This is a genomic window from Bacillus sp. TH25, from assembly GCF_016650935.1.
Lineage (GTDB): Bacteria > Bacillota > Bacilli > Bacillales > Bacillaceae_G > Bacillus_A > Bacillus_A mycoides.
This window is the reverse complement of record NZ_JAEKEU010000039.1, coordinates 345,035-402,705: the sequence shown is the minus strand read 5'-3', so window position 1 is coordinate 402,705 and position 57,671 is coordinate 345,035. Positions and strand designations below refer to the sequence as shown.

Sequence of the window (57,671 nt, the reverse complement as noted above, 5' to 3'; positions counted from 1 at the left end):
TTTATCATTTTTGAGCAATGCTTTATCTGTAATATCCCAATTTTTTTTCAAAACTGAAACACCATCTTGCTTATAATGATCTATTAATTGATTAACAGCCTGTTCATCGCTCGTAATAGCAACAACTAACGCATACTTATCACCACTCGGTTTCAAAGTAGCTACGCCCCCATTACTTTTCCACTCTTCAATAGCAGCCTGTCCTTTTTCTTCAGAGGAATAAAGCCCTCCTTGAACGAAAAATAGTTTCATTGGGTCTAATGACGTTCCTACCTGTGCTTTTGGTTTTTCCTCTTTCGGTGTTGGTGTTTGTTCTGCCGTTCCACCCACCTTTTGTTCCTCATTACCTGCCTGCTTCGAAGCCGTTACCTTACCTTCTCCTGTCGTCCCTTGTCCAGTTAATAAATGAATCATACCCATCCCAAATGCAGTACCAATAATTATTGCAGTTGCAACGATTGCGATTATTGTATTGCTCCACTTCTTTCGATATTTTTCCATAGATACTGATTTCGCTTTTTGAAACGGAACGACATTTTTCGGTCTCTCACTTTCTGCTACCATCCAGTCAAACTCATCCTTCTTTTTTTCCTCATACTTCGCCTCTGTTCCATTTACTTTCACCGAGATCGTTCGTGATTGCTTGTCCATACACTCACACCTCACCTCTTGTCATTGTCCGCATCATATCATATTCATTTCACAAAAAAACGAGATATTTGTCAGAGGAATTCGTCAAATAACCCTATATTATTATCTTATATGTATGCATTTGACTTCATTTGTAGAACAAAAAACTAGATAGCAAAGACTATCTAGTTTTTCTCGCGAATATATTTTCTAACTTCGGAAATGAAATACAAAGAACCTGTTATGATTAAAACATCATGTTCTCCTATCATGTCAACCTTTGTATCAATTGCCTCTTTCCAATCTTCAAAAACTAATTTTGACTCTTGTTGTGAATACGATGCAAGCTTGTCAGCAGAAATGGCACGATCAAAGGCAAACGTCGTAAATATTATTTCATCAGCAACTTTTTCTAATTGCCCTACCATGTTATGTAACTGTTTGTCACCAAGAGCAGTAAATAAAACTATTACATTCTTCTTTTTATAATGTGCCTCTACTGTTTTTACAAGACTTTCAATACCTTCTGGATTATGAGCACCATCTATTATAATATCTGGATTACTTTGTAACTTTTCAAATCGACCAATCCAGTATGCTTCTTGTAAGCCAACTTTTATTTCCTCTTCATCAATTAAAAATGATAAATATGTTTTTAAATACATTACTGCCATAAGCGCTAGTGCTGCATTGCCTACTTGGTGAATACCTTTCATTGAAATCCGAACATTTTCAAACGAGGCAAATGGACAATCAAAATCAAAGTGTTCCCCATCTTTATTAGAATGTTTATGTAGTGTTGTAAACTGTTTTCCAAGTTCATATAAGCTTGCATGATTTTCCTTAGCAACCTTTTGAATTACTTGCAATGCTTCTTCATTTTTCACACCAGTAATAACTGGAACACCAGACTTAATAATCCCTGCCTTTTCATATGCAATTTCTCCTAGTGTATTGCCTAAAATATGCATATGATCGTGACCGATATTCGTAATAATCGTGAGAACCGGATGAATAACATTTGTAGAATCAAATCTTCCCCCAAGCCCCGTTTCAAATAAAACGACATCACAGAAATTAACTTTACCGAAATAATAAATTGCCATTACTGTAATAATTTCAAACTCAGTCGCTTCTCCTAAATCCGTCTCATCTAATTTTTCAACGACTGGCTTTACCATATTTACAAGTTCTGCAATCTCTTCATCTGCAATCGGTATTCCGTTTACACTAATACGTTCATTGAATGTTTCTATGTAAGGCGATGTAAACGATCCTACTTTATATTTCGCACCTTCTAACATGTAGCGCATGTATGTTAAAGTTGAACCTTTTCCATTTGTGCCGGCTAGATGAACACATTTTATATGACGCTCTGGATTTCCGAGTTCTTCTAACATCCATTGCATTCTTTCTAGCCCTGGTTTTATCCCAAATTTCAATCGGCTATGAATCCAGTTTATCGCTTCTTCGTATGTATGTATCACGTGTGTTATTCCCCTTTCAAAAGACAACCTTCATACTTCTATTATACGCAAAGAAAAGAGACTCACCAATATAGTGAGTCTCTGAAAAACATTTTTATTTCTCAAGATCCGCTAGACGTTGACGAACCGCTTCGCGTTTTTCTAGATAATCTTGCTCTTTCGCACGCTCTCCGTCAATAACTTCTGCAGGAGCTTTCGCTACGAATCCTTGGTTTGAAAGTTTCTTCTGTACACGTTCTACTTCTTTACCGAACTTCTCAAGTTCTTTTTCAAGACGCGCTTTCTCTTCATCAAGATTGATAAGATCAGCTAACGGTAAGAATAACTCTGCACCTGATACGATTGCAGTCATCGCTTTTTCTGGCGCTTGTAAATCAATCTTAATTGTTAGTTCACTTGGGTTACAGAAACGCTCAATGTAAGAGCTGTTTTTCGTAAGCTGGGCTAGTACTGCCTCGTCTTTTGCTTTAATTTGCATTTGAACTTTTTTGCTCATTGGCGTATTTACTTCCGCACGGATGTTACGAACAGAGCGAATGATATCAACTAGAAGGTGCATTTCTGCTGCCGCTTCTTTATCTTGTAAATCTTCGCGAACTGTTGGCCATGCTGCTACTGTAATAGACTCGCCTTCATGCGGTAAATGCTGCCAAATTTTCTCTGTTACAAATGGCATGAATGGATGTAATAGACGCATTGTTTGGTCTAATACGTAAGCTAAAATCGAACGAGTTGTTTTCTTAGCTGCTTCATCTTCACCGTATAGTGGAAGTTTCGCCATCTCAATGTACCAGTCACAGAAATCATCCCAAATGAAGTTGTATAATGAACGACCAGCTTCACCGAACTCATATTTATCCATGTTACGTGTTACACTTTCGATTGTTTCGTTTAAGCGAGTTAAAATCCACTTATCTGCAACTGATTTTTCACCAGTTAAATCGATTTCTTCATACTTCATGTCATCCATGTTCATTAATACGAAACGTGATGCGTTCCAAATTTTATTAATGAAGTTCCAAGTAGATTCTACTTTTTCCATGCTGAAACGTAAATCTTGACCTGGTGCACTTCCTGTTGATAAGAAGTAACGCATCGCATCTGCACCGTACTTCTCGATAACATCCATCGGATCAATACCGTTACCAAGAGATTTACTCATTTTACGTCCTTGCTCATCACGAACTAAACCGTGAATTAATACATCTTTAAATGGACGCTCTCCTGTAAACTCTAAACCTTGGAAAATCATACGAGATACCCAGAAGAAGATGATATCATAACCAGTTACTAAAGCATCTGTTGAATAGAACTTTTTAAAGTCTGCTGCATCTTCATTCGGCCAGCCAAGTGTTGAGAATGGCCATAATGCTGAACTGAACCATGTATCAAGCACGTCATTATCTTGATTCCAGTTTTCAAGATCTGCTGGCGCTTCTGTACCTACGTATACTTCACCAGTTTCTTTATGATACCAAGCTGGAATGCGGTGTCCCCACCATAATTGACGAGAAATACACCAGTCATGAATGTTTTCCATCCAGCGTAAGTATGTGTTTTCAAAACGCTCTGGTACGAACGTTACTTTTTCTTCTTCTTTTTGTTGAAGTTCTACCGCTTTTTCTGCAAGTGGAGCCATTTTTACGAACCATTGTGTTGATAAATAAGGCTCAACAACTGCACCGCTACGCTCACTATGACCTACTGAGTGCATATGAGGCTCGATTTCTACTAATACGCCAGCTTCTTGTAAGTCTTTCACTAACTCTTTACGGCATTCGAAACGATCCATACCGTTATACTTACCAGCTTTTTCGTTCATCGTTCCATCTTCGTTCATTACTAAAATACGTGGTAAGTCATGACGGTTACCTACTTCAAAGTCATTCGGGTCATGAGCTGGTGTAATTTTCACAACGCCTGTTCCGAAGTCTTTTTCTACGTATTCATCAGCAATAATCGGAATCTCTCGGCCTACGATTGGAAGTGTAACTGTTTTTCCGATTAAATGTTTGTAGCGATCATCTTCTGGATGAACTGCTACCGCTGTATCACCAAGCATTGTTTCTGGACGAGTAGTTGCAAGGCGAATGTGACCAGAACCGTCTGTTAGCGGATAGTTCATATGGTAGAATGCACCTTGAACTTCTTTATGAATTACTTCAATATCAGAAAGAGCTGTGCGTGTTGCTGGATCCCAGTTAATGATATACTCACCGCGGTAAATTAAGTCTTTTTCATATAATTGAACGAATACTTTATTAACAGCGTTAGATAAACCTTCGTCTAATGTGAAGCGTTCACGAGAATAGTCTAGTCCTAAACCAACTTTCCCCCATTGTTGACGAATGTGAGAAGCGTATTCTTCTTTCCATTCCCAAGCTTTTTCAAGGAATTTCTCACGACCAAGATCGTAACGTGAAATACCTTCTTCACGAAGTTTCCCTTCTACTTTCGCTTGCGTTGCGATACCAGCATGATCCATTCCTGGAAGCCATAATACATCGTAACCTTGCATACGCTTTGTACGAGTTAAAATATCTTGAAGCGTCGTATCCCAAGCGTGACCTAAGTGTAACTTACCAGTTACGTTCGGAGGTGGAATTACAATTGTATATGGTTGTTTCTTCTCATCTCCTGTTGCTTCGAAATATTTGCCTTCAAGCCACCACTTGTAAAGGCCTTCTTCAACGGACATATGATCATATTTAGTTGGTAAATTATTTTCCGTGTTTGACATTATTTTCCCTCCTTAAAATAAAAAATGCCCCTCATCCAAAAAAGGACGAGGGACATCGCGGTACCACCTTTATTTACAAACAAATTCAGAATTTGCTTATACTCTTAATTTGATAACGGACAAATCCGTCTTTTCCTAATAAGAATCATTCCGTTCAGAAAAGATGCTCCAGGGCTACCTTCTAACATAACTATCTAGAGAACCTCCCAGCCAATGGTTCCCCTCTCTGAAGACGTTTCATGTTATACTCTTCCCCTTCAATGCATTTATGTGATTGTTAATTATTATATACAATAGTGTAAAAAACGAAACCTTATTCGTCAAGATAAATTTGAAACTACGGCTTTTATCTCTTTATGGAACTAATAAAAAAAGATAAGCAGGGTTCTCCCTACTTATCTTCTTTATCCGTTCCCTTGCTGGGCAGCTTGTAATTGCGAAAGGAAATATTCTGTATTACTAATGAGCCAATGCGATTGCTGCAGAATTTTCACCCCGCGAAGCTCATTTTCTTCATTACGACTCTTTCTTCTTTTCGTATACGACTGAATTTGCCGAATAAAATGCGACGGGTACGTCATATACGCAAACATAAGAAGCTGCTCCTCTTTCGTAAATGGAAAATTTTTTTGATACATTTGATACCATTCAAAGCGGTCGCTCCGCGCAATTGGATATGTGTTCAAAGACCTTGAATAAAAGCTGACGATATCCTGTACCGGTGTAGCAAACTGAGACTTTTCTAAGCTAATAAAATAACCGTTTCGTTCATAATCAAATAAAAAGTGATTAAGCGATACATTTCCATGAACGAAAGTAGTACGTGTTTTTTCCTTTTCTTTCATTGCATCATGCCATTCACTTAATTGTTTCGTTGCGAACTCACGTGCTCTCATAACGTGGTGATAATACGTACAATATTGTAATTCAAATGGAGACATATACCACTTCGCTTCAGATTCTATGAGAAACTCTTCTAATATCTCGCCATCATTTTCCCAACGGTCGGATATATTTGTATAATGTTTTTCTAAATCTTCTTCTGTATAAGTCTCCTCTTTCACCGTTTTTTGATGCAACGTCCCGAGCGTTTGAAACATCTTATGGTATTGATCATTATCTTCGCCGTTTCCTTCCGCACGTTCTAACCAAGGCATTAAATAATAGCTATACGCCCCATCACTTAAAACATAATTCCCGTCCGTCGTGTGATAGATAGGTACATAATTCGAAAAACCTTTCTCCTTCAAATATTGAATATGGTGTAAAAAATTATTCCGCTCTAATTTTCTATCTTGTATTTTCTTTAACGCATACGGACCTTGATTCGTATAAATTTTCATTACACTTCCGTGCTCTTCCATATGCTGAGTGTCCAATCTATATTGCCTCACAATGGGTTCATAGCGATTTCGTAATTCAATATCCATACGAATAACCCTTTCTTATTCAAAACATAGCTTCTAGGAAAAGAAAAGAGGTGAGTGAAAAAACTCACTCACTTATTTCACTGTTGCTTTTGAAACAGGAATATATATAATTTGCCCTGTAGTTAAATATATATCTTCTGATTGATTTACACGATATAAGCTTTGTACAGTCGTTTCATAACGTTCTGCAACCGATTCAATTGTATCTCCTTCTTGTACGAAGTACATTCTTAACTTCGTAAATTCTTCTTCTGGTTCTTTCGTAAATAATTTCGTTAAATAAAGTGCATTTTCATCTCGCTGTGAATATGCTTCTTCCTCTGGCTCTTCCTGCTTTTTCGCTTTTTCTTTCTTGAAATTTTTCCGCCCGAACAATTCAAATTGTGGCGTCTTTTCTTGCTCCTCTTCACGCTCCACAAGTTCATGTTCTTCTAATGCCTCTTCTTCTATTTCTTGCTCTTTTCTTTCCTCTAGCTGAAACGGTTCAAATGCATAATCTTCCCATCCATCTGATTCTTTATAGACTGGTACCTCTTCGTGCAGCACAGGTCTACTTTCATCCTCTTCAGCTGAATCAGCTTCCAACTCAGCATACACCGTCTCTTCCTCTTCATCCTCGGTTCTTTCCTCATCACATAAGCCTGTAATAGATATATCCGCTAATAGTTGTAAGCAACCATTTTCCTTTAATTCATAATCAAATTCCTCGATTGATACATATAATTCTTCAATTACTTTCACTCGATTTCTTGGAATTGATATTTCGAGCGGAAAGGAATGGACAAGCTCATTAACCCCGTCTCCCCTTGTTTCTACATAATCAATTGCCTTTGCTGGTGATAGCTCTCTTAATGAATAAGCTGAATCATCTTGCCTTGCAACGTACTCTCCCGTTAAATCTAATTGCCCCCTCACGATAACTTCATGATCGAGCTCCTCTATCTCAACGTCTGGATCTAACGAAATTGACAAAAGTTCTTCGACTTCCTGTCCCTTCTGGAACCAAACAGATTCTTTTAATGAAAATCGTAATGAATGATCTGTTGCCACTTCTTTTCCCCCTCCCAAACTATATGTCATTACAGATTTATGTTCCCTAAGGCTACTTTATGAATAAAAAAAATCGCTCCCCTAATGGAAAGCGATTTTCTCTAAGAAATTATGCTTTTAATTTTGACATTGCAATTTCGGCCGCTGCAATTGTCGCCTCAATATCTGCATCACTATGTGCTGTTGATAAGAATAAACCTTCAAATTGAGAAGGTGGTAAAAATACACCTTGTTCTACCATTTCACGATAGTAAGCTGCAAAGAATTCTAAGTTTGAAGATTTTGCTGCATCATAATTAATAACTTGCTCATCCGTAAAGAAAATACCAATCATAGAACCTGCACGATTAATATGATGCGGGATATTATGCTTTTCAGCTGCCTTACGTAGTCCAGCCTCTAATATTTCTGCTTTACGCTCAAATTCCACATATGATTCTGGCGTTAACTGCACTAACGTTTCATAACCTGCTGTCATTGCAAGTGGATTACCCGATAATGTTCCAGCTTGGTAAATCGGTCCGCTTGGTGCAACTTGACGCATAATCTCTGCCTTCCCACCGTATGCTCCTACCGGCAAGCCACCACCGATTACTTTACCTAAACAAGTTAAGTCAGGAGTTACACCGTAGTAACCTTGTCCACAGTTATAAGCTACACGGAATCCTGTCATTACTTCATCAAAAATAAGCAGTGCACCGTTTTGCTCTGTCACTTCACGAAGTCCTTCTAAAAACCCTGGTTGAGGAGGAACAACACCCATATTCCCTGCCACTGGTTCTACAATTATACAAGCGATGTCATCACCGAATTGTTCGAAAGCATATTTTACACTTTCTAAATCGTTATACGCTACTGTAATTGTATTTTTCGCTACACCTTCTGGTACACCAGGGCTATCTGGTAAACCTAGCGTTGCTACACCCGAACCTGCTTTAATCAATAAAGAATCACCATGACCGTGATAACAACCAATGAATTTCAAAATTTTGTTACGTCCAGTGTAACCACGAGCTAAACGTAGTGCACTCATTGTCGCCTCTGTTCCAGAGTTAACCATACGCACAATCTCAATTGATGGTACACGCTCGATAACAAGCTGCGCTAATTTATTTTCAATTTCTGTTGGTGCACCAAAGCTTGTTCCTTTTTCAGCAACAGCTTTTAAAGCCTCAACAACACGATCATTGGCATGACCATGAATTAAAGGTCCCCACGATAATACGTAATCGATGTATTCATTCCCATCGATATCATATACTTTAGAGCCTTTTCCGCGCTCCATAAACAGCGGATTCATACCAACAGACTTAAAAGCACGAACAGGGCTGTTTACGCCTCCAGGCATTAAATTTTGAGCCTCTTCAAACGCCGCAATCGACTTATCAAATTTTTTCATTATTTAGCGCCTCCTTCTTGTAACCATCTTGCTGCATCTTTTGCATGATACGTAATAATCAAGTCTGCTCCTGCGCGTTTCATGCTAATTAATTTCTCAAGTACAACTTCTTTTTCATTAATCCAACCATTTTGTGCCGCTGCTTTAATCATCGAATATTCACCACTTACGTTATAAGCAACGACTGGTAAGTTAAAGTTATTTTTCACATCACGAACGATATCTAGATAAGAAAGAGCTGGCTTTACAATTAAGAAGTCGGCCCCTTCCATTACATCTGATTCTGCTTCACGGAATGCTTCCATACGGTTCGCTGGATCCATTTGATATGTTTTACGGTCACCAAACTGCGGTGCACCATGTGCTGCATCACGGAACGGTCCGTAAAATGCTGATGAATATTTCACAGCGTACGACATAACTGGTACGTGCGCAAAACCATTTTCATCTAATGCATGGCGAATCGCCGTTACGAATCCGTCCATCATGTTAGATGGTGCAATAATGTCCGCCCCTGCTTCCGCTTGACTTACAGCTGTTTTTGCAAGAGCTGCAAGAGACTCATCATTTAAAATAACGCCATCTTCAATAACACCGCAATGACCATGGCTTGTAAATTGACATAAACATGTATCTGCAACTACTACTAGCTCTGGGAACTCATCTTTAATTTGCTTAATTGCACGCTGTACAATTCCATGCTCACAATATGCCGATGATCCAACTTCGTCCTTTTCAGCAGGTAAACCAAATACAATAACAGAACGAATACCTAAATCAACGACCTCTTGCATTTCAGCTTGCAATAAATCTAAAGACATTTGATATACGCCTGGCATAGAAGGAACTTCATTACGAGTATTTTCTCCTTCTAATACAAAAATAGGGTAAATAAAATCTTCTGTATGTAAAAATGTTTCACGCACAAGTGCACGCATGCCCCCGCTTTGTCTTAGACGACGATGACGATTAAATTGTAAAGAATTCATAGATTTCTATCCCCATTCTTTTATTTTATAGATTCACAAATGCATTGCAGCAATGCTTCTACAGTGTACTCTTTTGGCACAATAACATGTGGAAAATAGAGGTTCGCCTCTTTTTCCGTAATAGGCCCTATACAAGCAATTGTACATTTTTCCGTCCATTCTCTCCAGTTTGTACCCTCAAGTAAACGAACAAAACTATCAACAGTTGAAGGGCTCGTAAATGTAATAATATTTACTTCCCCTAATTTCAATGCTGTTATAAGTTCTTGTTTTTTCTCTACATTCACCTTCGTACCATATACAATTAACTCATCTAGAAAAACACCAAACTCCCTAAGTTTAACCGGGATTACATCTCTTGCTAAATTCCCTTTCGGAAATAAAATACGCTCGTTTCCACTTAATTCTTTTAGAAACTCTTCGGCAAATGTTTCTGCAACAAACGAGGTCGGAACAAAATGAACTTGATAGCCCCTTTTTTCTAACTCTAATTTTGTTTTCACGCCTACCGCAGCAATTTTAATCGGTCCGGGGAGCTTCTTTCTCAAACTATCTAGAAAAAAAGCTACACCATTTTTACTCGTGAAAATAACCCAGTCATACGAATGTAGCTGCCCTGCTATATGTTGAATTTGCCTATGAGACGTACCTTCCATACGCAAAAGCGGAATTTCCAATGGAATTCCGCTCCTTTCTTTCACTGCTACACTCATTTGTTTCGCTTGGTGCTGGGCACGTGTAATCAATACTGTTTTGCCAGCGAGAGCGTTCATATTTATTGTTGCTCCTTATTTGCAGCAAGGATGAGCTCTTTTGCTCCTTGTTTAATTAAACGGTCCGCAGCCTCTAATCCAACTTGCTTCGGATCATTACCTACTACTATCTCTTTCAATAAAACAGAACCGTCCATAGAACCGACAAGCGCTGTTAATTCGATTGCATCATTTTCTTTAAGAGTTGCATATCCAGCGATTGGAACTTGGCATCCACCTTCAAGTTTATGAAGAAATACTCGTTCAGCAGCCACTGTTCTTTCTGTTACTGCATCATTAATATGCGCTAACAACTGAAGTAAATCCGTATCATCCTCACGACATTCAATCGCTAATGCACCTTGTCCTACGGCTGGTACACATAACGTTTCATCTAAATGTTCTGTAATAACTTCTCCGTCCCAGCCCATTCTCTGTAATCCAGCTGTCGCTAAAATAATTGCATCGTAATCTTCATCTTTTAACTTACGTAAGCGTGTATCGATATTCCCGCGAATCCATTTCACTTGTAAATCTGGTCTCGCAGCTAGTAGTTGTGCACTACGTCTCAAACTACTCGTTCCTAAGATCGCACCTTCTGCTAAGTCTTTAAACGATTCTCCGTTTTTAGAAATAAAAGCATCACGAGGGTCAACGCGCTTTGGCGTACAACCAATCGTTAATCCATCTGGAAGTACAGCTGGCATATCTTTCATACTATGTACAGCCATATCAATTTCTTTCGTAAGTAACGCATGTTCAATTTCCTTTACAAATAAACCTTTTCCGCCTACTTTTGAAAGAGTAACATCTAAAATAACATCACCTTTTGTGACGATTTCTTTCACTTCAAATTCATATGGTAAACCAAGCGCTTTTAATTGATCAATAAACCAATTAGTTTGTGTTAATGCTAGTTTACTCTTTCGTGAACCTACAATAATTTTGCGCATAATTCTCTCTCCTCATTATAAATACCAAAAGTGGAAATTAGATAAACTGCTTAATAGAAAAATGTTAACTAGCATTACGAGAAATGCCCCGATATTCCACTGCACAATTTTCTTACCTTGCAACACATCTGCCGCTCGTAAATATAAGCCCACGCAATATACAAATAGAACGACAAAAGACCCAATTACTTTCGTATCATACCAATGGAAATTATCCAATTTTGTATATCCCCATATGCATCCTAATATAATTGCTAATAAGAAAAACGGAACAGAAAATAAATTTAATCCGTAAGACATAGATTCAAGCTTCGGCAAATTTCCTAATCTTCTTAATCTCGCATTCCACTTTTTCTTTTTTAATAGTCGGTATTGCAATAAATACATAATAGAAAAAATAAACGATACAGTAAACGTTGCATAAGAAATAATCGCCATACCGACATGCACGTATACAAGTTCTGAAACTAATTGCTCTGCAAGTACTGGCGACATCTTCCCGAGCGGTGTAAAAATAGAAAAAGCGCTTACGCCAAATGCTACAACATTTGTAAAAAAGACTAAAAAGTCAATACGCATAAATCGATTAATGACTAATGACATCGTAATCAATAACCAAACATAAAAATAAATCCCTGATAATAAAGTTAAAATAGGATTCGTTTCTGAATCTGTAGCCCTAAGCAACATAAAGATAGACTGCAGAACCCATACAATCGAAAGTAACCAAAAAGCAAAGCGGTTCGCCTTTCGGTTACTTTGAAAATAATCTATAAAATATAAACTAATGCTACAAGCATATAAAATAATTGCAATATGATAAATAATACTGTTATTTAAAAAACTCATCCGATCATCCTTCCAAGTTATAAAGATGGAACGGATGGTGTCCACGCTCTTTTATGTTCTACTTCTTCCGTATTTCCCGCTTCTTCCACTTCTAAATCAAAAATCTTCGCAAATAAAGCTAATTTTTCGCCGGCTCCCTCTTCAACAGCTAATTCTTTAGCTACTAAAATTGGGTCCTTTAACAATTGGTTAATAATACTTTTCGTATGTTTACTAATTACTTTTTTCTCACGATCACTAAGGTTTGGTATTTTTCGCTCAAGACTTTCCATCGTATCACTTTGAATTGCTAGCGCTTTATCACGAAGAGCTGATATTAACGGTACAACACCAAGCGTACTTAACCAAGTTTTAAATAAAACCATTTCCTCTTCAATCATAAATTGAATTTTCTCTGCTTCTTTTAAACGTTCAGCACGGTTTGCTTCAACTACACCCTGCAGATCGTCGATATCATATAAGAAAGAGCCTTCTAATTCATCAATCGCAGGATCAATATCACGTGGTACTGCAATATCAACCATAAATAACGGACGACCAGAGCGCATTCTCTCTACTTTTGTCATCATTTCTTTCGTAATGACATATTCTGATGCACCCGTTGAACTAATTAAAATATCCGCTTCTAATAATGCACATTGCAATTCACTTAAAGGCTTTGCATGTCCCATATATTTCTCAGCCATCACTTCCGCTTTCGTAAGCGTCCTATTCATAACCGTTACTTTACGAGCTCCACTTCCGTATAAGTTTTGCAGTGCAAGTTCACCCATCTTACCCGCACCAAGAATAAGTACATGACAATCTGTTAAATCGCCAAATATTTTCTTTCCGAGCTCAACAGCAGCATAACTAACAGACATCGCACTTTCACCAATCGTTGTTTCTGAGTGCGCACGTTTTGCTAACGTAACCACTTGCTTAAACAACTCATTAAAAATTGTACCTGTCGCTTTTACTTGTTGTGCTTCTAAAAAGCTATCTTTTATTTGACCTAAAATTTGCGTCTCTCCAACAACCATAGAATCCAAACCGCACGTTACGCGGAATAAATGATCTATTGCGCCATCTTGTTCAAAAATAGACAAGTATGGTGCGACTTCTTCTATTTCAAGCTGAAACCAATCAGCTAAAAACTTCTTAATGTAATACCGTCCCGTGTGTAATTGATCGACAACAGCGTAAATCTCAGTGCGATTACAAGTTGATACAATGACATTTTCTAGCACGCTCTTTTGGTTTTGTAATATAGTCATTGCTTGCTCTAGCTCTGCTGCCTGAAATGTGAGTTTCTCACGAAATTCTACAGGGGCTGTTCGATAATTTACACTAACAACAAGAATATGCACGCAGCATGTCCCCCTTCACCCGTTTTATCACTTTATCTACTATCATAATACAACTTTCCTCTTATGAATCTGACAATCGTGTGAACAACTGATTATTTTTTATTTATTCTCCATATGTAATAAAGGAGCTTCAGTAAGACTGATAAAGAACTTTCTACTTTATAATAATTATAAAATAATAACTCTATTTGTACGTTACCAAAAAAAGTCCTCATAATCAAGTGATGGAAACTATTCCATATTAATTATAACATCATCTTTTCTATCTTCTTTCATCATGAAGGAAAATATGTATGATTGTTCCAAAATATAGTACTCACTTTCTCGATGCAATGCATTTGACATTGTATTTCTTTTTCGTTATATTGGTTTTACAAAATTAAATTGTGCACAATTTAAAAAATACAAGGAGTTGCCTATGAAAGAAAATCCTTTGCATCTAGATAACCAACTTTGTTTTTCTATTTACGCTTGTTCTAGAGAGGTTACCCGTTTTTACCGCCCCTATTTAGAAGAAATGGGCATTACGTATCCCCAGTACATTACTTTACTCGTACTCTGGGAACAAGACGGACTAACAGTAAAAGAAATTGGAGAACGTCTATTTTTAGATTCTGGTACTTTAACACCTATGTTAAAACGTATGGAATCATTAAAACTTGTACAACGTGTTCGTTCAAAAGAAGACGAGCGAAAAGTTTGTATTGAATTAACAGAACAAGGTAAAGATTTAAAAGAAATAGCTTGTTCATTACCAACAACGATGGCTACAAATTTAGGAATTACAGAGCAAGAATATCATTCTTTATTAATCCAATTAAACACATTAATTGAAACAATGAAAAAAATTAATGACAGAAAAGGGGAATAAACATGGATAAATTATATACTGCTTCAGTAACAGCAACAGGTGGAAGAAACGGTAAGGTAGTTTCAGATGATGGCATATTAAATCTTGATGTAAAAATGCCAAAAGCACTAGGTGGCGCAGGCGGAGAAGCAACAAATCCAGAACAATTATTTGCAGCTGGTTATGCAGCTTGCTTTGATAGTGCATTGCAACTTGTAATTCGTACAAAACGTATGAAGGTGGAAAGTACAGAAGTGACTGCACACGTTTCTATCGGTAAAGATACAGATGGTGGTTTCGGACTATCTGCTGTACTTGACGTACATGTTGCTGGTGTTTCTCATGCCGAAGCACAAGAACTTGTAGAAGCCGCTCACGGTGTATGTCCTTACTCTAAAGCAACAAGAGGAAATATTGAAGTTACATTAAACGTACGCTAAAAGTTTAGTAAATAAAAAAACGCGCGACATTCGTCACGCGTTTTTTGTTTTTGTCATTTTATGAATTGCTTTCCATGCTTCTTCTTTTCCAAGTCCTGTTTCAGAAGAGAATAGAACGATTTCATCGCCAATTTCAACAGCAAGCGTTTCTTTTACAACTTTTAAATGCTTTTGCCATTTCCCTTTCGGAATTTTATCGGCTTTCGTTGCAATAATAATTGTTGGGATTTCATAATGCTTTAAGAAATCATACATCATAATGTCATCTTTTGTTGGTTGGTGACGTAAATCAACTACTAATACAGCTGCGTCTAGTTGCGTACGTGTTGTAAAGTAAGTTTCAATCATTCTGCCCCATGCCGCGCGCTCTGTTTTAGATACTTTCGCATATCCATAACCTGGAACGTCAACAAAATGCATCATTTCATTGATTAAGAAAAAGTTCAGCGTTTGCGTTTTTCCTGGTTTAGAAGAAATACGTACTAACTTTTTACGATTTAAAATTTTATTAATAAAGGAAGACTTCCCGACATTAGAACGACCTGCTAAGGCAATTTCTGGTAAATCACTGTCTGGATATTGTTCCGGTTTAACGGCACTAATTACAATATCTGCTTTTGTTACTTTCATTGTTTCACTCCTACTAATGCGTGCTCCAATACTTCGTCTAAATGAGATGCAAGCACAAACGTAAGGTTTTCTTTTACGCTCTCTGGAATATCATCTAAATCTTTCTCATTTTCCGCCGGTAAAATAATTTTTGTTAATCCCGCGCGGTGAGCACTTAATGTTTTTTCTTTCAAACCACCAATCGGTAATACACGACCACGAAGTGTAATTTCACCTGTCATACCAACTTCTTTACTTACAGGAATACCTGTTAGTGCAGAAATAAGTGCCGTTGCCATCGTAATACCTGCTGATGGTCCATCTTTTGGAACTGCTCCTTCTGGAACATGAATATGAATATCGTTTTTCTCATGGAAATCCGGATCAATATGAAGTTCTTCTGCACGAGAACGAATATAGCTAAACGCGGCTTGTGCGGATTCTTTCATAACATCCCCAAGTTTCCCTGTTAAAATTAATTTCCCTTTTCCTGGCGCTACAGACACTTCAATTGCAAGTGTATCGCCGCCCGCTGCTGTGTAAGCTAAACCTGTTGCCATACCAACTTGGTCTGTTTTTTCAGCTTGACCATAACGGAATATATGCTTACCAAGTAAATCAACAATATTTTTCTCTGTTACAACAATGCGCTTGCGTTCTGCTGTAACGATAATTTTTGCTGCTTTACGGCAAACTTTTGCAATTTGACGCTCTAACGTACGAACACCAGCCTCGCGTGTATAATAACGAATAATTTCAAGAAGCGCTTCATCACGTACTTGCAAATTACCTTTTCGTAGGCCATGCTCTTTTAATTGTTTCGGCAATAAATGCTCACGAGCAATGTGCACCTTTTCAAGTTCTGTATAACCAGCAATTGAAATGATTTCCATACGGTCAAGCAATGGGCCCGGAACACTTGCAAGTGTATTAGCAGTTGCAACGAACATAACTTTCGATAAATCATATGGCTCTTCAATGTAATGATCACTGAAGTTATGGTTTTGCTCTGGATCTAATACTTCAAGTAACGCCGCTGATGGGTCTCCCCTGAAATCGTTAGACATTTTATCAATCTCATCTAATAAGAAGACTGGATTAACTGTTTTCGCCTTTTTCATACCTTGAATAATACGTCCTGGCATCGCTCCTACATATGTACGACGGTGACCACGAATTTCAGATTCATCACGCACACCACCAAGAGAAACACGTACAAAATTACGGTTTAACGATGTTGCAATAGAACGTGCTAACGAAGTTTTCCCAACCCCAGGAGGTCCTACTAGACAAAGAATTGGCCCTTTTAATGAATTCGTTAACTTCTGTACAGCTAAATATTCAAGTACTCGCTCTTTCACTTTTTCAAGACCGTAATGATCTTTATTTAAAATTTCTTCCGAATGAGTGAGGTCAATCATATCCTCTGTTGCTGTTGTCCATGGGAGAGCTAATAACCAATCAATATAATTATGAATGACACCACTCTCAGCAGAACTTACAGGTAATTTTTCATAACGATCTAATTCTTTCAGTGCAGCCTTCATTGTTTCTTCAGGCATTCCCGACTGTTCAATTTTCTCACGAAGTTCTTCAACTTCCCCGCCCTTGCCTTCTTTATCACCAAGTTCAGTTTGAATCGCCTTCATTTGCTCACGTAAGAAATATTCTTTTTGCGTGCGCTCCATTGAACGTTTCACTTTTTGTCCAATTTTCTTTTCTAGGCTAAGTAACTCTTGTTCATCTTGAATAATTGAAATAAGTGTATGTAGTCGCTCTTTCACAGATACAATCTCTAAAATCTCTTGTTTCTGCTTCGTTTTAATCGGTAAGTGAGAAGCAATTAAATCAGCTAGTCTTCCCGGTTCTTCTACATCAGCTACCGTTGCAAATGTTTCATTTGAAACTTTTTTCGAAACTTTAATATATTGTTCGAAATGCTCCAGTAACGTACGCATAAGAGCCTTCTCTTCCAAATCATCTTCTACTTCTTCAGTTACTGTTCTAATAGAAACTTGTACCACATTTTCTTCTTCGATAAACTCTACTACTTCTGCTCTATGTAAACCTTCTACAAGGACACGAAGCGTACCGTTCGGCAATTTTAACATTTGCTTCACTTTCGCCACTGTACCTACACTATATATGTCATCTTCTTTCGGATCGTCGATATTCATTTCTTTTTGCATTGCTAAAAAGATGATATTTTCATCCATTGCCGCCTGCTCTAGTGCTTGTATCGATTTATCACGTCCTACATCAAGATGCAGAACCATCGTTGGATATACGAGAATGCCTCTTAATGGTAGGAGGGGCACAATTCTTTCATTCGTATTCATACTAGACATAGCACCTCCATAATAAATTAAACTCCTGTTCAACTATTTTATATTACAATACATCTAGATGCAATTGCAGAGATTCTTCGCAATTGTTAATCCCCTGTTTTTTTGTGCCTCACGAAAAGAAAAAAGACTCCGCTTAAGCATACAAACTTAAACGAAGTCTGGCAAATTTTTATTATTGTATATTCTCACATTGATTGTGCATCTGTTTCGTCCAAATCATTATGTGCATCAAGCTCACGATGCATATTTTCCTGCATAAATGTTAATTCAAATACTTCTTTTAATTTGCGAACAGGAATAATCTCAATTCCCTTTATTGTATACAAAAATGGTTGCATGTTTTCAGCCGGAATGATGACTTTCTTAGCTCCCGCTTTTTTCGCAGCTTTTATTTTTGCGTACACACCACCAATAGGCTTCACTTCTCCGTGGATACTTATCTCACCTGTCATCGCTACTTCATTATTCACATACGTACGATGCACTGCTGAATAGACACCTGTTGCCATAGCAATACCTGCTGAAGGACCATCAATCGGGATACCACCAGGAAAATTAATATGTATATCATACCCTTCCGGCAACACATCTAGAGAACGAAGTACTGTTAACACATTATCAACAGAACCTTTCGCCATACTTTTACGACGGATTGATTTCGTTTGATTTCCAATACTTTCCTCTTCCACAATTCCAGTGACATTTACTGATCCTTTATCTTTCGCAGGAATAGCTGTTACCTCAATTTCTAATAACGCACCTGTATTCGGCCCATATACAGCAAGCCCGTTCACAAGACCAATTCTCGGAATTGGATAAATACGTTTTTCGTACTTTGGTGTAAGCTGACTAGAATGAACAACCCACTCAATATCTTCATCTTTAATGAAAGGTCGTTCTTCATTTATCGCCATACCAGCAGAAATTTGCACGAGATTAATTGCTTCTCGCCCATTTCTTGCATACATTCCAATCATTTCGATACCGTTCTCACCTACTTGCATCTCCACTTTGTCAGCTGCATTTTTCGCTACTTTTTGAATTTCTTCTGTATCTAACTCACGGAAGAAAACTTCTAAACAACGCGACCTAATTGCAGGAGGAATTTCCTCTGGTGAACGTGTCGTTGCACCAACTAAGCGAAAATCTGCAGGTAAACCTTTTTGAAAAATATCATGTATATACGTTGGAATCATCGAATTTTCTTCACTATAATACGCACTTTCCAAAAATACTTTCCGATCTTCTAACACCTTTAGCATTTTATTCATTTGAATTGGATGTAATTCACCAATCTCATCAATGAACAAAATACCACCATGCGCATCTGTTACAGCTCCTTTTTTCGGTTGCGGGATACCCGCTTGTCCCATTGCACCTGCTCCTTGATAAATAGGATCATGCACTGAACCAATTAATGGATCCGCAATACCACGCTCATCAAACCTAGCTGTCGTCGCATCAAGTTCGATAAATGTTGCATTTGTACGAAATGGAGATTTCGGATTTCGTTTCGCTTCTTCTAATACAAGGCGTGCTGCCGCTGTCTTTCCGACACCTGGCGGACCGTATATGATCACATGTTGCGGATTAGGACCACAAAGAGCCGCTTTTAACGACTTAATCCCGTCTTCTTGCCCTACAATGTCTATAAAGGATGTAGGACGTACCTTTTCCGCAAGCGGCTCTGTTAAAGAAACCTCACGCATTTTACGAAGCTGCTCTAATTCTTTTTTCGATTCTCGATCAATTGAAACTTTTTGTGTTCGCTGATTTCGAAGTAAATGCCAAAAATACAATCCGACAATTACGCCAAAAACAAGTTGAACAAGTAAAAATATATTTGTCCAGCTCATAATTCATTTCCTCCCGCTATGTTTTACCTTTTAGTATTTCCTGGGAGGAATAGTGCTAAACATAAAGAAAAACAGCAATTATAAAAATTGCTGTTTCTTCTTCGCATTATGCAGATGTTTTTGTATCAAGTACAGTACCGTCTTGTAACACCAATTTCGGTGGTTCATTATCAGCTACTGTTTCTTTCGTAAGAATACACTTCTCGATATCTTTGCGAGATGGAAGTTCGAACATTACATCAAGCATCAAGCCTTCAATAATAGAACGAAGTCCACGAGCACCTGTTTTACGTTCAATTGCTTTTTTCGCAATCTCAACTAGTGCACCTTCTTCAAACTCTAACTCAACATCGTCAAGCTCCAATAATTTTTGGAATTGCTTAACAAGTGCATTTTTCGGTTTAGTTAAAATATCTACAAGAGCATCTTCATCAAGCGGCTCTAGGTTCGCAATAACTGGAAGACGACCGATAAACTCCGGAATTAAACCGAATCTTAAAAGATCCTCTGGTAAAACGTGAGATAAAACATGCTTCTCATTTACATCAGCATTTTTCTTCTCAGCACCAAATCCAATTACTTTCTCACCAAGGCGACGTTTAATAATAGGCTCGATGCCATCAAACGCTCCACCACAAATGAATAGGATGTTCGTTGTATCAATTTGAATAAACTCTTGATGCGGGTGCTTACGACCACCTTGAGGTGGAACGCTTGCTACAGTACCTTCTAAAATTTTCAGAAGTGCCTGCTGTACACCTTCACCAGATACATCACGTGTAATTGATGGATTTTCAGACTTACGTGCCACTTTATCAATCTCATCAATATAAATAATTCCTTTTTCCGCTTTTTCTACATCGTAATCAGCCGCTTGAATTAGTTTTAGTAAGATGTTTTCTACATCTTCCCCAACGTATCCAGCTTCTGTTAAAGATGTTGCGTCCGCGATTGCAAATGGAACATTTAAAATACGCGCTAATGTTTGTGCCAATAATGTTTTACCACTACCAGTTGGCCCAATAAGTGAAATATTACTCTTCGCTAATTCTACATCATCAATTTTGCTGTTAGAATTAATGCGTTTGTAATGGTTATATACCGCTACCGCTAGTGCTTTTTTCGCGTTATCTTGTCCGATGACATACTCATCTAAGATTTCACGAATTTCTACCGGTTTCGGTACATCTTTGAATTCTACTTCTTCGTCCTTCGCAAGCTCCTCTTGTACAATTTCAGTACAAAGCTCGATACACTCGTCACAAATGTAAACACCTGGACCTGCAACTAACTTTCGAACTTGCGTTTGTGTTTTACCACAGAAAGAACATTTTAATTGACCTTTTTCATCATTAAATTTAAACATATTTTCACACCCCTTACAAAGTGCTAACCTCTTGCCTTCGTATGTACACGATAAATGTATCGTATGTAAATACATATTATGTCACTACGTAGCGAGAAATACAAATAATATGACTAGTTATGTACAAATAAAAAAATTTTAAAACTTTTGAAATATGTATATTCGACTTACAAAGGCACTTTTCCTTCTTCATCGAAAAGTTTTATAAATATATTTCTATATTTATAAAACAAGGCACGATTAAAATCGCGCCTTGTTATTTTATTATGCAGCGTTGTCTACTAAGAAGTCTACAGCTTTACGCACTTTAAGATCTTCAGATAAAGCGTCTACGCTTCCAAGAGCTTGCTTGATAGCGTCTACTGGCATACCGTACATTTCAGCCATTTTTTCAACTTCTGCAGTTACTTCTTCTTCAGTAACTTCGATGTTTTCAGCTTCAATGATAGCTTCAAGAACAAGATTGATTCTTACACGTTTTTGTGCATCCTCTTTCATTTGCTCTTTTAATTTGTCAGCATCAGTACCTGTGAATTGGTAGTAAAGCTCAAGGTTCATACCTTGTTGGCTTAAACGTTGCTCGAATTCACGAACCATACGATCTAACTCAGTGTCGATCATAGCTTCTGGAATGTCGATTTCAGCGTTAGCAGCAGCTAATTCTACTACTTCGTCACGTACTTTGTGCTCAGCTTCGTGCTTTTTGCCTTCTTCTAAGTTTGTACGAAGTTTTGTTTTTAATTCATCAAGAGTTGCAACTTCTTCGTCAGCATCTTTAGCGAACTCGTCGTTTAACTCAGGAAGTTCTTTTGTTTTGATTTCGTGAATTGTTACTTTGAATGTTGCTGGTTTACCAGCTAATTCAGCAGCATGGTACTCTTCTGGGAATGATACTTCAACTTCTTTAGAATCACCAGATTTAAGACCAATTACTTGCTCTTCGAAACCTGGGATGAAAGTACCAGAACCGATTGCAAGAGAATAGTTTTCGCCTTTTCCGCCTTCAAATGCTTCGCCATCAACGAAACCTTCGAAGTCGATTACAGCTGTATCACCATCTGCAGCAGTTCCTTCTTCTTTAACAACTAGTTCAGCTTGACGCTCTTGTAAAGCTTTTACTTCGTTCTCTACATCCTCGTCAGTTACAGTTGTTTCAACTTTTTCTACTGCTAAACCTTTGTAATCACCTAATTTAACTTCAGGTTTTACAGTAACTTTTGCAGTGAAAATTAAGTTTTGGCCTTTTTCGAATTTCTCGATGTCAATCTCAGGATGAGCAACTGGGAAGATACCAGCTTCATCGATTGCTTCACCGTATGCTTTTGGTAAGATGATATCTAAAGCATCTTGGTATAAAGATTCAATACCAAAGCGTTGTTCGAATAATGGACGAGGCATTTTTCCTTTACGGAAACCTGGTACATTAATTGTTTTTACTACTTTTTTGAATGCAGCGTCGATAGAGTTATTTACTTCTTTAGCATCAACTTCGATTGTTAAAACGCCAACGTTACCTTCTAATTTTTCCCATTTTGTAGACATTTATTCTTTCCCTCCAACTATAATAATGTATGCACATACCTCTATAGATTAAAATTTTTATTATCTCTTTCTTGAAATAACAAATGTACAAATAACCCTCTAGCAAAAAGCTTTCAGATACAATGTTCCAATCTACTAATTGTCTAAAAGACAACTACGGTATATTTTGTTCGAGACTAATATGAAACATATTAAGTAAGAGAATTATACTCCTCTTCTCTTACAAACAGGCAGATTTCTGCCTTTTGCAACCCTTACATTATAACATAGAATGTGCTCGTTTCAATAACTGAACGATTCTTTTTCATAATTATACGGGCAAATACCCTTCTCTTTCAATGCGCAGTAACCATTGATAGGCAATATGAAATTCCTCAAACTCAATATTGTATGCTGTCATAAGTTCTTCTTCATCAATAGCCAATCCGAAACGCTTTCTTCCAATTCTCTCTAAGACAGCAGCCCAAATTTCTACTTTATCCATTAATAGAGGGAACGGAAAAATGCTAATTTGTAATTCTTTCCAGTATGTAACCATCGTACTAAATATATCTGGATAATTTTGCTCTAATCGGTTTGAGAATTTATGTATAATTTTATCGGATTGCTCCTCATTATGACCTATAAATGCTGGAATCACCTTTATCGTATTTCCAAACTTCTCTACTTCTATCTCTTCTTCTATTTGATTTTCTACCATTTTATACAAAATAGAAGTTTTTAAATACGGGTGCTGATCTTCGTCTATTAAAAATTTCTTTAAAGTAGGAAGTGCGAGATCCAGGTCTTTTAACGAAAGTTTCTGGATCACTCTTAGCTTTTGACCAAAGTTTTCTCCAAAAATCCCATCGGTAAATTCTTCTAATTCAAAATTCGAATCCACTAGCGGTGTATCTTCTTCATTCAGCATCCCTTGCGCAAACAAAGCAAGCTGCGCCAATTTTTCCTTTTGCTCAGGAATTATATCTTTCGTTTGCAAAACTTCCTCAACAGTTTCAATGACACCTTCATAATCATTTGTTTGAACTAAAATAGTTACATACGTTTCAAGAATATCACCAAATAATACAGCTCCTGTTTCAAGCAACTGCTCACATTTTTCTTTCGCTTCTTCCATACGTTTTAATTCTAGCAAACAAATAACGGAAGCTAATTCTGTTTGTTCCGTTTCTGCATTATACTGACGTAATATTTCAAAGCAGCGCAATGCATCTTCGAATTCCCGCTCTTTCAACGCTAAAAAACCTTTATCAATATAGCGTTCTGATAGTTGCGGAAACAATACGACCGTATTTTCTTTTTTATCCATACGTCCGCCTCTTTTTCTAGATTTTAATGATCTTCAAAGTAAATATATCAAATGCGTAATGAGAACACAACATTCCAAAATTATTTATTTGAAATATAGGAATATTCTATTTTCATAACGAAAAAGCAACAAATTTTTAAATGAAATTCATTTTTCACAAACAAAAACCCTCAGCAACAGACGGCAGAGGGTTCATCATTAATGGAAAGCTTTTATAATTGTGGGGTATATAACAAGGGTAATAATTTGGAGAACAATAATTGCCATAACAATCATGCTAAAATAGAAGATTGGTTTACTTCGCTTCATTAAAAACATAATAATAAGCATCGTACAAGCAAACAAACTCAAAAAGAACAAACTTGTTGTCGAACTAAGTATACCACTCGGGACAAAGAACAATAAAACTACACTACAAGTACCTATAATTCCAAATAACCATTCCATTCATTCACTCATTCCCTTTCCCTCTCATGGCAGTTTTTTCTACGCTACTAAATGTTTTACAACATCAATTACATATGTTAACTTTTCATACGCCACAAACCCAAAAGCTACTGTTAAACCCGTTACAATTAATCCTTTCATCATCTCTTCCTCCTCATGTATCGTTGTTATCTTCATTATAGAGGATTAGTAATTTGTTACCATCGAACTTCCTTACAGTTACCTTACAGAATTGTAAGATTTCAAAAATTGATTTAAAATCGTGTTAATATATTTTTGTACAATTAAGAATTTAATTTACAAGGGGGATTATACATGTTTAAAAAAATGGCTGCAGATGTATTAGGACTAAGCGATGTAGGATCTGTCATTACACCGAAAGATTACGATAAAGTTGATGCTGATGATTACGTGATGCATGAAGATGGGGAGAAAATTTATTTTCTAATTAAATCAAAATCAGATGAATATTGTTTCACAAACAAAGGATTAATCCACCTAGATGGTACAAGCGCAACAAGTAAAAAACGTACACTACGCCGCTTTAGCTATAGTAAATATCAAATTAAAAACGTAGCACTTGAAACTGCGGGAACAATTGATTTAGATGTAGAAATTAAGTTTCAAATGGGAGATGAACATTACTCAATTGATGTTCATAAAAAACATATTGAAGAATTAAAAGATTTATATAAGGCTTTACTTAAAATAGAAGAAATCTCATACGACAACGATATTACATTGCAGTATGCACACAAAAGTCTAGATATGGCATCTAACGCTTTCAGCCGTATTTCAAACGCCCAAGTAAATTTAGCAGAGCAATTTAAAGAGATGAACGAGATCGCCTTTAACTGGCTCGTTGATACGAAGAAACAATATAATGTGAAAGATTATGGTTTTGTCTTTGAAAAATTTATTAATAACTAATTTAAACAAACAAAAAACCTTGTTATCAAAAGATAACAAGGTTTTGTTAGCGTCCCAGGAGAGATTCGAACTCCCGACCGTACGCTTAGAAGGCGTATGCTCTATCCGGCTGAGCTACTGGGACATGGAGCGGGTGAAGAGAATCGAACTCTCGACCAGAGCTTGGAAGGCTCTTGTTTTACCACTAAACTACACCCGCATATGTTATTTCATTTTTCTTCGTTAGCGCCGTTGCCCTATCGACAATATTTATTATATTCATAACCACTTATAAAGTCAACACTTTTTTAAAAGAGGATAATTTTTATTATCCTCTTTTAAAAGTTGCTTGTTCCACCAGCTGTCCGTCTAATGTTTCAAAACGAACTTCTATATGATTTTCATCCATTTCTAATAAAGCGAATGTCTTTTCTACACGAGAGCGCGGGAGCAAAATACTTCCTGGATTAATAAATAAAATCCCATCAAGTAATTCTGCCCCTAATACATGAGAATGTCCAAAGCATGCTACCTGCGCTCCTACTTCTTCTGCATGATATGCTAATGTTTGTAATGTCATTTTCACATTATGACGATGACCGTGTACAACTAAGAAGCGAATTCCATCTACATCAGTTACAATTTCATCTTGAAAGTTAGCATAATCACAATTCCCTTTTACAACATGGAAACCTTGCAGCTCTTCGTGAGCAGGTGTTAGCTCTGAATCACCACAATGAATCATGACATCTACTTTCCCTTCGTACTTCTCTTTTAACTGCTGTAATTCCTTCACAGAGCTATGACTATCGCTTACGATTAAAGCTTTCATCAATCTCTCTCCCTTATTCTTCTAAAAACCATTCTGGGATTTTTTCTTCTAATTTACGAAGCGCGTGTCCGCGGTGACTAATTGCGTTTTTCTCATCCGAACTTAGCTCAGCCATCGCTTTTTTATATTCTTCTACATAAAAGATCGGATCGTATCCGAAACCATTTTCCCCGCGGCGCTGTTCTAGAATTTTCCCTTCGCACGTTCCGTTTACAATAACCGGCTCTTTATCCACTTCAGGGAAAGCAACTGCTAGCGCACAGTAAAAACGAGCTGTACGTTTTTCTAAATCGACGTCAGTTAACCCTTGTAACACCTTATCTATATTCGCCTGATCATCTTTCGGCTCTCCAGCAAAACGAGCTGAATACACACCTGGTTTCCCGTTTAAGGCATCTACAATAAGACCAGAGTCATCCGCAATTACGATGGAATTCAACTGTCTACTAAGACTGTCCGCCTTTAAAATTGCATTTTCTTCAAATGTTTCACCAGTTTCTTCGACTTCTTCAATATGAGGAAAATCGTGTAAAGATTTCACTTCTAAGTCAAATCTCTCAAATAACTCAGCAAACTCACGTACTTTCCCAAGATTTTTCGTCGCTACAACAACTTGCTTCATATTTTCCACCTCTACTCTATATGAGATACGATGTCACCTAACGCTTCTTTTTGCTTTTCAACAAGTTGGAAAATCCCTTGTTCAGCAGCATCAAGTAATTCATTTAATTCAGCTCTGCTAAACGTCGCTTCTTCTCCAGTTCCTTGCACTTCAACAAACTGACCTTTTCCAGTCATAATAACGTTCATATCAACGTCTGCTTTAGAATCTTCAGCATAATTTAAATCTAAAACAACACCTTGTTCTTCAACAACACCTACTGACGTTGCCGCTAAATAATCTTTCACCGGAATTTTAGATACTTTTTCTGCTTGCAATAATTTTTCAAAAGCTAATACCATCGCTACATAAGCACCTGTAATAGAAGCTGTTCTCGTTCCGCCATCCGCTTGAATTACATCACAGTCAATCCAAACCGTTCTTTCGCCAAGCGCTTCTAAATCAACAACCGCACGTAATGCTCGTCCAATTAAACGCTGGATTTCCATTGTGCGCCCTGTTACTTTCCCTTTACTTGACTCTCTGATTGTACGTTGCTCTGTCGCACGTGGAATCATTGAGTATTCTGCTGTTACCCAGCCTTTTCCTTCTCCGCGCATAAACGGCGGTACACGCTCTTCAATTGTCGCTGAACAAATTACCTTTGTATCCCCAACTTCAATTAGTACTGATCCCTCTGGATGTTTTAAATAATTTGTATGAATATGTATATGGCGTAGCTCTGCCTTTCCTCTACCATCTACTCGCATAAAAATAACCCCCTCATAAATACTCTCATTTAGTATAGCCAAATTTAAATGTACGATATGTATAACAATAAAAGAAGGGGAACTCAAAAAGCAATTCCCCTTTCTTACATAAGTATATCAAATTATTCGCGATTAAAAACTACCTGTATTCACGTTTTGTGGACGATCAACAGGTTTTATTAACTTTTCACCTTTCTCATCCATAAGATTTGCTTTCCCATTCACTTCAATAGAAACATTTTTCACACCTTGTTTTTCCGTTAAAGATAAGACTAACGATTTCAACACATAATTTGAAATCATGTTTTTGTCTGGGTTCACAAATATATTTTCATTAAAGTTTAATGTAATATTTCCGTTCTCCACTTTTGGATTCGTAAGAAGCTTAGCTCCTGGATTAAAATCATTTAGTAGCGATCCTTGAATCGGACCTTTTACAAGCTCATCCACAATTGCCGAGTAATCATTTTCTTTTCCTTCTGCAACGCGCCTTGTTACCGGTACGTAATATTGCTGCTTATTATTATTTTGCGCCATAAAGTAAAGTGTAACCGGTTTTGTATGTGTCACATCTGCTACTTGTTCATCATCAAAGTTAATTCCATTCGCACGACTTACACCTTCACCAAGCGGCGTACCCGCAACAGGCATCTTCGCTAGCTTTTCACCATTTATTTGGAACTGCACTTGTTTTATTTCTGTAAATTGAGTCAAAGTCCACGCTACTGATTCAACAATTTGACGTTCTTCTTCTTTTGAATAATTTTTCATTTCTTTAGAGAAATCAATTACTGCTGTCCCGCCTTTTTTCAAATTCAAGGTCATCGTCGTATTCGCTGGAAGGACTGCTCGAAATCCATTTGGCAATAAATTTGTAACTGGTCCATCTTTCACAAGATACTCTAACGTTTGCTGGACAACTTCATTCGCTTTCGGAGTAGGCATTGCAATAGTTTGCGGTACGACATATCCATTTTTATCAACGAGGTATAACTCTCTATTTACTGTTTGCCCTTGTTTATCTTTTTTAGCAGTTTCTTTCTTTTCACCTTCTGTATACGTAACTTTTTTTGGCGGATCAATTTGTTCTGTCGCTTTCTCTTGATTTAACAAGCCACACCCTGATAATAAAATCGCACTCACAGTAGCACCAACAACCCATTTAAAAGTGGATTTAGGCATGCCATTCCCCCCTAAAATCTAAGTTTGTACTATTATGTATACGAGCTGTTTCATGTTTTAGAACAAGCTATGGCTACTTATACAGAAAAAACCCCTGATTTCTCAGGAGTTCTCTTATATGAATCTACTATTATTCTATTTCTAAATTGATATGCTTCACATTTTCAATCGGCTGACCGAACCACTTTGATGCAATTTCTTTAAACAGGCCTATTTTACCAGTCGTTAAGAAGAGATGATCACTTTGTTCTTCTCCGTCATTTAACATCTTACTATGGTATAAAATCGTGCTTACTTCACGCGCTGTTTCATCACCCGAACTAATTAATTGTACTTGATCCCCCATTACCTTTTTAATAACAGGACCTAAAATCGGATAATGGGTACATCCTAGAATAAGCGTATCAATGTCAGTACTTTTCAACGGTTGCAATGTTTCTCTTACAACTTCATACGCCATTTCACTTTCGAAATTCCCACTCTCTACAAGCTCAACGAAAGGTGGGCACGCTAAACTTTCTACCATAACACGGTTATTAATAGACTTTAGCGCCTCTTCATAGGCGCCACTTTTTACTGTTCCAATCGTTCCAATAATCCCAACATGATACGTATTTGTCACTTTTAAAGCTGTACGTGATCCTGGATGAATAACTCCAACTACTGGAATTGGTAATTCTTTCTGCATTTCTTCTAATACAACCGCAGTTGCTGTATTACACGCAATAACTAACATTTTGATATTTAAATCTAATAAATGCTCCGTCATTTCCCACGTAAATTGACGCACTTCTTCACGAGAACGCGGACCATAAGGGCAACGTGCTGTATCCCCTAAATATATAATACGCTCTTTCGGCAACTGACGAATTAATTCCTTCGCTACTGTTAAACCGCCCACTCCTGAATCAATAACACCGATCGCTCTATTCAACTTAATCACCCGTTTTCTCATTCATCATCTTTTATGTTTATCAGTATATTTTACACACTTTAAGTTCGCTAACTTAAAGTGCCCCTGTATAAAAATTTTCATTTGTACCTATATAGATCAGGACCTTTTTTATTTTGCTCCTTTTTTTCATAATTTGCAAGGCAGAAAAATAACCGACCTTCTATATGAAAGTCGGTTTCTTCTATATAAATTGCGTATTTACCCCGCTATTTGCCGGACAGTAAGACCCCCATCTCAAAATTCAGCGAAAGCAAAGAAGTTATATGGGGGATCGGGCTGCCCGTAAAAGTCCGATTGGTGTGGGCTAATAATTAGTGGGGGATGCCCCCCACTAATTAAAGTTTCACTTTATTGCTCCATCTTTTTTCGGAAAGAAGACATTCCTATTAATAAGAAGAAATGAGCAGAAATTAAAATGATGATTAAAATAAAATTCAAACGATAACTATTTGTAGATTCCATAACTTTACTCGCTACAGCTGGTCCAAATGCCATACCGAAAAAGTTAATTAAATTATATAAACCAAGACCGACTCCAACTTTAGCTGGATGTAATGTTTTCGGTATAAATGTGTTTAATGATACTTGAATAGCTGAATAACTCATAAATGTTAAAATAATCGCCAATACAATAACGACTATGCTTCCATTCGGAATAAATCCTAAAATTAAAAAGCCAACGATCATAATGACAGACGCTACATAAATCATATTCACATTTCCAAACGAAGGGACAATCTTTCCCGTAATAAAACTAGATACAATACCAAAGAGTGATGCAACAAACAATGCAATTCCGATAACGAATGGCGACAATCCGTGCACTCTTCCTAACAGTGATGGCAATAATAATAGACTAGCACATAACGCCACATTAATTATAAACCCGACCGCTATTAAACGAAGAAATGGTTTGTTCGAAAATAACTCAATATCAATAAATGGATGCTCCGCGTTCTTCATACGAACCGTGAATAAAAATAAGAAAGCTACCGATAACACAAATAGCCAACTATTAATATTGACACCTAATAAAACAGTCGTAATGAATGCAAATAATAACGCCGCTCCAATGTAATCAAAATGAAACGCTTCATCCGTATGCTGCGCTTCTTCTGGCATAAATTTTATAAGCAAGAAAATCCCAACTACTGAAATAACCATAAATAAAAATAAATATGGCCACCCTAATGTATTTGTAATAGCCCCGCCAACTAAAGGACCAATGCCTATTGCTAATGCAATAGAAGAACTAATCATCGCTAGTGCACCAGGCTTCTTAGCAGGAGCAACTAATTTTGCCACTGCAATCATACTAAGCGCAATAAACGCCGCGCCCCCACTCGCCTGCACTAATCTTGCAAGAATGGTAATCGCATAAGATTGATTCATAAATCCAATAATAGAACCCGCTACAAATATGATAATTGAAATAATCAATAGTTTTTTCACGCTATAACGATCAGCCAACTTCCCATATATCATCGAACCAATACCGACAACTAAGGAATAACCTACTACAACCCAACTTACTTTCGATTGACTAATAGATAAATCATTAGCAATATCCTCTAACGCTACATTAAATAAAACCGCATTCATCGGTCCTAATAAAACGATAAAACATAATGTGAAAACAAACCATTTTGAATGGTTACTTATATCTTTCCCCATGCGTAACACCTCTTCTGATTGTAGTAACTGTAAATGAAAAATAGAGTTGTTTAGCTCCTCTATCACTACTAAACAACTTCATCAAATGTATAAATTTATCGCGCGACAAATTGAATTCGAAATGTAACATTATGTTGTTCGATATTCATGGAACTATCATAGTTTCAGCATTACAGTTTGTCAACGAGAAATATACAAAGTAAACCAATTTAGTGTTTTTAGTTTACTTTGTCCAAAAATTGTTATACACTAATTTCGAATCCGGTATAAGGGGGACTGACATGGTTATTCAAATTTGCAATTTCTAACTTAATAAAATTAAGTAAATAAAGAACTTTTATATAGAAGAAACATTACAGGAGGATTATGATGAAGAAAAAAATGTTAGTTGTATTAACGAGCGTAGAAAAATACCCAAATTTAAATAGAGCTACCGGGCTTTGGCTTGGTGAAGCTGTCCATTTCGTTAAAAAAGTAGAAGAAGCTGGTTACGAAGTAGATTATGTCAGTCCACAAGGCGGCTATACACCGATTGATCCGCATAGTTTAGCGATGGCGGAGAGCATTGATTGGGAATGGTATCAAAAGAAAGAATTTATGAATCGTCTCGGTTCTACAATGAAACCGAGTGAAGTGAATCAAGAAGACTACGCTGTTATTTATTACGCGGGTGGTCACGGAGTTATTTGGGACTTCCCAGAAAACAAAGAACTTCAAAATATTAGCCGCAACATTTATGAAAATGGCGGAATTGTTTCCTCTGTTTGTCACGGAGCTGCTGGTTTATTCCATATCACATTAAGTAACGGGGATCGTTTAATTAACGATAAAAAAGTAACAGGATTCTCAAATAAAGAAGAGAAACTAGCTGAATTAGATCAATTCGTTCCATTTTTAACAGAAGATGAACTCGTTAAATATGGGGGACTTTACGAAAAAGCTGCGCAACCTTGGGAAGCTTACGCTGTAGAAGATAATCGTGTAATTACTGGTCAAAACCCTGCTTCAGGTGGTCCAGTAGCTGAATTAGTATTAAAACAGTTGCAAAAATAATATGTACTAAAAAAGCAGATTTCCCTCTAGTAAGGGAAATCTGCTTTTTTTACGAAATCATTTGTAAATTGGCTATAATTTCTTTTTCAATTTCAGAATCATCAACTACATCTAAAAATTCCGGTTTAAACAGTTGGTATTTCTTCAAATTGTAGAAATCAAGTATCGCTTGCTTTAACGTAATATCGTACTGAATGCAAAAAGTATGATCTATAATGCGTCTTAACATCACATCATCTTGCACCATAAATAGTTGCGCATTCATTTTATTAAAGTAACCTTGTTCCATACCCGACTCAAAAAACATTTGCAAATTACGATTGCGATTTTGTTGTGCAGCGACTAATTGATCCGACAAATGCGGATACGCTTCTTTCAAATCTTGTAAAAAGACATCCGAAATATACGTCACACATTTTAAAGAATGGATAAACGTCTTTTGGAAACGTTCTGTAAACGACATACTTTCATCTTGATTATCCGCATCTCCTTCAAGAAGATAGTTTATAAAATCCTCTACTACTGCCTCAATAATCTCATCTTTCGAAGAAAAACGTTTATATAAAGTAGCTTTACTAATATCCATATATTTCGCAATCTCATCTATTTTTAATTGGCTAAAACTCGTCTTTCGAATAACGGGCTTTATTTTATTAATATAAGTATTTGCACACGCTACTTTTCTCATTTAAAAGAGCCTCCCCTTTTGTTCATACAAAATAGTATAGCAAATTCATGAATGTTTATAAATGAAGTTATTATACTCATTACGTCTTTTTAGTTTATTACAATTTCAATCTACGCTATACATAAAAAGTACCCGCTACCTTTGTTAGTAGCGGGCACCTTTTCTATAATTTATTTACAGCTCTTTTTATAGCCTTACCTATTCCCACACTAGACTGCGGATTCTGCCCTGTAATCAAACGCCCATCTACTACAACATGCGGCGTGAAATTAGGTGCTACATAAAATAAAGCCCCTTCTTCTTTCAACTTACTTTCTAGCAAAAACGGAACTCGATTTTCTAAATGTACAGCTTTTTCTTCATCGTTTGTATAACCTGTTATACGCTTACCGGCAACAAAAAACGAGCCATCTTTATTTTTCACACCAACTAAAGAACTTACCCCGTGACAAACAGCCGCTACGATCCGGTTATTATTGTACATATTATCAATTAAATTTGCTACATATGGATTACCTGGAAAATCTACAATCGCCCCATGCCCACCACCAAATAATACCGCATCATACTCTGATGAATGAACAGTTGAAATCGCCCTCGTATTTTGCAATAAAGAAGCGACATGCTTAAATTCACGAGGTATGCCATTCGGAATAGACACTCTATCAATTGGTACTCTCCCGCCTTTTATCGACACAATATCAACATCGAACTTAGCTTTTTTAAATAAATGATAAGGAGCTGCGAGCTCTTCCAGCCACAAACCAGTCGGGTGTCCCTTTAGATCATGAGCGCTTGTTGAAACTAATAATACCCTTTTCAACATATCCCCTCCCTTACTACCTATTTATGTATGAAACATTCTTATCATTCATATGGAGCATGAAACAAACAGAAAAATAGCCGACCTTTTGTATAAAAGTCGGCTGCTTTCTTATAGTTCGAGCTCTCCCATACGAAGAAGCTCAACAACTGCTTGTGAACGTCCTTTAACCCCTAGCTTTTGCATTGCGTTTGAGATATGATTACGTACTGTTTTTTCACTTATAAACAGTTCACCTGCAATTTCCTTCGTTGTTTTATCTTGAACCAGTAATTCAAATACTTCTCTTTCTCTCTTTGTGAGTAACGGTTTAGATTGATACGCTTTTTCCTTCAACTGGTATAACCCTCCTTGCTTAAGCCAGAGCTGTATATGTGTAAGTTGGGTGTTTATTTAGTCAAGATATTGTATGAGCGAAATGTGCAGGTGGTGAATGAAAATGGGCTTTATTTCTTATGTTATTTTAGACTTTTATACAGTGCGTACACTCTTTTTATCCACTTACTTTTCAGTACGCCATATTTGTTCTAGTAATATGCTGACAACTGTACCTACGAACAAACCATTTCCGAATATATATTGCATCACAGACGGCAAGGATTGGAGTGCTCCAGACGGTAAAAACATAACACCACTTCCAAATAATATAGCAACTCCTAAAATCGTTACATTCCTTTCGCTGAGCTCCACTTGTTTTATATTATTAAATCCAATTCCAATTAACTGTACGAACGAAGCCATTAAAACCGCAGATGCGACCGCGGATGGCAGAGAGGCTAAGTAGCGGATAATACTTGGAAACAGCGACATACCGACTAATAGTACACATGCAAATAAGAATGAACGCATGTACTTTTGATTTGTTAAACGTATGAAACCTGCCGTTGCTGGTAATGGAACGACACCTACAGTTGAAAACAAAGAGGAAATCATATGCGAAATCCCTCCGACCCACGTACCATCTCTCAACTGTTTTTGTTCAATAGTCGCTTTATGAATGGTAGCTTGATTAATTGCTATAATAGCTGCCACTGTATTTGAAACTAAAATACATACCATAACGAAACTTGATACAGCCATACCTGTATTCCATTTTGGAATTCCCCACGCGAATATATGTGGAAGTTGCACAAAATGAGTTACTTGAGATGGGATCGTCACTTTTCCTGCAATGAGAAAAATAATCCAGCCACTAATTAGCCCTATTAAAACCGCATAACTTTTAACAAACCCTTTTCCGAAGTTGGAGAGTATGACTACGAATAAAAATATGCCAAAAGCAATTAATGCTGTAAATCCATCAATTTGAGAAACAGTAGCTGTAATTCCTAGCATTCCTTTTAAAAATACACCACTTAATTGTAAACATAATAAAAGTAAGAACGTCCCTGTCACGAGCGGCGTAAATAAAAATAAAATACGCCCGATAACTCCCGTTACTCCTAGCCCTATTAAAACAACTCCCGCAACCATCATTCCTAATTCTAAAATTTGCAATGTACTATGTAATTGATCCTGCCCTACAGTTGCATAAGCAAGCACGGTAAATACACCAACCCAAGATCCAGCTGGTCCATCCGCAATCGGAAGCTTATGTCCAAGCCATCCTTGTAAAAAAGAAGATATACCAACTACGAAAAACGTACGCTGCATTAAATAAAATACTTCTTCCGTCGTAAGATGAAATAATCCGCCAACGACAATTGGTAGCGCGATTGAGTTTGCTAATAAAAAAATAAACCATTGCAAAGTTCCCATAATATGATTTTGATTATGTTGATTGTCCAAACTTTTCATCCCTTCTTGCTTCCTTATAAGGAAGTATAGTACTTCCCTGTTTCTACTAAATAAAAAAGAAGGGTTCTATTTTCACAATTAGAACCCTTCTAAAAACATCTAAACGATTCCTCTATACAAGATTATCAGATTTCACTTGATCTAAATCCCCTATAACAACATTCCCTTTATACATAACTACACGCTTCTCTGTTTGACGAGCCACTGCTTCCGCGGCGCATGTTGCATTCGTTAAAACAAAACTGGCCTCATCCCCTACATTCGGCCACACTCGTTTCCCTTCATTATTTAACGTTTCTTTCCCTCCAGTAATAAAACGAAGAGCTTTCCCTAAAGACCTTTCATCACTCCAACCAAATCGTTCTGCCAATCGATTTGCCTTTTGAAGCATATCACCTGTGCCAAACGGAGACCAATGATCTGTAATACTATCATTTCCTAATGAAACTTTAACACCTTTTTTATCTAGTAACGGAATTGGGATTACTTGTTTACCGATTGGAACGGTTGAAGTGATATCAATCTTTAATGCTGCTAGTCTTTCTGCCACTTCTTCAGCTTCTTTATCAGTAACACCACCAAGTCCAAGCGCATGACTAATTGTTACACGACCTTGCCATCCTGCTTCTTCCGTTAGACTTGCCAATCTCTTCATTGTAAACGTTCCAAGGTTATTTGCATCATGCAAATGAATATCAACATCCGCGTTAAATTCTACCGCAATGTCCATAATCGTATGTAATGATTTTTCAATATCATTATCTACTGTAGCCGGGTCCACTCCGCCAACTAATTGTGCGCCCATACGCATCGCATCTTTCACAAGTTGCATAGAATTACTTCGCAATAATCCATGTTGCGGAAATGCAACTATTCTACCAGACAACCGATCTTTATATGTTCCTAAAGCCGCTAACGTTGCCTCTAAATTACGAAGTCCAATAACCGGATCCACATTACAATGCGTTCTAATATTTGTTGCGCCATTTCGAAGCAATAACTCTAGCATATTTTCCGCCCTGTCTTGAGCAGTTGCTAATTGCTTTGGTAAAATCGTTTTTTCTTCATTAAAACGTGTAAAAATATTTTCTGCTGGCATACAAGCTTTCCAAGGCCCACTATAATATGTTTTATCAATATGAATATGCATCTCTTCAAAAGCTGGTAAAACTAATAAACGATTAGCATCAAAAGTTAACGTTCCTTCCTCTTGGGCGATTCCCGATATAATTCTTTTAATTCGCCCATCTTCAATAAGAAGACTGCATATCCCAGTTTCCGTTTGTGAAATTTTTGCTTCTTCATATGTATAACCTGTTTCAAGCTTTACATTAGTCAACCAATATAATGTCATTACCATTTCCCCACCTTATATTAGAAAATACGTCACACCCTCATTTTCATTTTAATACCAACTGAAAATTAAGACAATTAATCCACTGTATTGTCCTTTCACAAAAAAATGTAATATAACCTAATGGTCTTCTCATAAATTTCCATATAGAATAAAAGTACACTGTATCACTCATACATAACAGCGGTGATATAAAAAGGAGAGGATCATAATATGTCGAAGAGGTTATATAAATCCGAAACTGATAAAATGTTATTTGGTATATGCGGTGGTTTAGGAGAATATTTTGATATTAGCTCTACTCTCATTCGTATTATTTGGGTCATTGCTATTCTATGTTTTGGAACGGGATTTTTAGTTTATTTTATTTGTTTATTACTTATGCCACGCGCGTACTAACTGGTATCATTCCATATACTTAAGAAGAGCATATAAAAAATCACCTATAGAATTCTTTTCTATAGGTGATTTTTTCATGAAGAATATTTCATCGTTAAATGTAATACCGCTACTTCATCCTCTTCATTTTTATAACTATGTTTCTTATTAGCTTCAAACTGAATGGAGTCAAACTCATTTAGCACATATACGTCATTCTCAACTTGAATAGAAACTTTCCCTTTCATTACTGTTACAAGCTCAATTGCTCCTTCATGATGAGCTTCCGGTTCATATATACTATTCGCTCTTAAACAAGCACGGTGCATTTCCATCCCTGTTTCTTTCGTGTAACGGAACATCGTTTCTAAATGCCATGCTTGTCCTACATCTACTGCAAATCCTTCTCCGCAGCGCGCAACAGCTACTGGTTCTCCAACAACCATTAATCTCGATAAAGGAATCGATAACCCTTTCGTTATTTTCCAAATGACAGCTAACGTTGGATTTGTTTCGCCTCTCTCAATTTTCCCTAATGTTAATTTACTAACCCCTGTTTTTTGGGCTAATTCTTCTAAACTTAATTTTTGTTCATTTCGAATTTGTCTTAATAGCTGACCTACTTGCTGAATTACTTCTTTCGTTTGCATATCTTCATTTTCTTTCATCTATAAAACCACCTTAAAGTATAAAAAAGTTTACTTTTATTATTTTAAAGTATATTATACTATACATAATTATTTTTTCCAAAAGGAGTGTTATATTTCATGCGCGCAATATTACTAGGTCTTTTATCATCGGCCTTTTTTTCTGCAACCTTTATTATTAACAGAGCAATGAATGTATCTGGAACAAGCTGGGCTTGGACTGCTTCCTTCCGTTTTCTATTTGCTCTCCCTATTTTATTCCTTATCGTTTTATTTCGCAAAAACTTAGGAGCTTTATGGGAAGAATTAAAAAAACATCCATTTGTATGGATCGGGTGGGGCTCGGTCGCTGGCATCGGCTTCTATTCTTTATTAAGTTTCGCAGCTGTTTTTTCTCCAGCTTGGCTCGTTGCTGGAACTTGGCAAGTTACGATATTAGCAGGTTTACTTTTATCGCCATTATTCTTCATTAAAATAGAAACAAAATCTGGTACAAAACTTGTACGTGGAAAAATTCCACTGCGCAGTTTATACGTCGCTTTATTTATTTTACTTGGTGTACTTTGTATGCAAGCTACTGAAGCGGGTCATATTACAATGACTCAATTCATTTCTGGTTTTTTGCCTGTCGTTTTAGCAGCTTTCTTATATCCCTTCGGTAACCGAAAAATGATGGAACTTGTTGGCGGGCGTCTTGATACATTCCAACGTGTATTAGGAATGGCAATCGGAAGTCTCCCTATTACAATCCTACTTGGTATATACGGATTTTCCACTACCGGTATTCCATCATCAAGTCAAATGATGCAAGGATTTTTGTTAGCATTATGTTCCGGAGTTATTGCGACGATGACATTTTTCTTTGCTACTGACTTAGCAAAAGACAATCTTGCTTTACTTGGAGCTGTTGAAGCAACACAAGCTGGAACGATGGTCTTCACTGTGCTTGGTGAGATTATTTTCTTAAATGGTTCATTCCCTAGCGGGCTGTCACTGATTGGGATGATTATTATCATGCTAGGAATGATCGTAAATAGTGTTTTAAACCGTTCTGTTCCAGTCATTAAACAAAAAAAATCAGCATAAAAATAGATATGGTTCTTCTTCATAGAACCATATCTATTTTTATTATCTCCCTATTTCGCCTTATCAGAATAGTATTTCATTAGCTATTTATACTAAAACCTATGTTATAATACGTTTCATGTGCATTAATAGGAGGTAAATTATGTTAAAAAAAGCAATTGCTGAATTTATTGGTACATTTGTACTTGTATTATTCGGAACTGGAGTAGCTGTCATTGGTGGCGGAATTGAAGGAATTGGAACATTAGGTATCGCTATGGCTTTCGGATTATCTATCGTGGCTATGGCATATAGCATTGGAACAATTTCTGGATGTCATATTAACCCAGCAGTATCAATCGCTATGTTCATCAACAAAAGAATGAACGCTATGGAACTTAGCTATTATTTATTAGCTCAAATTTTAGGTGGTTTATTAGGAACTGCAACGTTAGTAACAATTTTACGATCTGCTAAATTACCTTTAGATAATTTAGGACAAAATAGTTTTGGAACTCTTGGTTTATCTGGAGCATTTTTAGTTGAATTCATTTTAACTTTCGTATTTGTTTTAGTTATCGTTGCTGTAACAGGTAAAAAGGGAAGTTCTTCTTTAGCTGGACTAGTAATTGGTTTCACATTAGTATTAATTCACTTATTAGGTATTCCGTTAACTGGAACATCTGTTAACCCAGCTCGTAGTATCGCACCAGCTCTATTCGCTGGAGGAGAAGCAATTTCTCAACTATGGGTGTTCATCGTTGCCCCAATTTTTGGTGGTATCGTAGCAGCTGTTGTAGGAAAGTTTATTTTAAATACGGAAAAATAGAACTTTCAATATTTCCGAATAAAAAAATGCGAGCCCTCATCATGAGGAAGCTCGCTTCTTTTTATTCTTTAATTTTCGACTTTAAATTTGTAACTAATTGCTGCACCGTTACATTTGCAAGTACGTTTTCCATCGCTTCTTGCGATTGTATTAAAATAATCTCTAATACCGATTGAATATTAGCTCCTACTGGACATTCAATGTTGGGATTTTCATGGAAAGAAAATAGATGTCCTTCTTCTACAACTTCCACAGCTTTATATACATCAAGTAATGTAATTTCATCTAAATCACGAGCAAGTGTCGTACCACCTTTACCAGCTTGTACATCAACAAGTCCTGCTCTCTTCAACATTCCTGTAATGCGACGAATCACAACTGGATTTGTATTCACACTACCAGCAATCCATTCAGAGGTACAGCGAGAGTTTCGATCTATTGCAAGTAACGTTAACATATGAACACCTACTGTAAAACGACTACTAATTCCCATCTGCACACCCTCCTTTTTATTCATTCTATTAAAAGACAACTCTTATTATTATATACTATTTTTAATTTATACATAAAGTGAAACTTTAATCAGTGGGGGTTTTGTTCATCCCCCACTGATTATTAGCCTTCACCAATCGGGCGTTTACGGGCAGCCCGACTCCCATCTAACTTCTTTGCTCCAGCTGAATTTTGAGATGGGAGTTTTACTGCCCACAAATAGCGGGGTAAAGAAAAAGCATGATTCCATTAGAAAATCATGCTTTCCCTCTATTATTGACGCTTTATAAATTTCGCCAAATCTTTAAACTTCACTTTATCAGAGTAATTCATTACACCGTTTACATAGATACGGCTTGTAATCGCATTTAATATACCAATCGTCGCCAATAAAACTACTAATGTTATCGTAATCTCTAACATACCTGCTTCACCAGCTACAATCCGCGAGAAGGTAACCATTGGTGTGAAAAACGGAACATACGAACTTACAACAACAATAGTACTATTTGGATCACTTAATGATTTAATACTAATGAAGAATGCAGCCATGATCAAAATCATTATCGGGAAAGATACAGCTTGTAAATCCTCTGTCTTAGACACAACAGCTCCAGCCGCAGCGTACATCATCGCATAAAGTAAATACCCCGTAATGAAATAAACAAGAAACATACTTATAACCTTTGCATCTAATTTTGTAAAGTCAATTGGAACACCAAGTAATGAAGCACTTTCTAAATCGACCCAACCTAACAAATAAGGAATAAGATAACCACACGCCAATATTACAAGTTGTAATAACGCCGTTGAAACAACCGCCAAAATTTTCGCATACATCATCGTAAGAGGCTTTACTTTCGGAAGCATTACTTCCATTACACGTGACGCCTTTTCAGATGCAATATTCATTGCGATTGTATTTCCGAAAGCTACAATAAACATATACAAAGCAAATGTAAAGAAATATGCAATTCCGAAAGAAGATGTACGATCTTTTATCGCTTCTTGCTTCACTTGAATTTCTGCTTGTAATTGCTGCGCAATTTCTGGTGAAACATTATTTTTTGCAATCGTCACCTTCGTATATTGTTGTTTTAAATAACCCGCCATAATCGCAGAAGTTGCTTGGCTTGGAAATCCATTATACATATATGTAACTGCTGGAGTCCCATCCTTTTCCGTCACATGGAATAGACCATCTAAATCCCCCTCTTCTACTTGCTTATGCAGTTTATCAAAATCATCCTTTGAACCGACCGTTATTTTTGCTGATGGCAATAGCTTATTTAGCTCTTCTTTTTGTACTTTGTATGTGGAACTCTCTACTACCACTGCAATTTTATCTTTATCCTTATTTTTATCATCGCCTGAAGTAAAATGATTAAATGCAAAAATACCAAACACAACTAAAAATAAAATCGCACTCGTAATTAATGATTTTTTAGATAAAAACGCTTCCTTAAAATAAAATGAAAATACATGAGAAAATTTACGCATCTTTATTTCGCCCTCTCTACAAAGATTTCGTTTAACGTCGGCTCTAACATTTTAAATTGTCGTAAGCTAATACCTTGCTCTTGCAACTGTTGCAAAATCTTTAGAGCTTCTGCATCGCCTTGTACTTTTACATAAAGAAGGCCTTGTTGTTTTTCATACGGAACGTGTATAGCTTCTAATCCCTTTTCATTCTCTACTGTATCTTCAATAGTTAAATTACGGAAACCGTATTCTTTCTTAATATCACTTAACTGTCCTTCTACGACCGCTTCGCCTTTTTTCAAAATACATACATGTTGGCAAAAAGCCTCTACTTGCTCCATACGGTGACTAGATAAAATAATTGTCTTTCCGCTCTGTACTTGTTCTCCAATAATACTAGCCAACATTCCAGCATTAACTGGATCAAGTCCGCTAAATGGTTCATCCAAAATAAGAAGTTCTGGATCATGAAGAAGAGCAGCAATCAATTGAATTTTTTGCTGGTTCCCTTTCGAAAGTTCTCCTGCTGTTTTGAATTTATATTCTGGGATTGCTAAGCGCTCTAACCAGTAATCAATTGCAAGATCCACTTCTTTTTTCGTCATTCCTTCTAATCTGCCAAAATATCGCAACTGATCTATTACTCTACTTTTTGTATATAATCCTCTTTCTTCTGGTAAATATCCAATTGTTACCCCGCTATCACCAAATGATTTTCCATCCCACGTAATAGAACCTTCATTTGGCGTTAATAAGCCTAGTAACATTTTAATTGTCGTTGTTTTCCCTGCACCATTTCGGCCAAGTAACCCTAACACTTCACCTTTCGGTAACGAGATTTGCAAACCATTAACCGCTTTAGATTCTCCGAATATTTTTGTTAAGTTTTGAATTTGTAAACTCAATGTATAAAGCCTCCCCTTTAGTATCATTCGTACCCTCTGTTAAAGCCTATGATTGTTCAGAATGAAATATAGTACTATATTTCATTCTCTTATATGTATCACTACACCTAACCCATCATTTGTTTCATTTAGTTAAAATTGTAAATAAAAATCCCGTTTTTGTCAATTATAATTGTCATTACGACAATAAAACTTGTCAAAATAATTATTATTATTTAACCCATCTTTCTAATATAGGACAAACTACTACATATACAAAAGACAATATGCAAATGTTCATAAAAAAAAATATAAAAAGCATTATATTTTAATATATAATATTAAATGATTTACTAACATCAAGGAGGATACATATGAAGATGAAGAGGGGTATTACCACTTTATTATCTGTAGCCGTTCTTTCCACATCGCTTGTAGCATGTTCAGGAACAGCTGAGAAAACAGTGGCGAAAGAAGAAAAAGTAAAATTAACAGACCAGCAATTGATGGCTGATTTATGGTATCAAACAGCTGGTGAAACGAAAGCACTATACTACCAAGGATACAATATTGGTCAATTGAAGCTTGATGCAGCTCTTGCAAAAGGCACAAACAAAAAACCTGCTATCGTACTTGATTTAGATGAAACTGTTTTAGATAACAGTCCCCATCAAGCAATGAGCGTAAAAACAGGAAAAGGCTATCCTTATAAATGGGACGATTGGATTAATAAAGCTGAAGCTGAAGCTCTTCCAGGCGCTATTGATTTCTTAAAATATACAGAGTCTAAAGGTGTAGATATTTACTACATCTCAAATCGTAAAACGAATCAACTAGATGCAACAATTAAAAATCTCGAGCGCGTAGGTGCTCCTCAAGCAACGAAAGAACACATATTACTACAAGACCCGAAAGAAAAAGGAAAAGAAAAACGCCGTGAACTTGTTTCTCAAACACATGATATTGTCCTATTCTTCGGTGATAACTTATCTGACTTCACTGGTTTTGATGGAAAATCTGTAAAAGATCGCAATCAAACAGTCGCAGATTCAAAAGCACAATTTGGTGAGAAATTCATCATTTTCCCTAATCCGATGTATGGCGATTGGGAAGGCGCTTTATATGACTATGATTTCAAAAAATCAGATGCAGAAAAAGATAAAATTCGTCGTGACAATTTAAAATCATTTGATGCAAAATAACAAAGAGGATGGCTTTCGCCATCCTCTTTTATTGCATATTTCTTGTTAAAGGTAAAATAAATACTTCTACACGTCTATTTTTTGCTTTTCCTTCTGGTGTATCATTTGGTGCAATTGAACGGTATTCTCCGTAACCAATTGCACTAAATTTTTCTGGTTGCAAATCTTTATTTTGAAGTAATACCTGCATAAAATTAACGGCACGCTGTGTACTTAACTCCCAGTTTGATGCAAACTGAGCATTTGCGATAGGAACAGTATCTGTATGACCAGACACTGTAATTTCACGAGGTGATGCGGAAACAAGTAGGTTAGACATCTCTTTTGCAATCCCTAACGATTCCAACTTCACATCTGCTTTCCCTGAATCAAATAGTACATTTTCTAATATTGTTACCATTAAACCTTTTTCAGTTAAATCGGTTTTAAAAGAAGAAGATAATTGCTTTTCCTCAATATACTTATCAATACCTTTTTGTACTGCTTTTAATTCATTCATTTCTTGCTTTTTCACTTCAGCTTCAGCATCTTTTTTGATCTTCTCAGATTCCAAACTACTTGCCGATAATTCTTTTTCTTCCTTTGGTTTTTGATCACTTAAAAACTCTTTATTTCCTGTTCCACCTGCTAGTTCACTTCGAAAAGCTACTGCCATCTGTTTAAATTTCGCAGCATCTATACTACTCATTGCAAATAAAACAATAAACAGTGCAAACAACAAAGTTAGCATATCAGAATACGGAATTAACCAAGTTTCATCAATATGCTCTTCATGTTTTTTCTTTTTGCCTCTTCTATTTTTCTTACTCCGCATTTTTTTCCGCTCCTTTTTCTAGCTTCTTACGCTCAGTTGCAGAAAGCGCACCTAAAATGCGGTTTTTCATAATAAACGGATATGTACCTTCTTGTAACATTAATAAACAATCAATAATTAAACGTTTCTTCTCTAATTCAGCAGCAGACTTTTGCTTCAATTTGTTTGCAAATGGATGCCATAATACGTAACCTGAAAAAATACCGAAAATCGTTGCAATAAACGCACCTGAAATAGCATGCCCTAGCTTTTCAATATCAGTTAAATTTCCAAGTGCAGCTACAAGACCAATAACAGCACCTAAAACCCCTAGTGTAGGTGCATATGTACCAGCTTGCGAAAAAATAGCAGCCCCTTTTGCATGTCTCTCTTCAATCGCTTCTAATTCGGCTTCTAAAATTTGTTCTAAATCTTCCGCAGATACGCCATCAATAACAAATTTCATACCACGCAAAAGAAATTCATCTTGAATTTTATCTAATTGTTGCTCTAAAGATAAAATACCGTATTTTCTACTCTCAGATGTCCAATGAACAAATAATTCTAGCAATTGTTCATAACTTAAATCTTTTTTATTTGAACCAAAAAGAACTTTAAATAATTTTGGAACTTTTTTTAGTTGATTCATCGGAAATGCAATACACACTGCAGCAAATGTACCGACGAAAATAATTAGTGCTGCGGCAGGATTTAGTAAAGCTGTTATGTCAGCGCCCTTGACGACCATCCCTACGACTACCGCTAATACTCCTAAAATGATTCCAATAATTGTTGCAAAATCCATTCCCATTCACTCCTAGTCTATACAAGAGGTCTTTTATTCTCGATAATCGCTACATCTTCTTATATACATATATTACATAAAAAATGCACTTCATGAAAGATAAGAAATGAATTATATGAAAAAATACTACATTTTCACACATTTTCTGACATTTTCTTTGCATTTCTATTACGTTATGACTCTTATATTTCTTTTTCAATAAACTAGACTTATAATAAAAACGATACATATTTTATTAAGAAAGGACAGTGATTACAAGGTATCATGAAAAAGATAATAATTATTTCTGCCATTACTATTGTAATCGGTATCACATCTTTCGCTTACTTTGGTTCTAAATCACCACTGCAAAATGAGGCGAAAGCTGTCGAAAGTCAAAAACATAGTAACCATCCAAAAGAAGAGATTCCTGCTTTTCCAAAAGCTGATCATAATGCAAAGAAACTAGATGATAATTTTTCCATTGTAACAAATCCAGATTCTGCTCTTGTATTAGTCAATAAACATCGTAAATTACCAGATGGGTACATTCCAGAAGATTTAACGAAACCGAACGTACCATTTACTAGTCCAAAAGATAAAGAGAAAACATTACTTCGTAAAGATGCTGCAGACGCTCTTGAAAAAATGTTCCAAGCAGCGAAAGAAGAAGGTTTAGAACTTACAGCAGTTTCAGGTTACCGTTCTTACAAACGCCAACAGTCATTACATAATACATATATTAAACGCCAAGGAAAAGCTGAGGCTGATTCGGTAAGTGCAATTCCTGGAACAAGTGAGCATCAAACTGGTCTAGCAATGGATATTAGCTCAAAATCTGCCAAATTCCAATTAGAACCAATTTTCGGAAAGACAGCAGAAGGGAAATGGGTTGCAGAACATGCCCATGAGTTCGGATTTGTCATTCGTTATTTAGAGGATAAAACAGAGACAACAGAATATTCATATGAACCGTGGCACTTACGCTACGTTGGCAATCCATATGCCGCATACATATATAAGCACCACCTAACATTAGAAGAGGCAACGAAGGACAAAAAATAAGAGAGCGAATCGCTCTCTTATTTTTCTTTTATTCTATTATTGTAATAATTCCTTCCATTCCTCAGGCCACTGTTCGCCTCTTCCAGTTTTTTTCGATGCTTGGACCATCATACCGCGTCCAACTAAACAAACTTCTCCTTCTGCATTTTTGACCATATAGTGTAAATCTAAAGAGGAATTCCCAACCGCTCCCGCCTTTACATATACTTTCAACTGCTCATCAAAATAAATTTGTTTAATAAAATTGCATTGTAGATCTGCGACGACTATCATCGTTTCTGATGATTCATGTGTCCATTCTTGCATAAATCCTAGTTCTTTAAACAATGCGATACGCGCTTCTTCAAAATATGTAAAAGCAACGACATTATTTACATGTCCAAACATATCTACTTCACCAAAACGAACTTTGACAGGATTATAAAATGAAAAACCACTTTCCCATTGCTCAAAGTCTTCAATATAAGAAATTCTCTTCATCGTTCCCTCTCCTTTTCGCCCTTAAAATAAACAGAATAAACAGAAATATAAAGTTATAAATATTGCCTCTTCAACATGAAGAGGCAATATTTATTAATAGTTATTGTCGCTACCAAAGAAATCTTTGAACGATTGAATTGTTGTATCACGGTTTAATGCTGCAATTGAAGTTGTTAATGGAATACCTTTCGGACATGATTGCACACAGTTTTGAGAGTTACCACAGTTTGCAAGTCCTCCATCACCCATAATTGCACGTAAGCGATCTGCTTTATGCATTTCACCAGTTGGATGCGAGTTAAATAAACGCGCTTGTGAAAGCGGTGCTGGTCCAATAAAGTCAGACTTACTGTTTACGTTCGGACATGACTCTAAGCAAACACCACATGTCATACATTTCGAAAGTTCATATGCCCATTGACGCTTTTTCTCTGGCATTCTTGGACCTGGCCCTAGGTCGTACGTACCGTCGATTGGAATCCAAGCTTTAACACGTTTTAACGCGTTAAACATACGGCTACGGTCAACTTGTAAATCACGTACAATCGGGAATGTCTTCATCGGCTTTAAGCGAATTGGTTGCTCTAACTGGTCAATAAGGGCTGTACATGATTGACGTGGTTTTCCGTTAATCACCATCGAACATGCTCCACATACTTCCTCTAAGCAGTTCATATCCCATGCAATCGGAGTTGTTTGGTTCCCTTTTGAGTCGACAGGATTACGGCGAATTTCCATAAGCGCCGAAATAATATTCATATTAGGACGATATGGAATTTCAAACTCTTGGTCAAACTCTTGTGCATCTGGTCCATCTTGTCTCGTAATGATGAGGCGGATTGTTTTCTCAGACATGTTGCTTATCCCCCTTCTCTTCACCCTTAGCAGCTACATCGTGTTTTGAGGAATAATCACGTTTACGTGGTTTAATTAATGAAACATCCACTTCTTCGTAATGGAATGCTGGTGCCTTTCCTTCTCCCTCAAATTTCGCCATCGTAGTTTTTAAGAAGTTTGCATCATCACGATTTGGGAATTCCGGTTTGTAATGCGCCCCGCGGCTTTCATTACGGTTATATGCTCCAATTGTAATAACACGCGCTAACTCAAACATATTTGCAAGTTGGCGTGTAAATGAAGCACCTTGGTTACTCCATCTTGCTGTATCGTTAATGTTAATGCGTTTGTAACGCGCCATTAACTCTTCAATTTTCGCATCAGTTTCTAGTAACTTTTTATTTTCACGAACTACTGTAACGTTATCTGTCATCCATTCTCCAAGCTCTTTATGAAGAACATATGCATTTTCGTTACCATCAAGCATTAAAATATTGTTAAATTTCTCTGTTTCAATTAATTCATTTTGCTCATATACAGTAGATGAAACAGCATCAGATGATTTAGAAAGACCTTTCATATACTCAATTGCGTTCGGTCCTGCTACCATACCACCGTAAATTGCTGATAATAATGAGTTCGCACCAAGGCGGTTACCACCGTGCATAGAATAATCACACTCACCTGCTGCAAATAAACCTGGAATACTTGTCATTTGCTTATAATCAACCCATAATCCGCCCATTGAATAGTGAACTGCTGGGAAGATTTTCATTGGTAGTTTACGAGGATCATCACCTGTAAATTTCTCATAGATTTCAATAATTCCACCAAGTTTAATATCTAGTTCTTTCGGATCTTTATGAGAAAGATCTAAGTACACCATGTTTTCACCGTTAATACCTAGTTTTTGCTCTACGCAAACATCAAAGATTTCACGCGTTGCAATATCACGAGGTACAAGGTTTCCGTAAGCTGGATATTTTTCTTCTAAGAAGTACCATGGCTTACCATCTTTATACGTCCAAACACGTCCACCTTCACCACGTGCAGATTCACTCATAAGACGTAACTTATCGTCTCCAGGAATTGCCGTTGGATGAATTTGAATGAACTCACCGTTCGCATAATATGCACCTTGTTGATATACAGCAGACGCTGCTGTACCTGTATTAATAATAGAGTTTGTTGATTTTCCAAAGATGATACCAGGGCCCCCTGTTGCCATAATCACGGCATCAGCTTGGAAACTTTTTATCTCCATAGTTTGTAAGTCTTGCGCGACGATTCCTCGGCACACACCTTCATCATCTACAACAGCTCGTAAGAAATCCCAACCTTCATATTTCGTTACAAGTCCTGCTACTTCATGACGACGTACTTGCTCATCTAATGCATATAGTAATTGTTGACCAGTTGTTGCGCCAGCAAATGCTGTACGGTGATGTTGTGTTCCACCGAAACGACGGAAATCCAGAAGTCCTTCTTCCGTACGGTTGAACATAACACCCATGCGATCCATTAAATGAATAATACCAGGTGCTGCATCACACATCGCTTTAACTGGTGGTTGGTTCGCTAAGAAGTCCCCACCATAAATTGTATCGTCAAAGTGGATCCATGGAGAATCCCCTTCACCTTTTGTATTTACGGCACCGTTAATTCCACCTTGGGCACATACAGAATGTGAACGTTTTACTGGTACTAAAGAAAATAGTTCAACATTTACTCCTGCTTCTGCCGCTTTAATCGTTGCCATTAAGCCGGCCAAGCCACCGCCGACTACTATAAGTTTCCCTTTCATGCTCTCCCACTCCTTACTGGTTTGCTAGCTGTGGATCGATGAACGCTAATAATGCACTCACACCTACATAAGATAGACCTAAGAAAATAGCTAATGTTACATAAGTAGAGATTCTTTGTGAACGTGGAGATACTGTAATTCCCCAGCTTATACAGAATGTCCATAGTCCATTTGCAAAGTGGAAAATTGTTGAAACAACACCAACTAAATAGAAACCAAACATAAATGGGTTGTTTAAAATATCTGCCATCATATCATAGTTTACCTCTTTACCTAACAATGCTTGAATACGAGTTTCCCAGACGTGCCAAGAAATGAAGATCAGCGTAACGATACCTGAAATTCGTTGGAAGACGAACATCCAGTTACGGAAATAGCCGTAAGATACCGCATTGTTCTTAGCTGTAAATGCAATATATAAGCCATATATAGCATGGTACAGTATAGGTAAAAAGATGATGAAAATTTCTAGCGCATACCGGAATGGAAGGAGCTCCATAAAGCCTGCAGCTTTGTTAAAAGCCTCTGCTCCTCTTGTTGCAAAGTTGTTTACAATTAAATGTTGCGTCAAAAAGACACCAACCGGAATGACCCCCATTAATGAGTGCCACTTACGAAACGTATACTCGCGGCCTTTCATGTCCCCATTACCCCCTTGAATGTTTGACTGCTGTTTTCAGATTAATTTACAACAATAATGTTTTTTCACTATTGGCATAAGAAAAACTGAAAAAATTATTCAAAATATTTCAGCATAATTTAATACCAAGTTCATTTTACCCCTATTTTTGTCGAAGCGTCAAGAAAACGTATACATAATTTGCATATAATTTGCCAATTCTTTTTTTCTTATATATTCAGATTTCCCCAAAGAAAAATCTATTTTTATAAATGAAAAATGTTATATAATAATCCCTATAGAAAGAGGGGAATATTGTGAGCAAAAATACAATCGATATAACATCTTTAGAAGATGTTTCATTGAACGCCTTCGCTTATGAATTGCTACGTGAAGAATTACTACCTGATTTAATTGGTAACGATTTAGATGGTATTTTATACTGGGCCGGTAGAAACCTTGCGAGAAAATATCCGCTAGAAACAATTGAAGAAGTCATTCAGTTTTTTGAAAAAGCTGGTTGGGGCACTTTAAGCATCATTGAACATAAACGTCGTGAAATGCAGTTTCAACTTAAAGGTACACTTATTACTGAGCGTCAAAAACAAAAAAGACATTCATCTTATCAATTAGAAGCTGGATTTATCGCCGAGCAAATTCAAAGACAAAGAAACGTCGTTGCAGAGTCCTATGAGGAACAGAAAAAGCGTTCAGACTCTATTACATTTCTTGTTAAATGGGATATAAAAGATCTCATTGAAGTGTAGCATCTACTTACAGTCAACTAGACATATAAGTTTAGTTGACTTTTTTGTATATTCATTCAGATGAGTTTATTTTAAATCTTCAGAAATTATACCAAAAAACAGAAGACGTTGTAAACTACAACGTCTTCTTATCTGTTAAATAAGTATATATCATCTCTGCAACATTTTTCGGCATACCTGCTTCGACAAATTCAGCTATGGAAGCTTCTTTCATCTTTTTTAACGAGCCAAAATGTTTTAACAATACCTTTTTTCGTTTATCGCCGATTCCTGGAATATCATCCAATGCTGATTGAATGACCGATTTCCCGTGCAACTGGCGATGGAATGTAATTGCAAATCTATGCACTTCATCTTGAATGCGTTGCAATAAATAAAATTCTTGGCTATTCCTCTCAAGCCTCACAGGTTCAGGCGGATCTCCAATGATTAAATGTGATGTTTTATGTTTGTCATCTTTTACAAGCCCTGCCATTGGAATATATAATCCGAGTTCATTCTCCAGAACATCACTTGTAGCGGCCAGATGGCCTTTTCCACCATCAATAATGATTAAATCTGGTAAAGGTAAATTCTCTTTAAGCGCCCTCGTATAACGGCGTCTTACAACTTCCCTCATAGATTCGTAATCATCTGGCCCTTGGACCGTTTTAATTTTATATTTCCGATATTCTTTCTTCGCTGGTTTCCCATCGATAAAAGCAATCATTGCTGAAACAGGATTTATTCCTTGAATATTTGAATTATCAAACGCTTCAATACGATATGGTGTTTCAATCCCTAGTTGCTTCCCTAGATTATCAACAGCTTTAATCGTCCGTTCTTCATCACGTTCAATTAAGTGAAATTTCTCTTCTAGTGCAATTTTTGCATTTTTATTTGCTAATTCCACAAGATCTTTTTTCTTCCCACGCTTCGGCTGTGTCGCTTCAACTTCTAAAAAGCGCTCTACTAATTCTGAATCTATACTTCCTGGAACAACAATTTCCTTCGGCTTGAAATGACTACTGTTTTCATAAAATTGACCGATAAAAGTTAAAAATCCCTCTTCTGGTTCATCATAAATCGGGAACATAGAAACATCACGTTCAATTAGCTTTCCTTTTCGAACGAAGAAAACTTGAACACACATCCACCCTTTATCAACTGCATATCCAAACACATCACGATCCACTAAATCACTCATAATCATCTTTTGCTTTTCCATAATTGCATCAATATGAGCAATTTGATCTCGCAACTCTTTCGCCCGTTCAAATTCTAGCTTTTCTGAAGCCTCATACATCTTCGTTTCTAATTCTGAACGAATTTCTTTATGCCCACCGTTTAAGAATTTAATAATTTCATCAACAATTTCTTTGTTTTGCTCATCCGTTACTTCTTTCACACAAGGTGCTAAACATTGACCCATATGATAATACAAGCAAACTTTATCTGGCATATTTGAACATTTACGAAGTGGATACATACGATCTAATAATTTCTTTGTTTCATGTGCCGATTGCGCATTTGGATAAGGCCCAAAGTACTTTCCTTTATCCTTTTTTACATTTCGCGTAATGAGTAAGCGCGGCTGTTTTTCAGCTGTAATTTTAATGAAAGGATATGTTTTATCATCTTTTAATTGAATATTATATTTTGGATCATATTTTTTTATTAAATTTAACTCTAAAATAAGAGCCTCCAAATTTGAGGAAGTCACAATATATTCAAAATCAACAATTTCTCCAACAAGCCGAAGTGTTTTCCCATCATGCGAACCAGTAAAGTACGAGCGCACACGATTTTTGAGTACCTTTGCTTTTCCGACATATATAACCGTTCCCTGCTTATCCTTCATTAAATAACAACCAGGTTGATCGGGCAAAATTGCTAACTTCTCTTTTAAATGCTCGTGCACTCGTCTCCCTCCATTTCTACATGCTTATCATTTTTATTTTCACATAAAAACATACTATGCCAAAACACCCAACATACGTTCTTTTATTGTAACGGAAAGGTTGTAAAAAAGAAAATAAAAAAAGCTACCAAATGGTAGCTTCTTTATTTTAGAAGTGTTTAGAAACTAATTCTACTAACGCTTCTTTCGGTTTATATCCTAACGCTTGATCAACCACTTTACCGTCTTTTAATACGAAAAGAGCTGGAATGCTCATTACTTCGAATTGACGAGCAGTTTCTTGGTTTTCATCAACGTCCACTTTTACTACTTTTACTTTCTCGCCTAACTCTGAATCGATTTCCTCTAATACAGGAGCGATCATTTTACAAGGTCCGCACCAAGGCGCCCAGAAATCTAATAGTACAACACCTTCGCTAGTTTCAGCTGCGAAGCTTTGGTCATTTGCATTTATAATTGCCATTTTATTTCCTCCTTCAAGTATATTCTACCAAGAGTATATCATTAACTTTTATACGTGGCGAATATTATGTATCGTTATGTATTGTAACAAAAAAATGTTCCTTTATACTATATAAAAATATGGATGAAATACTAAAAAGATGAGAGACAGGGGATCTCTCACCTTTTTCTATATATAGGGGTACTTCACTTGGAACTCAAGGGTACTCAAATCATGAATGTACTTTTAACTTTTTAAACTCTTCTGTTAAAAGAGGTAATACTTCAAACAGATCACCGACAATACCATAGTCAGCTACTTTGAAGATACTAGCTTCTGGATCTTTATTAATCGCAACAATTATTTTTGAATTAGACATACCAGCTAAATGCTGAATCGCACCAGAAATCCCGCATGCAATGTATAGGTCTGGTGTAACAACTTTACCTGTTTGACCAATTTGTAATGAATAATCACAGTACTCTGCATCACAAGCACCACGAGATGCTCCAACAGCGCCGCCTAGTACGTCAGCTAATTCTTTTAACGGTTTAAATCCTTCTTCACTCTTCACACCACGTCCGCCAGCTATAATGACTTTCGCTTCAGAAAGATCAACACCTTCTGCCGTTTTACGGACAACGTCTTGAATGATTGTACGTAAGTCTTTCACATCAACTGTAATAGAAGACGCTTCACCTGTGCGAGACTCGTCTTTTTCAAGAGTTGCGATATTATTTGGACGCACTGTCGCAAATAATATACCATCTGTTACAATCTTCTTCTCAAATGCTTTACCAGAGTAGATTGGACGAGTAAAGATAACATTGCCACCTTCAATTTCTAAAGCAGTTACGTCAGAAATTAAACCAGCTTCTAATTTCGCTGCTAATTTTGGTGATAAATCTTTACCAAGTGCCGTATGTCCAAATACAATGCCTTCTGGCTTTTCTTCAGCATATACAGCTAAGAATGCTTGTGCATAACCATCAGATGTATATGATTTTAATTTATCATTTTCAACTGTCACAACGCGATCTGCACCGTAATGAATCAATTCATTTGCAAAAGAGGCAACGCTGTCTCCAACTAGAAGACCTACCACTTCACCGCCTTCTGCAATTGTTTTTGCTGCTGCTACCGCTTCAAACGAAACGTTACGTAGCGATCCATCACGAACTTCACCCATTACTAATACTTTACGAGCCATAGATTTTCCCTCCTGCATATATAATTTCGTATTTTATTAGATTACTTTCGCTTCTGTGTGGAGCAATGATACAAGTTCTTTTACTTGATCTTGCAGCTCGCCTTGTAACACTTTTCCTGCATCTTTCTTAGGAGGCAAATAGATTTCAATTGTTTTTGTTTTTGCCTCCACATCATCTTCTTCTAAATCTAAATCATCTAATTCTACCGCTTCTAGTGGCTTCTTCTTCGCTTTCATAATACCTGGAAGTGATGGATAACGCGGTTCATTTAAACCTTGTTGCGCAGTTACTAGAAGAGGTAATGATGTTTCAATTACTTCTGTATCCCCTTCAACATCACGCTCAATCTTCACATTTGTACCATCAATTTCAAGCTTCGTAATTGTCGTTACATACGGGATATTTAACGCTTCAGCTACTCGTGGACCAACTTGTCCAGATGCACCGTCAATCGCAACGTTCCCGCCTAAAATTAAATCTATTTCTTTATCTTTTAAATATTCAGCAAGCACTTTTGCTGTTGTAAATTGGTCACCATTCTCAACATCATCTTCAATGTTAATTAGTACCGCTTTATCGCAGCCCATCGCTAATGCTGTGCGAAGTTCTTTTTCACTATCCTCGCCACCAACTGTTATAACAGTAACTTCTCCACCTTGTGCATCTCTTACTTGAATCGCTTCTTCAATCGCATATTCATCGTAAGGGTTGATGATGAATTCCGCTTCGCCATCGTAAATTGCACCGTTTTTAATTACGATTTTTTCTTCTGTATCAAATGTTCTTTTCATGAGTACGTAGATGTTCATTCCATTTACCCCCTTATTTTTCAGAAAGATTCTATCAATTTTAAAATTCTGTTAATTTATATTAAAAAAATAATCGAACTACCTACCACTAAACGAAGGCTTACGTTTTTCTAAAAACGCTGCTACACCTTCTCTTCCATCTTCACTCGTAAATACTTCACCGAAGATTTGAGCTTCACGCTGTACACCTTCGTAATAATGAGACGATTTTGTCGTTTGCAATAACTCTAGCACAGCACGAGTTGTTGCTAGACTTTTCCCAGCAATTTGTTTTGCAACTTTAAGTGTATCGTCTAACAGTGTTTCTTCAGAAAACACTCCGTTAACAAGTCCCCATTTTAATGCTTCTGCACCAGTAATTGGTGTACTCGTTAGCATCATTTCACAAGCTTTCGCTTTCCCAACATAACGTGGTAAGCGCTGTGTACCTGCAAAACCAGGAATTAATCCAAGTGTTAATTCAGGCAAACCAAGTTTTGCACTTTCAGTTACAAAGCGCATGTGGCAAGACATAGCAAACTCAAGGCCGCCGCCAAGTGCCGCTCCATGAATTGCCGCAATAACTGGTTTTGAACATTTTTCAACGCGCTCAAACGTAACTTGTCCAAGTTGCGCTAATTCCGTCGCTTGTTTCGCTTCAGTAACAGATGTAAATTCTTTAATATCTGCTCCTGCTGAGAAGAAGCGCCCTTCACCATGGAGAACAACAACACGAATGTTATCATCCTTTTCCACTTGGTCAATTAACTCAGTAACGTCATGCATAACTTGTGAAGACATCGCATTCGCTGGCCCGTGGTTTAACGTCGCCACCGCAATATGGTCTTCAACTCTTACAGATAGGAATTTCAACATGATCCCTCCCATTATTGACGATAACCACAAGCTGCAATAAGTAGCCCATGTACCGTTTTTGAAAGTGCGACCAGATCATACTTATGATCGCTCATTACCCAATTGGTCACAACTTCATCTACTGTTCCAAAGATCATTTGTCTTGCCACGCGAACGTTTAAATCCGCCTGAAATTCACCTTGCTTTATACCTGTCTCTAAAATCTCATCCATAACTTGTAAGTAGCCTTTTAATACTTCATTTATTTTAAGGCGCAAGTCTTGATTGGACTGCCTTAGCTCTAATTGCGTAACGATAGCAAGAGGATCATTTTGTGACAACAGCAAGAAGTGCGTTTCTACCAACATGAATAACTTCGCTACAGCGCTTTCAATTCCTGCTATTTTTTGACGAATTGTTTCAACAAATTCTCCCATCTTCTCTTGGAATAAGGATATTAATATATCTTCTTTATTTTTAAAATATAAATAAATCGTGCCATCAGCTACCCCAGCTTGCTTTGCAATTTTAGAAACTTGCGCTTGATGGTATCCATTCTCCGCAATCACAATGACTGCAGCATCAATAATCTGATTGTATTTCGGTCTATTTTTCTTCACTTTACTGTCCCCTTCAAGAAGATGACTGAATGAATAGTCATTCATATTCTTATAATACTGACTATTTAGAAAAGTGTCAATCCTATTTTTTCAAAAAGAAAGGGCCTTAGCCCGTTTGCTCATCCTCATCCTCATTCTTTCTCTTCTCTTCATCTATTAGGACACGACGTAAAATTTTTCCGACTGTCGTCTTCGGCAACTCACTTCTAAACTCATATACCTTCGGAACTTTGTAAGCTGCTAAATATTTACGTGCAAACTGATCTAATTCTTCTTCAGAACACTCAGCGCCTTCTTTCAAAACAACAAACGCTTTTACAGTTTCCCCTCGATACGGATCAGGAACACCGATTGTTACCACTTCTTGCACCTTTTCGTGTTCATATAACACTTCTTCTACTTCACGAGGATATACGTTAAAGCCACTAGCAACGATCATATCTTTCTTACGATCTTTCACATAGAAAAAGCCATCCTCATCCATGTATCCTACATCACCTGTATGGAGCCAGCCATCTTGCAGTACAGCTGCCGTTTCTTCTGGCTTATTCCAATACCCTTTCATAATTTGTGGGCCCTTTACAACAATTTCACCAATTTCACCTGGAGGTAATGACTCTCCTGTTTCAAGTGACATGATGATTGCCTCTGTATCCGGCCACGGTACCCCAATACTTCCCGGCACACGCTTTTC

Annotated in this window: 56 protein-coding genes, 2 tRNA genes and 1 other annotated feature (2 of these 59 running past the window's edge); of the genes, 10 read left to right on the top strand and 48 right to left on the bottom strand. The window is 36.9% G+C overall.

From position 1 onward, the window contains the following. The 11 genes from JFT89_RS25925 to hemA form a co-directional block, all read right to left on the bottom strand. Positions 1-651: the 5' portion of a stage II sporulation protein B gene (locus JFT89_RS25925; RefSeq protein WP_201040905.1), read on the bottom strand. The gene continues 312 nt to the left of window position 1, outside the view; only the first 651 of its 963 coding nucleotides appear in the window; it begins with the start codon at positions 649-651; its stop codon lies off the left edge, out of view. A 164-nt stretch (positions 652-815) separates the two neighbouring features. Beyond that, positions 816-2,117 (bottom strand): bifunctional folylpolyglutamate synthase/dihydrofolate synthase, encoded by a 1,302-nt coding sequence (locus JFT89_RS25920; RefSeq protein WP_002067379.1) that lies wholly within the window; start codon positions 2,115-2,117, stop codon positions 816-818. A gap of 94 nt (positions 2,118-2,211) precedes the next feature. Then, a complete protein-coding gene (locus tag JFT89_RS25915; protein ID WP_016096067.1) occupies positions 2,212-4,857 on the bottom strand; it encodes a valine--tRNA ligase in 2,646 nt (881 codons plus the stop codon). Positions 4,858-4,895: 38 nt separating this feature from the next. Then, positions 4,896-5,127: a binding site (T-box leader), on the bottom strand. Positions 5,128-5,261: 134 nt separating this feature from the next. Further along, the gene (ysxE, locus tag JFT89_RS25910; RefSeq protein ID WP_002088823.1) at positions 5,262-6,287 is read right to left on the bottom strand and encodes a spore coat protein YsxE; all 1,026 of its coding nucleotides are present in this window, start codon (positions 6,285-6,287) and stop codon (positions 5,262-5,264) included. A 72-nt stretch (positions 6,288-6,359) separates the two neighbouring features. Then, a complete protein-coding gene (spoVID, locus tag JFT89_RS25905) occupies positions 6,360-7,367 on the bottom strand; it encodes a stage VI sporulation protein D (protein ID WP_181777885.1) in 1,008 nt (335 codons plus the stop codon). A 79-nt stretch (positions 7,368-7,446) separates the two neighbouring features. Then, on the bottom strand, positions 7,447-8,736 hold the full coding sequence (gene hemL / locus JFT89_RS25900; RefSeq protein ID WP_002138492.1) for a glutamate-1-semialdehyde 2,1-aminomutase: 1,290 nt from the start codon (positions 8,734-8,736) through the stop codon (positions 7,447-7,449). Continuing rightward, on the bottom strand, positions 8,736-9,725 hold the full coding sequence (gene hemB, locus JFT89_RS25895) for a porphobilinogen synthase (protein ID WP_002067374.1): 990 nt from the start codon (positions 9,723-9,725) through the stop codon (positions 8,736-8,738). Before hemB ends, hemL begins: the two co-directional genes overlap by 1 nt. A gap of 20 nt (positions 9,726-9,745) precedes the next feature. Continuing rightward, positions 9,746-10,498 carry a uroporphyrinogen-III synthase gene (gene hemD, locus JFT89_RS25890; protein WP_201040904.1) on the bottom strand — a complete coding sequence of 251 codons (753 nt, stop codon included), beginning with the start codon at positions 10,496-10,498 and terminating at the stop codon, positions 9,746-9,748. A 2-nt stretch (positions 10,499-10,500) separates the two neighbouring features. Further along, positions 10,501-11,430, bottom strand: coding sequence for a hydroxymethylbilane synthase (hemC, locus tag JFT89_RS25885; protein ID WP_002034194.1), 930 nt, complete (start codon positions 11,428-11,430; stop codon positions 10,501-10,503). 15 nt (positions 11,431-11,445) lie between these two features. Then, complete coding sequence (locus JFT89_RS25880) at positions 11,446-12,279, bottom strand: cytochrome c biogenesis protein (protein WP_002015354.1); 834 nt, start codon at positions 12,277-12,279, stop codon at positions 11,446-11,448. 17 nt (positions 12,280-12,296) lie between these two features. After that, complete coding sequence (hemA, locus tag JFT89_RS25875) at positions 12,297-13,628, bottom strand: glutamyl-tRNA reductase (protein ID WP_002015353.1); 1,332 nt, start codon at positions 13,626-13,628, stop codon at positions 12,297-12,299. Between the two features lie 418 nt (positions 13,629-14,046). On the opposite strand from hemA, the gene JFT89_RS25870 reads away from it, so the two are divergent. Together JFT89_RS25870 and JFT89_RS25865 are read left to right on the top strand one after the other, a co-directional pair. Continuing rightward, complete coding sequence (locus JFT89_RS25870) at positions 14,047-14,499, top strand: MarR family winged helix-turn-helix transcriptional regulator (RefSeq protein ID WP_002015350.1); 453 nt, start codon at positions 14,047-14,049, stop codon at positions 14,497-14,499. Positions 14,500-14,501: 2 nt separating this feature from the next. Next, a complete protein-coding gene (locus tag JFT89_RS25865) occupies positions 14,502-14,918 on the top strand; it encodes an organic hydroperoxide resistance protein (protein WP_002015349.1) in 417 nt (138 codons plus the stop codon). 33 nt (positions 14,919-14,951) lie between these two features. Here JFT89_RS25865 and yihA read toward each other — a convergent pair whose 3' ends face one another. From yihA to JFT89_RS25830, 7 genes are all read right to left on the bottom strand, one after another. Continuing rightward, positions 14,952-15,548: a ribosome biogenesis GTP-binding protein YihA/YsxC gene (gene yihA / locus JFT89_RS25860; RefSeq protein ID WP_002088829.1), complete on the bottom strand. Its 597-nt coding sequence runs from the start codon at positions 15,546-15,548 to the stop codon at positions 14,952-14,954. Beyond that, positions 15,545-17,875, bottom strand: a complete 2,331-nt coding sequence (gene lon, locus JFT89_RS25855) for an endopeptidase La (protein WP_002192456.1) — start codon at positions 17,873-17,875, stop codon at positions 15,545-15,547. Before lon ends, yihA begins: the two co-directional genes overlap by 4 nt. 185 nt (positions 17,876-18,060) lie before the next feature. Next, entirely contained in the window at positions 18,061-19,731 is a 1,671-nt protein-coding gene (gene lonB / locus JFT89_RS25850) for an ATP-dependent protease LonB (protein WP_002034202.1), read from the bottom strand. A 106-nt stretch (positions 19,732-19,837) separates the two neighbouring features. Continuing rightward, positions 19,838-21,097 carry an ATP-dependent protease ATP-binding subunit ClpX gene (clpX, locus tag JFT89_RS25845; protein ID WP_000472285.1) on the bottom strand — a complete coding sequence of 420 codons (1,260 nt, stop codon included), beginning with the start codon at positions 21,095-21,097 and terminating at the stop codon, positions 19,838-19,840. Between the two features lie 264 nt (positions 21,098-21,361). Next, a complete protein-coding gene (gene tig, locus JFT89_RS25840) occupies positions 21,362-22,639 on the bottom strand; it encodes a trigger factor (RefSeq protein ID WP_002034203.1) in 1,278 nt (425 codons plus the stop codon). A gap of 310 nt (positions 22,640-22,949) precedes the next feature. Next, positions 22,950-23,948, bottom strand: coding sequence for a hypothetical protein (locus JFT89_RS25835; RefSeq protein ID WP_201040903.1), 999 nt, complete (start codon positions 23,946-23,948; stop codon positions 22,950-22,952). A gap of 198 nt (positions 23,949-24,146) precedes the next feature. Further along, complete coding sequence (locus JFT89_RS25830; protein ID WP_001983650.1) at positions 24,147-24,395, bottom strand: hypothetical protein; 249 nt, start codon at positions 24,393-24,395, stop codon at positions 24,147-24,149. A gap of 315 nt (positions 24,396-24,710) precedes the next feature. On the opposite strand from JFT89_RS25830, the gene JFT89_RS25825 reads away from it, so the two are divergent. Beyond that, positions 24,711-25,325: a PH domain-containing protein gene (locus JFT89_RS25825; protein ID WP_000473869.1), complete on the top strand. Its 615-nt coding sequence runs from the start codon at positions 24,711-24,713 to the stop codon at positions 25,323-25,325. Between the two features lie 50 nt (positions 25,326-25,375). Here the strand turns inward: JFT89_RS25825 and JFT89_RS25820 are convergent. The 8 genes from JFT89_RS25820 to JFT89_RS25785 form a co-directional block, all read right to left on the bottom strand. After that, positions 25,376-25,449: transfer RNA gene (locus JFT89_RS25820), tRNA-Arg, on the bottom strand. A gap of 1 nt (position 25,450) precedes the next feature. After that, positions 25,451-25,524: transfer RNA gene (locus JFT89_RS25815), tRNA-Gly, on the bottom strand. A gap of 108 nt (positions 25,525-25,632) precedes the next feature. Next, the gene (locus tag JFT89_RS25810; RefSeq protein ID WP_002067355.1) at positions 25,633-26,136 is read right to left on the bottom strand and encodes a metallophosphoesterase; all 504 of its coding nucleotides are present in this window, start codon (positions 26,134-26,136) and stop codon (positions 25,633-25,635) included. 13 nt (positions 26,137-26,149) lie between these two features. Next, positions 26,150-26,758 carry an XTP/dITP diphosphatase gene (locus JFT89_RS25805; RefSeq protein WP_016096061.1) on the bottom strand — a complete coding sequence of 203 codons (609 nt, stop codon included), beginning with the start codon at positions 26,756-26,758 and terminating at the stop codon, positions 26,150-26,152. Between the two features lie 11 nt (positions 26,759-26,769). Further along, positions 26,770-27,507 carry a ribonuclease PH gene (gene rph / locus JFT89_RS25800; RefSeq protein ID WP_002015340.1) on the bottom strand — a complete coding sequence of 246 codons (738 nt, stop codon included), beginning with the start codon at positions 27,505-27,507 and terminating at the stop codon, positions 26,770-26,772. Positions 27,508-27,639: 132 nt separating this feature from the next. Then, complete coding sequence (locus JFT89_RS25795; protein WP_016092378.1) at positions 27,640-28,689, bottom strand: GerMN domain-containing protein; 1,050 nt, start codon at positions 28,687-28,689, stop codon at positions 27,640-27,642. A 130-nt stretch (positions 28,690-28,819) separates the two neighbouring features. Beyond that, positions 28,820-29,644: a glutamate racemase gene (gene racE, locus JFT89_RS25790; RefSeq protein ID WP_207197550.1), complete on the bottom strand. Its 825-nt coding sequence runs from the start codon at positions 29,642-29,644 to the stop codon at positions 28,820-28,822. Between the two features lie 348 nt (positions 29,645-29,992). Then, entirely contained in the window at positions 29,993-31,318 is a 1,326-nt protein-coding gene (locus tag JFT89_RS25785; protein ID WP_201040902.1) for an MFS transporter, read from the bottom strand. A 369-nt stretch (positions 31,319-31,687) separates the two neighbouring features. Between JFT89_RS25785 and JFT89_RS25780 the strand changes: the two genes are divergently transcribed. Further along, positions 31,688-32,371, top strand: a complete 684-nt coding sequence (locus tag JFT89_RS25780) for a type 1 glutamine amidotransferase domain-containing protein (protein ID WP_201040901.1) — start codon at positions 31,688-31,690, stop codon at positions 32,369-32,371. 49 nt (positions 32,372-32,420) lie between these two features. On the opposite strand, the gene JFT89_RS25775 is transcribed toward JFT89_RS25780, so the two are convergent. The 5 genes from JFT89_RS25775 to JFT89_RS25755 form a co-directional block, all read right to left on the bottom strand. Continuing rightward, entirely contained in the window at positions 32,421-33,059 is a 639-nt protein-coding gene (locus tag JFT89_RS25775) for a TetR/AcrR family transcriptional regulator (protein ID WP_001233017.1), read from the bottom strand. A gap of 163 nt (positions 33,060-33,222) precedes the next feature. Continuing rightward, positions 33,223-33,885: a type 1 glutamine amidotransferase domain-containing protein gene (locus JFT89_RS25770; protein ID WP_002067344.1), complete on the bottom strand. Its 663-nt coding sequence runs from the start codon at positions 33,883-33,885 to the stop codon at positions 33,223-33,225. A gap of 108 nt (positions 33,886-33,993) precedes the next feature. Next, positions 33,994-34,218 (bottom strand): spore germination transcription factor GerE, encoded by a 225-nt coding sequence (gene gerE, locus JFT89_RS25765; RefSeq protein WP_000659484.1) that lies wholly within the window; start codon positions 34,216-34,218, stop codon positions 33,994-33,996. Between the two features lie 165 nt (positions 34,219-34,383). Then, positions 34,384-35,679, bottom strand: coding sequence for a purine/pyrimidine permease (locus JFT89_RS25760; RefSeq protein WP_016096057.1), 1,296 nt, complete (start codon positions 35,677-35,679; stop codon positions 34,384-34,386). A 112-nt stretch (positions 35,680-35,791) separates the two neighbouring features. Next, positions 35,792-37,033 (bottom strand): amidohydrolase family protein, encoded by a 1,242-nt coding sequence (locus JFT89_RS25755; protein WP_016096056.1) that lies wholly within the window; start codon positions 37,031-37,033, stop codon positions 35,792-35,794. A gap of 213 nt (positions 37,034-37,246) precedes the next feature. On the opposite strand from JFT89_RS25755, the gene JFT89_RS25750 reads away from it, so the two are divergent. Continuing rightward, positions 37,247-37,432 (top strand): PspC domain-containing protein, encoded by a 186-nt coding sequence (locus tag JFT89_RS25750; RefSeq protein ID WP_002088845.1) that lies wholly within the window; start codon positions 37,247-37,249, stop codon positions 37,430-37,432. Positions 37,433-37,506: 74 nt separating this feature from the next. On the opposite strand, the gene JFT89_RS25745 is transcribed toward JFT89_RS25750, so the two are convergent. Then, complete coding sequence (locus JFT89_RS25745; RefSeq protein ID WP_002034214.1) at positions 37,507-38,079, bottom strand: helix-turn-helix domain-containing protein; 573 nt, start codon at positions 38,077-38,079, stop codon at positions 37,507-37,509. Positions 38,080-38,178: 99 nt separating this feature from the next. Here JFT89_RS25745 and JFT89_RS25740 point away from each other — a divergent pair, with 99 nt between their 5' ends. Both JFT89_RS25740 and JFT89_RS25735 read left to right on the top strand, forming a co-directional pair. Continuing rightward, entirely contained in the window at positions 38,179-39,144 is a 966-nt protein-coding gene (locus JFT89_RS25740; protein WP_002138508.1) for a DMT family transporter, read from the top strand. A 142-nt stretch (positions 39,145-39,286) separates the two neighbouring features. Then, positions 39,287-39,952, top strand: coding sequence for an aquaporin (locus tag JFT89_RS25735; RefSeq protein WP_002067333.1), 666 nt, complete (start codon positions 39,287-39,289; stop codon positions 39,950-39,952). Between the two features lie 61 nt (positions 39,953-40,013). Here the strand turns inward: JFT89_RS25735 and JFT89_RS25730 are convergent, their stop codons facing one another. From JFT89_RS25730 to JFT89_RS25720, 3 genes are all read right to left on the bottom strand, one after another. Beyond that, the gene (locus JFT89_RS25730) at positions 40,014-40,445 is read right to left on the bottom strand and encodes an Rrf2 family transcriptional regulator (protein WP_002088848.1); all 432 of its coding nucleotides are present in this window, start codon (positions 40,443-40,445) and stop codon (positions 40,014-40,016) included. 272 nt (positions 40,446-40,717) lie between these two features. After that, the gene (locus JFT89_RS25725; protein WP_002015418.1) at positions 40,718-41,944 is read right to left on the bottom strand and encodes an ABC transporter permease; all 1,227 of its coding nucleotides are present in this window, start codon (positions 41,942-41,944) and stop codon (positions 40,718-40,720) included. A gap of 2 nt (positions 41,945-41,946) precedes the next feature. Continuing rightward, positions 41,947-42,831: an ABC transporter ATP-binding protein gene (locus JFT89_RS25720; RefSeq protein ID WP_002067421.1), complete on the bottom strand. Its 885-nt coding sequence runs from the start codon at positions 42,829-42,831 to the stop codon at positions 41,947-41,949. A gap of 353 nt (positions 42,832-43,184) precedes the next feature. Between JFT89_RS25720 and JFT89_RS25715 the strand changes: the two genes are divergently transcribed. Beyond that, positions 43,185-44,012 (top strand): 5'-nucleotidase, lipoprotein e(P4) family, encoded by an 828-nt coding sequence (locus JFT89_RS25715; RefSeq protein ID WP_016096055.1) that lies wholly within the window; start codon positions 43,185-43,187, stop codon positions 44,010-44,012. A 28-nt stretch (positions 44,013-44,040) separates the two neighbouring features. Here the strand turns inward: JFT89_RS25715 and motB are convergent, their stop codons facing one another. Next, a complete protein-coding gene (gene motB / locus JFT89_RS25710; RefSeq protein WP_002165023.1) occupies positions 44,041-44,826 on the bottom strand; it encodes a flagellar motor protein MotB in 786 nt (261 codons plus the stop codon). Continuing rightward, positions 44,816-45,610 carry a flagellar motor stator protein MotA gene (gene motA / locus JFT89_RS25705; RefSeq protein WP_016096054.1) on the bottom strand — a complete coding sequence of 265 codons (795 nt, stop codon included), beginning with the start codon at positions 45,608-45,610 and terminating at the stop codon, positions 44,816-44,818. The genes motB and motA overlap by 11 nt, the downstream gene beginning before the upstream one ends. 264 nt (positions 45,611-45,874) lie before the next feature. Between motA and JFT89_RS25700 the strand changes: the two genes are divergently transcribed. After that, positions 45,875-46,654, top strand: coding sequence for a M15 family metallopeptidase (locus JFT89_RS25700; RefSeq protein ID WP_016096053.1), 780 nt, complete (start codon positions 45,875-45,877; stop codon positions 46,652-46,654). Positions 46,655-46,690: 36 nt separating this feature from the next. On the opposite strand, the gene JFT89_RS25695 is transcribed toward JFT89_RS25700, so the two are convergent. From JFT89_RS25695 to sdhC, 4 genes are all read right to left on the bottom strand, one after another. Beyond that, the gene (locus JFT89_RS25695) at positions 46,691-47,134 is read right to left on the bottom strand and encodes an acyl-CoA thioesterase (protein ID WP_016096052.1); all 444 of its coding nucleotides are present in this window, start codon (positions 47,132-47,134) and stop codon (positions 46,691-46,693) included. 93 nt (positions 47,135-47,227) lie between these two features. Then, positions 47,228-47,989, bottom strand: coding sequence for a succinate dehydrogenase iron-sulfur subunit (sdhB, locus tag JFT89_RS25690; protein WP_002088861.1), 762 nt, complete (start codon positions 47,987-47,989; stop codon positions 47,228-47,230). Further along, positions 47,982-49,775 (bottom strand): succinate dehydrogenase flavoprotein subunit, encoded by a 1,794-nt coding sequence (sdhA, locus tag JFT89_RS25685; protein WP_002034228.1) that lies wholly within the window; start codon positions 49,773-49,775, stop codon positions 47,982-47,984. Before sdhA ends, sdhB begins: the two co-directional genes overlap by 8 nt. Before the next feature lie 13 nt (positions 49,776-49,788). Then, on the bottom strand, positions 49,789-50,415 hold the full coding sequence (gene sdhC, locus JFT89_RS25680; protein ID WP_002015407.1) for a succinate dehydrogenase cytochrome B558: 627 nt from the start codon (positions 50,413-50,415) through the stop codon (positions 49,789-49,791). Between the two features lie 296 nt (positions 50,416-50,711). Between sdhC and JFT89_RS25675 the strand changes: the two genes are divergently transcribed. After that, positions 50,712-51,161: a YslB family protein gene (locus tag JFT89_RS25675; RefSeq protein WP_002015405.1), complete on the top strand. Its 450-nt coding sequence runs from the start codon at positions 50,712-50,714 to the stop codon at positions 51,159-51,161. A gap of 115 nt (positions 51,162-51,276) precedes the next feature. Here the strand turns inward: JFT89_RS25675 and uvrC are convergent, their stop codons facing one another. The 7 genes from uvrC to JFT89_RS25640 form a co-directional block, all read right to left on the bottom strand. Beyond that, entirely contained in the window at positions 51,277-53,061 is a 1,785-nt protein-coding gene (uvrC, locus tag JFT89_RS25670) for an excinuclease ABC subunit C (RefSeq protein ID WP_002067412.1), read from the bottom strand. Positions 53,062-53,209: 148 nt separating this feature from the next. Further along, positions 53,210-53,524, bottom strand: a complete 315-nt coding sequence (trxA, locus tag JFT89_RS25665) for a thioredoxin (RefSeq protein ID WP_000974757.1) — start codon at positions 53,522-53,524, stop codon at positions 53,210-53,212. A gap of 211 nt (positions 53,525-53,735) precedes the next feature. After that, positions 53,736-54,713 (bottom strand): electron transfer flavoprotein subunit alpha, encoded by a 978-nt coding sequence (etfA, locus tag JFT89_RS25660; RefSeq protein ID WP_016096051.1) that lies wholly within the window; start codon positions 54,711-54,713, stop codon positions 53,736-53,738. 36 nt (positions 54,714-54,749) lie between these two features. Then, positions 54,750-55,523: an electron transfer flavoprotein subunit beta gene (etfB, locus tag JFT89_RS25655; protein ID WP_002138523.1), complete on the bottom strand. Its 774-nt coding sequence runs from the start codon at positions 55,521-55,523 to the stop codon at positions 54,750-54,752. Between the two features lie 78 nt (positions 55,524-55,601). Then, entirely contained in the window at positions 55,602-56,378 is a 777-nt protein-coding gene (locus tag JFT89_RS25650; RefSeq protein WP_002138524.1) for an enoyl-CoA hydratase, read from the bottom strand. Between the two features lie 11 nt (positions 56,379-56,389). Next, positions 56,390-56,977: a fatty acid metabolism transcriptional regulator FadR gene (locus tag JFT89_RS25645; protein ID WP_012261773.1), complete on the bottom strand. Its 588-nt coding sequence runs from the start codon at positions 56,975-56,977 to the stop codon at positions 56,390-56,392. 106 nt (positions 56,978-57,083) lie between these two features. After that, positions 57,084-57,671: the final stretch of a long-chain-fatty-acid--CoA ligase gene (locus JFT89_RS25640; RefSeq protein WP_201040898.1), read on the bottom strand. It continues 1,104 nt past the right edge of the window; only the last 588 of its 1,692 coding nucleotides appear in the window; its start codon lies beyond the right edge, outside the window; its stop codon occupies positions 57,084-57,086.

Bases quoted from the DNA above. Each gene is read 5' to 3' on its own strand.
- JFT89_RS25830 (WP_001983650.1), bottom strand. From the start codon at position 24,395: ATGGAATGGTTATTTGGAATTATAGGTACTTGTAGTGTAGTTTTATTG.
- JFT89_RS25825 (WP_000473869.1), top strand. From the start codon at position 24,711: ATGTTTAAAAAAATGGCTGCAGATGTATTAGGACTAAGCGATGTAGGA.
- hemL (WP_002138492.1), bottom strand. From the start codon at position 8,736: ATGAAAAAATTTGATAAGTCGATTGCGGCGTTTGAAGAGGCTCAAAAT.
- spoVID (WP_181777885.1), bottom strand. From the start codon at position 7,367: ATGACATATAGTTTGGGAGGGGGAAAAGAAGTGGCAACAGATCATTCA.
- JFT89_RS25740 (WP_002138508.1), top strand. From the start codon at position 38,179: ATGCGCGCAATATTACTAGGTCTTTTATCATCGGCCTTTTTTTCTGCA.
- JFT89_RS25715 (WP_016096055.1), top strand. From the start codon at position 43,185: ATGAAGATGAAGAGGGGTATTACCACTTTATTATCTGTAGCCGTTCTT.
- motA (WP_016096054.1), bottom strand. From the start codon at position 45,610: ATGGATTTTGCAACAATTATTGGAATCATTTTAGGAGTATTAGCGGTA.
- JFT89_RS25700 (WP_016096053.1), top strand. From the start codon at position 45,875: ATGAAAAAGATAATAATTATTTCTGCCATTACTATTGTAATCGGTATC.
- JFT89_RS25695 (WP_016096052.1), bottom strand. From the start codon at position 47,134: ATGAAGAGAATTTCTTATATTGAAGACTTTGAGCAATGGGAAAGTGGT.
- JFT89_RS25805 (WP_016096061.1), bottom strand. From the start codon at position 26,758: ATGAAGCAAGTTGTTGTAGCGACGAAAAATCTTGGGAAAGTACGTGAG.
- JFT89_RS25835 (WP_201040903.1), bottom strand. From the start codon at position 23,948: ATGGATAAAAAAGAAAATACGGTCGTATTGTTTCCGCAACTATCAGAA.
- JFT89_RS25880 (WP_002015354.1), bottom strand. From the start codon at position 12,279: ATGAGTTTTTTAAATAACAGTATTATTTATCATATTGCAATTATTTTA.
- hemD (WP_201040904.1), bottom strand. From the start codon at position 10,498: ATGAACGCTCTCGCTGGCAAAACAGTATTGATTACACGTGCCCAGCAC.
- sdhC (WP_002015407.1), bottom strand. From the start codon at position 50,415: ATGAAAGGCCGCGAGTATACGTTTCGTAAGTGGCACTCATTAATGGGG.
- JFT89_RS25785 (WP_201040902.1), bottom strand. From the start codon at position 31,318: ATGGGGAAAGATATAAGTAACCATTCAAAATGGTTTGTTTTCACATTA.
- rph (WP_002015340.1), bottom strand. From the start codon at position 27,507: ATGCGAGTAGATGGTAGAGGAAAGGCAGAGCTACGCCATATACATATT.
- clpX (WP_000472285.1), bottom strand. From the start codon at position 21,097: ATGTTTAAATTTAATGATGAAAAAGGTCAATTAAAATGTTCTTTCTGT.
- JFT89_RS25865 (WP_002015349.1), top strand. From the start codon at position 14,502: ATGGATAAATTATATACTGCTTCAGTAACAGCAACAGGTGGAAGAAAC.
- racE (WP_207197550.1), bottom strand. From the start codon at position 29,644: ATGAGAAAACGGGTGATTAAGTTGAATAGAGCGATCGGTGTTATTGAT.
- etfB (WP_002138523.1), bottom strand. From the start codon at position 55,523: ATGAACATCTACGTACTCATGAAAAGAACATTTGATACAGAAGAAAAA.
- etfA (WP_016096051.1), bottom strand. From the start codon at position 54,713: ATGGCTCGTAAAGTATTAGTAATGGGTGAAGTTCGTGATGGATCGCTA.
- JFT89_RS25810 (WP_002067355.1), bottom strand. From the start codon at position 26,136: ATGAAAGCTTTAATCGTAAGCGATAGTCATAGCTCTGTGAAGGAATTA.
- lon (WP_002192456.1), bottom strand. From the start codon at position 17,875: ATGTCTAGTATGAATACGAATGAAAGAATTGTGCCCCTCCTACCATTA.
- sdhB (WP_002088861.1), bottom strand. From the start codon at position 47,989: ATGTCTGAGAAAACAATCCGCCTCATCATTACGAGACAAGATGGACCA.
- JFT89_RS25770 (WP_002067344.1), bottom strand. From the start codon at position 33,885: ATGTTGAAAAGGGTATTATTAGTTTCAACAAGCGCTCATGATCTAAAG.
- sdhA (WP_002034228.1), bottom strand. From the start codon at position 49,775: ATGAAAGGGAAACTTATAGTAGTCGGCGGTGGCTTGGCCGGCTTAATG.
- tig (WP_002034203.1), bottom strand. From the start codon at position 22,639: ATGTCTACAAAATGGGAAAAATTAGAAGGTAACGTTGGCGTTTTAACA.
- JFT89_RS25750 (WP_002088845.1), top strand. From the start codon at position 37,247: ATGTCGAAGAGGTTATATAAATCCGAAACTGATAAAATGTTATTTGGT.
- yihA (WP_002088829.1), bottom strand. From the start codon at position 15,548: ATGAAAGTAACAAAAGCAGATATTGTAATTAGTGCCGTTAAACCGGAA.
- JFT89_RS25780 (WP_201040901.1), top strand. From the start codon at position 31,688: ATGAAGAAAAAAATGTTAGTTGTATTAACGAGCGTAGAAAAATACCCA.
- lonB (WP_002034202.1), bottom strand. From the start codon at position 19,731: ATGAGCTGGACAAATATATTTTTACTTGTTCAACTTGTTTTTGGCGTA.
- JFT89_RS25795 (WP_016092378.1), bottom strand. From the start codon at position 28,689: ATGCCTAAATCCACTTTTAAATGGGTTGTTGGTGCTACTGTGAGTGCG.
- JFT89_RS25735 (WP_002067333.1), top strand. From the start codon at position 39,287: ATGTTAAAAAAAGCAATTGCTGAATTTATTGGTACATTTGTACTTGTA.
- JFT89_RS25725 (WP_002015418.1), bottom strand. From the start codon at position 41,944: ATGCGTAAATTTTCTCATGTATTTTCATTTTATTTTAAGGAAGCGTTT.
- hemC (WP_002034194.1), bottom strand. From the start codon at position 11,430: ATGCGCAAAATTATTGTAGGTTCACGAAAGAGTAAACTAGCATTAACA.
- JFT89_RS25760 (WP_016096057.1), bottom strand. From the start codon at position 35,679: ATGAAAAGTTTGGACAATCAACATAATCAAAATCATATTATGGGAACT.
- JFT89_RS25775 (WP_001233017.1), bottom strand. From the start codon at position 33,059: ATGAGAAAAGTAGCGTGTGCAAATACTTATATTAATAAAATAAAGCCC.
- motB (WP_002165023.1), bottom strand. From the start codon at position 44,826: ATGCGGAGTAAGAAAAATAGAAGAGGCAAAAAGAAAAAACATGAAGAG.
- JFT89_RS25755 (WP_016096056.1), bottom strand. From the start codon at position 37,033: ATGACATTATATTGGTTGACTAATGTAAAGCTTGAAACAGGTTATACA.
- hemB (WP_002067374.1), bottom strand. From the start codon at position 9,725: ATGAATTCTTTACAATTTAATCGTCATCGTCGTCTAAGACAAAGCGGG.
- trxA (WP_000974757.1), bottom strand. From the start codon at position 53,524: ATGGCAATTATAAATGCAAATGACCAAAGCTTCGCAGCTGAAACTAGC.
- JFT89_RS25870 (WP_002015350.1), top strand. From the start codon at position 14,047: ATGAAAGAAAATCCTTTGCATCTAGATAACCAACTTTGTTTTTCTATT.
- ysxE (WP_002088823.1), bottom strand. From the start codon at position 6,287: ATGGATATTGAATTACGAAATCGCTATGAACCCATTGTGAGGCAATAT.
- JFT89_RS25915 (WP_016096067.1), bottom strand. From the start codon at position 4,857: ATGTCAAACACGGAAAATAATTTACCAACTAAATATGATCATATGTCC.
- JFT89_RS25730 (WP_002088848.1), bottom strand. From the start codon at position 40,445: ATGGGAATTAGTAGTCGTTTTACAGTAGGTGTTCATATGTTAACGTTA.
- JFT89_RS25650 (WP_002138524.1), bottom strand. From the start codon at position 56,378: ATGTTGAAATTCCTATCTGTAAGAGTTGAAGACCATATTGCGGTGGCG.
- JFT89_RS25745 (WP_002034214.1), bottom strand. From the start codon at position 38,079: ATGAAAGAAAATGAAGATATGCAAACGAAAGAAGTAATTCAGCAAGTA.